The sequence below is a fragment of the Streptomyces sp. NBC_00386 genome, from assembly GCF_036063235.1.
In the GTDB taxonomy this organism is placed as follows: Bacteria; Actinomycetota; Actinomycetes; order Streptomycetales; family Streptomycetaceae; genus Streptomyces.
Genome location: NZ_CP107950.1, coordinates 8916435 through 8974105, shown reverse-complemented (window position 1 = coordinate 8974105; position 57671 = coordinate 8916435). Strand labels below are relative to the sequence as shown.

At 68.5% G+C, this 57671-nt stretch carries 48 protein-coding genes and 5 pseudogenes (2 of these 53 cut by a window edge); 23 read left to right on the top strand and 30 right to left on the bottom strand.

Going from position 1 to position 57671, the window contains the following annotated elements; genetic code table 11:
- Positions 1-318, bottom strand: partial view of a DMT family transporter gene (locus OG780_RS39250; protein ID WP_443062347.1) — the 5' end (the start) only. It extends 489 nt beyond the left edge of the window; 318 of the gene's 807 nt are visible here — the first part of the coding sequence; it begins with the start codon at positions 316-318; its stop codon lies beyond the left edge, outside the window.
- Between the two features lie 447 nt (positions 319-765).
- Here OG780_RS39250 and OG780_RS39245 point away from each other — a divergent pair, with 447 nt between their 5' ends.
- Complete coding sequence (locus tag OG780_RS39245; RefSeq protein ID WP_328456382.1) at positions 766-1968, top strand: PP2C family protein-serine/threonine phosphatase; 1203 nt, start codon at positions 766-768, stop codon at positions 1966-1968.
- 10 nt (positions 1969-1978) lie between these two features.
- Here the strand turns inward: OG780_RS39245 and kstD are convergent, their stop codons facing one another.
- Positions 1979-3781: a 3-oxosteroid 1-dehydrogenase gene (gene kstD / locus OG780_RS39240; protein WP_328456380.1), complete on the bottom strand. Its 1803-nt coding sequence runs from the start codon at positions 3779-3781 to the stop codon at positions 1979-1981.
- 249 nt (positions 3782-4030) lie between these two features.
- Here kstD and OG780_RS39235 point away from each other — a divergent pair, with 249 nt between their 5' ends.
- Positions 4031-5674 carry a GMC oxidoreductase gene (locus OG780_RS39235; RefSeq protein WP_443062265.1) on the top strand — a complete coding sequence of 548 codons (1644 nt, stop codon included), beginning with the start codon at positions 4031-4033 and terminating at the stop codon, positions 5672-5674.
- A 67-nt stretch (positions 5675-5741) separates the two neighbouring features.
- On the opposite strand, the gene OG780_RS39230 is transcribed toward OG780_RS39235, so the two are convergent.
- Both OG780_RS39230 and OG780_RS39225 read right to left on the bottom strand, forming a co-directional pair.
- Positions 5742-6221, bottom strand: coding sequence for a carboxymuconolactone decarboxylase family protein (locus tag OG780_RS39230; protein WP_326791090.1), 480 nt, complete (start codon positions 6219-6221; stop codon positions 5742-5744).
- 9 nt (positions 6222-6230) lie between these two features.
- Entirely contained in the window at positions 6231-7304 is a 1074-nt protein-coding gene (locus tag OG780_RS39225) for an NAD(P)H-dependent amine dehydrogenase family protein (protein WP_328456378.1), read from the bottom strand.
- Positions 7305-7490: 186 nt separating this feature from the next.
- Here OG780_RS39225 and OG780_RS39220 point away from each other — a divergent pair, with 186 nt between their 5' ends.
- Entirely contained in the window at positions 7491-8111 is a 621-nt protein-coding gene (locus OG780_RS39220; protein WP_326789799.1) for an L-threonylcarbamoyladenylate synthase, read from the top strand.
- Between the two features lie 108 nt (positions 8112-8219).
- Here OG780_RS39220 and OG780_RS39215 read toward each other — a convergent pair whose 3' ends face one another.
- Positions 8220-10613, bottom strand: coding sequence for a M4 family metallopeptidase (locus tag OG780_RS39215; protein WP_443062264.1), 2394 nt, complete (start codon positions 10611-10613; stop codon positions 8220-8222).
- Between the two features lie 560 nt (positions 10614-11173).
- On the opposite strand from OG780_RS39215, the gene OG780_RS39210 reads away from it, so the two are divergent.
- Both OG780_RS39210 and OG780_RS39205 read left to right on the top strand, forming a co-directional pair.
- A complete protein-coding gene (locus OG780_RS39210; protein ID WP_328456375.1) occupies positions 11174-13417 on the top strand; it encodes an MMPL family transporter in 2244 nt (747 codons plus the stop codon).
- A gap of 78 nt (positions 13418-13495) precedes the next feature.
- Positions 13496-14074: a GNAT family N-acetyltransferase gene (locus OG780_RS39205; RefSeq protein ID WP_328456373.1), complete on the top strand. Its 579-nt coding sequence runs from the start codon at positions 13496-13498 to the stop codon at positions 14072-14074.
- On the opposite strand, the gene OG780_RS39200 is transcribed toward OG780_RS39205, so the two are convergent.
- Complete coding sequence (locus tag OG780_RS39200; RefSeq protein WP_328456371.1) at positions 14035-14397, bottom strand: DUF6296 family protein; 363 nt, start codon at positions 14395-14397, stop codon at positions 14035-14037. The genes OG780_RS39205 and OG780_RS39200 overlap by 40 nt on opposite strands.
- A 50-nt stretch (positions 14398-14447) precedes the next feature.
- On the opposite strand from OG780_RS39200, the gene OG780_RS39195 reads away from it, so the two are divergent.
- A complete protein-coding gene (locus OG780_RS39195) occupies positions 14448-17180 on the top strand; it encodes a SpoIIE family protein phosphatase (protein ID WP_328456369.1) in 2733 nt (910 codons plus the stop codon).
- 180 nt (positions 17181-17360) lie between these two features.
- Here the strand turns inward: OG780_RS39195 and OG780_RS39190 are convergent, their stop codons facing one another.
- The 5 genes and pseudogenes from OG780_RS39190 to OG780_RS39170 all read right to left on the bottom strand — a co-directional run bounded on the left by OG780_RS39190 (position 17361) and on the right by OG780_RS39170 (position 22559).
- A complete protein-coding gene (locus tag OG780_RS39190; protein WP_328456367.1) occupies positions 17361-18998 on the bottom strand; it encodes an MFS transporter in 1638 nt (545 codons plus the stop codon).
- A gap of 115 nt (positions 18999-19113) precedes the next feature.
- Positions 19114-19350: pseudogene (locus OG780_RS39185) on the bottom strand (ABC transporter permease); the annotation flags it as partial.
- A 168-nt stretch (positions 19351-19518) separates the two neighbouring features.
- Positions 19519-20346, bottom strand: a complete 828-nt coding sequence (locus tag OG780_RS39180) for an enoyl-CoA hydratase/isomerase family protein (protein ID WP_328456365.1) — start codon at positions 20344-20346, stop codon at positions 19519-19521.
- Between the two features lie 28 nt (positions 20347-20374).
- Positions 20375-21115, bottom strand: a complete 741-nt coding sequence (locus OG780_RS39175) for an SDR family oxidoreductase (protein ID WP_328456363.1) — start codon at positions 21113-21115, stop codon at positions 20375-20377.
- Positions 21116-21626: 511 nt separating this feature from the next.
- Positions 21627-22559 carry a bestrophin family protein gene (locus tag OG780_RS39170; RefSeq protein ID WP_328456361.1) on the bottom strand — a complete coding sequence of 311 codons (933 nt, stop codon included), beginning with the start codon at positions 22557-22559 and terminating at the stop codon, positions 21627-21629.
- 89 nt (positions 22560-22648) lie between these two features.
- On the opposite strand from OG780_RS39170, the gene OG780_RS44770 reads away from it, so the two are divergent.
- Positions 22649-22969, top strand: coding sequence for a DUF7144 family membrane protein (locus OG780_RS44770; RefSeq protein WP_443062263.1), 321 nt, complete (start codon positions 22649-22651; stop codon positions 22967-22969).
- Positions 22970-23081: 112 nt separating this feature from the next.
- A complete protein-coding gene (locus OG780_RS39165; RefSeq protein WP_328456359.1) occupies positions 23082-24425 on the top strand; it encodes a chloride channel protein in 1344 nt (447 codons plus the stop codon).
- A gap of 284 nt (positions 24426-24709) precedes the next feature.
- Here OG780_RS39165 and OG780_RS39160 read toward each other — a convergent pair whose 3' ends face one another.
- Complete coding sequence (locus OG780_RS39160) at positions 24710-25114, bottom strand: type II toxin-antitoxin system PemK/MazF family toxin (RefSeq protein ID WP_328456357.1); 405 nt, start codon at positions 25112-25114, stop codon at positions 24710-24712.
- 167 nt (positions 25115-25281) lie between these two features.
- On the opposite strand from OG780_RS39160, the pseudogene OG780_RS39155 reads away from it, so the two are divergent.
- Both OG780_RS39155 and OG780_RS39150 read left to right on the top strand, forming a co-directional pair.
- A pseudogene (locus OG780_RS39155) lies at positions 25282-26513 on the top strand (IS701 family transposase).
- A complete protein-coding gene (locus OG780_RS39150; protein ID WP_328456355.1) occupies positions 26510-26905 on the top strand; it encodes a hypothetical protein in 396 nt (131 codons plus the stop codon). The pseudogene OG780_RS39155 and the gene OG780_RS39150 overlap by 4 nt, the downstream one beginning before the upstream one ends.
- A gap of 449 nt (positions 26906-27354) precedes the next feature.
- On the opposite strand, the gene OG780_RS39145 is transcribed toward OG780_RS39150, so the two are convergent.
- From OG780_RS39145 to OG780_RS39135, 3 genes are all read right to left on the bottom strand, one after another.
- Complete coding sequence (locus tag OG780_RS39145; RefSeq protein ID WP_257040128.1) at positions 27355-27483, bottom strand: hypothetical protein; 129 nt, start codon at positions 27481-27483, stop codon at positions 27355-27357.
- Positions 27484-27708: 225 nt separating this feature from the next.
- Positions 27709-30531, bottom strand: coding sequence for an ABC transporter permease (locus OG780_RS39140; protein ID WP_328456351.1), 2823 nt, complete (start codon positions 30529-30531; stop codon positions 27709-27711).
- 5 nt (positions 30532-30536) lie between these two features.
- The gene (locus tag OG780_RS39135) at positions 30537-31241 is read right to left on the bottom strand and encodes an ABC transporter ATP-binding protein (protein WP_328456349.1); all 705 of its coding nucleotides are present in this window, start codon (positions 31239-31241) and stop codon (positions 30537-30539) included.
- A gap of 86 nt (positions 31242-31327) precedes the next feature.
- On the opposite strand from OG780_RS39135, the gene OG780_RS39130 reads away from it, so the two are divergent.
- The 3 genes and pseudogenes from OG780_RS39130 to OG780_RS39115 form a co-directional block, all read left to right on the top strand.
- Positions 31328-31957, top strand: a complete 630-nt coding sequence (locus OG780_RS39130) for a PadR family transcriptional regulator (protein WP_143600109.1) — start codon at positions 31328-31330, stop codon at positions 31955-31957.
- 202 nt (positions 31958-32159) lie between these two features.
- Entirely contained in the window at positions 32160-32609 is a 450-nt protein-coding gene (locus tag OG780_RS39125; protein WP_328456345.1) for a hypothetical protein, read from the top strand.
- A 202-nt stretch (positions 32610-32811) separates the two neighbouring features.
- Positions 32812-33401 (top strand): annotated as a pseudogene (locus OG780_RS39115) (IS5 family transposase); the annotation flags it as partial.
- Positions 33402-33602: 201 nt separating this feature from the next.
- Here OG780_RS39115 and OG780_RS39110 read toward each other — a convergent pair.
- Positions 33603-36248, bottom strand: coding sequence for a hypothetical protein (locus OG780_RS39110; protein WP_328456341.1), 2646 nt, complete (start codon positions 36246-36248; stop codon positions 33603-33605).
- Positions 36249-36283: 35 nt separating this feature from the next.
- On the opposite strand from OG780_RS39110, the gene OG780_RS39105 reads away from it, so the two are divergent.
- Positions 36284-36481, top strand: coding sequence for a hypothetical protein (locus tag OG780_RS39105; RefSeq protein WP_328456339.1), 198 nt, complete (start codon positions 36284-36286; stop codon positions 36479-36481).
- A 195-nt stretch (positions 36482-36676) separates the two neighbouring features.
- Here the strand turns inward: OG780_RS39105 and OG780_RS39100 are convergent.
- Positions 36677-37494, bottom strand: a protein-coding gene (locus OG780_RS39100) for an IS5 family transposase (RefSeq protein WP_328456333.1) whose coding sequence is annotated in 2 segments (ribosomal slippage) — positions 36677-37146 and positions 37146-37494 — 819 coding nt in all. Because the reading frame shifts where the segments join, the coding sequence is not laid out codon by codon here.
- A gap of 206 nt (positions 37495-37700) precedes the next feature.
- On the opposite strand from OG780_RS39100, the gene OG780_RS39095 reads away from it, so the two are divergent.
- Positions 37701-38363: a hypothetical protein gene (locus OG780_RS39095; protein ID WP_443062346.1), complete on the top strand. Its 663-nt coding sequence runs from the start codon at positions 37701-37703 to the stop codon at positions 38361-38363.
- A gap of 54 nt (positions 38364-38417) precedes the next feature.
- On the opposite strand, the gene OG780_RS39090 is transcribed toward OG780_RS39095, so the two are convergent.
- Positions 38418-39253, bottom strand: a protein-coding gene (locus tag OG780_RS39090) for an IS5 family transposase (protein ID WP_328456335.1) whose coding sequence is annotated in 2 segments (ribosomal slippage) — positions 38418-38903 and positions 38906-39253 — 834 coding nt in all. Because the reading frame shifts where the segments join, the coding sequence is not laid out codon by codon here.
- 81 nt (positions 39254-39334) lie between these two features.
- On the opposite strand from OG780_RS39090, the gene OG780_RS39085 reads away from it, so the two are divergent.
- A protein-coding gene (locus OG780_RS39085; protein WP_328456333.1) for an IS5 family transposase occupies positions 39335-40152 on the top strand; the annotation gives its coding sequence in 2 pieces (ribosomal slippage) (positions 39335-39683 and positions 39683-40152; 819 coding nt in all).
- 158 nt (positions 40153-40310) lie between these two features.
- Here OG780_RS39085 and OG780_RS39080 read toward each other — a convergent pair.
- A complete protein-coding gene (locus OG780_RS39080) occupies positions 40311-41552 on the bottom strand; it encodes an IS110 family transposase (RefSeq protein WP_328456331.1) in 1242 nt (413 codons plus the stop codon).
- A gap of 113 nt (positions 41553-41665) precedes the next feature.
- Here OG780_RS39080 and OG780_RS39075 point away from each other — a divergent pair.
- A protein-coding gene (locus OG780_RS39075; protein ID WP_328456329.1) for an IS5 family transposase occupies positions 41666-42540 on the top strand; the annotation gives its coding sequence in 2 pieces (ribosomal slippage) (positions 41666-42362 and positions 42362-42540; 876 coding nt in all).
- A gap of 309 nt (positions 42541-42849) precedes the next feature.
- Here the strand turns inward: OG780_RS39075 and OG780_RS39070 are convergent.
- On the bottom strand, positions 42850-44004 hold the full coding sequence (locus tag OG780_RS39070) for a hypothetical protein (RefSeq protein WP_328456327.1): 1155 nt from the start codon (positions 44002-44004) through the stop codon (positions 42850-42852).
- 272 nt (positions 44005-44276) lie between these two features.
- On the opposite strand from OG780_RS39070, the gene OG780_RS39065 reads away from it, so the two are divergent.
- A complete protein-coding gene (locus OG780_RS39065; RefSeq protein ID WP_328456325.1) occupies positions 44277-44975 on the top strand; it encodes an alpha/beta hydrolase in 699 nt (232 codons plus the stop codon).
- Here the strand turns inward: OG780_RS39065 and OG780_RS39060 are convergent.
- The 7 genes and pseudogenes from OG780_RS39060 to OG780_RS39030 all read right to left on the bottom strand — a co-directional run bounded on the left by OG780_RS39060 (position 44959) and on the right by OG780_RS39030 (position 51507).
- Positions 44959-45834: an IS5 family transposase gene (locus tag OG780_RS39060; RefSeq protein WP_328456323.1), complete on the bottom strand. Its 876-nt coding sequence runs from the start codon at positions 45832-45834 to the stop codon at positions 44959-44961. The two genes, OG780_RS39065 and OG780_RS39060, sit on opposite strands and share 17 nt — an antisense overlap.
- A gap of 45 nt (positions 45835-45879) precedes the next feature.
- Positions 45880-46158, bottom strand: a pseudogene (locus OG780_RS39055) (transposase); the annotation flags it as partial.
- 691 nt (positions 46159-46849) lie between these two features.
- Complete coding sequence (locus tag OG780_RS39050; RefSeq protein WP_328456321.1) at positions 46850-49030, bottom strand: tetratricopeptide repeat protein; 2181 nt, start codon at positions 49028-49030, stop codon at positions 46850-46852.
- On the bottom strand, positions 49027-49329 hold the full coding sequence (locus OG780_RS39045) for a hypothetical protein (protein ID WP_328456319.1): 303 nt from the start codon (positions 49327-49329) through the stop codon (positions 49027-49029). Before OG780_RS39045 ends, OG780_RS39050 begins: the two co-directional genes overlap by 4 nt.
- A gap of 111 nt (positions 49330-49440) precedes the next feature.
- Positions 49441-50103, bottom strand: a pseudogene (locus OG780_RS39040) (ABC transporter permease); the annotation flags it as partial.
- A complete protein-coding gene (locus OG780_RS39035; RefSeq protein ID WP_328456317.1) occupies positions 50063-51049 on the bottom strand; it encodes an ABC transporter ATP-binding protein in 987 nt (328 codons plus the stop codon). The pseudogene OG780_RS39040 and the gene OG780_RS39035, both read right to left, overlap by 41 nt.
- Positions 51046-51507 carry a MarR family winged helix-turn-helix transcriptional regulator gene (locus tag OG780_RS39030; RefSeq protein WP_443062262.1) on the bottom strand — a complete coding sequence of 154 codons (462 nt, stop codon included), beginning with the start codon at positions 51505-51507 and terminating at the stop codon, positions 51046-51048. The genes OG780_RS39035 and OG780_RS39030 overlap by 4 nt, the downstream gene beginning before the upstream one ends.
- Positions 51508-51702: 195 nt before the next feature.
- Between OG780_RS39030 and OG780_RS39025 the strand changes: the two genes are divergently transcribed.
- Positions 51703-52059, top strand: a complete 357-nt coding sequence (locus OG780_RS39025) for an STAS domain-containing protein (RefSeq protein WP_328456315.1) — start codon at positions 51703-51705, stop codon at positions 52057-52059.
- Here the strand turns inward: OG780_RS39025 and OG780_RS39020 are convergent.
- Positions 52056-52532, bottom strand: coding sequence for a MarR family winged helix-turn-helix transcriptional regulator (locus OG780_RS39020; protein WP_328456313.1), 477 nt, complete (start codon positions 52530-52532; stop codon positions 52056-52058). The two genes, OG780_RS39025 and OG780_RS39020, sit on opposite strands and share 4 nt — an antisense overlap.
- A gap of 129 nt (positions 52533-52661) precedes the next feature.
- Here OG780_RS39020 and OG780_RS39015 point away from each other — a divergent pair, with 129 nt between their 5' ends.
- Entirely contained in the window at positions 52662-53849 is a 1188-nt protein-coding gene (locus tag OG780_RS39015; protein ID WP_328456311.1) for a PP2C family protein-serine/threonine phosphatase, read from the top strand.
- A 108-nt stretch (positions 53850-53957) separates the two neighbouring features.
- Here OG780_RS39015 and OG780_RS39010 read toward each other — a convergent pair whose 3' ends face one another.
- On the bottom strand, positions 53958-54368 hold the full coding sequence (locus OG780_RS39010) for an ATP-binding protein (RefSeq protein WP_328456309.1): 411 nt from the start codon (positions 54366-54368) through the stop codon (positions 53958-53960).
- 485 nt (positions 54369-54853) lie between these two features.
- Here OG780_RS39010 and OG780_RS39005 point away from each other — a divergent pair, with 485 nt between their 5' ends.
- Complete coding sequence (locus tag OG780_RS39005; RefSeq protein ID WP_328456307.1) at positions 54854-56068, top strand: phospholipase D-like domain-containing protein; 1215 nt, start codon at positions 54854-54856, stop codon at positions 56066-56068.
- Positions 56069-56122: 54 nt separating this feature from the next.
- Here the strand turns inward: OG780_RS39005 and OG780_RS39000 are convergent, their stop codons facing one another.
- Positions 56123-56827: a GAF and ANTAR domain-containing protein gene (locus OG780_RS39000; protein WP_328456305.1), complete on the bottom strand. Its 705-nt coding sequence runs from the start codon at positions 56825-56827 to the stop codon at positions 56123-56125.
- Positions 56828-57091: 264 nt separating this feature from the next.
- On the opposite strand from OG780_RS39000, the gene OG780_RS38995 reads away from it, so the two are divergent.
- Together OG780_RS38995 and OG780_RS38990 are read left to right on the top strand one after the other, a co-directional pair.
- Positions 57092-57352: a WhiB family transcriptional regulator gene (locus OG780_RS38995; protein ID WP_326789774.1), complete on the top strand. Its 261-nt coding sequence runs from the start codon at positions 57092-57094 to the stop codon at positions 57350-57352.
- A 109-nt stretch (positions 57353-57461) separates the two neighbouring features.
- Positions 57462-57671, top strand: the start of a protein-coding gene (locus OG780_RS38990) for an ATP-binding protein (protein WP_328456301.1). It continues 225 nt past the right edge of the window; the window shows 210 of its 435 coding nt (coding positions 1-210); the start codon lies at positions 57462-57464; its stop codon lies off the right edge, out of view.

Here is a 57671-nt window from a genome sequence, read left to right as displayed (position 1 = left end):
TCCCGAGGGAGCGGCCGACAGGAGGACGAGCCCGAGGCCGGCCACCACGCCGGCCACGGCCTGCCATCCCGCGCGCGACAGGCGCCGGTGCAGCAGCGGGACGGCGATCATCAGGGCGAAGGGCAGTTCCAGGATGAACAGGGGCTGCACCAGGGACAGCGGCCCGTTCGCCAGCGCGAGCGCCTGGAAGAGTGCCGCCCCGATCACCCCGGCAATGCCGATCAGCCAGGGCGGCTGCCGGGCCAGCCGGATGATGAGCCGCAGTCCACCGCCTTCACTGACGCGCGAGGCCGCCTTGCGTTGGAACGCGGTGCCCATCGCGTTGCTGGCTGCCCCTAGGAGTGCGAACAGCACGGCCAGTCCCGTCACCCCTCCACCATGCCCCGGGACGGGGGCCGGGGCCTCTCCGGGCGACGCCTGCGGGGCCCGTACGACCGCGTCCGGTTCGGCCGGCCGTGCGGGTGACGGCCAGGGGCCGGGCCGGGCCGCCGACGGGACGGAACACCGGTGGGGCGAGGCGCCGATGGCCCGAGACGTCGGTGGGATGAAGCGTCGCCGACGGGGCACCCGCCCTGTGGAGCCCCGTCATCCCATCCCCGTGGTGGCGGGGCTTCGTGCCGCCCGCCCCGCCAGGGCTTCTCCGGCCGGCCGCCCCTTCCCCGCTCCGGCAGCCACCGGATCGCTCCGGCCCGCACGCGTGAGCGAACCGATCGGAATGCGCGACGGCGGGGAAAGGGGGAGCGTGGTGTCAAAGGGAGGAGTGCCATGGCCACGAAGGCCGCGCCCGGCCGGCGGGACGACCACCGGGGATGGCTGCGCGGCTCGCCCCCTCCGCGCTGGGTACGGCTGCTCCCGCCGGTCCTGCTGGTGGGCGTCTGCGTGGGGGAACTCGTGAGCAGTGAGGCGCTGGACATCGGCTTTCTGCTGGGAGCCATCCCTTCCCTGGCCGTCCTGTCCTACGGCCCTCTGGGGACGGCCGCCTTCGGCGTGATCGTCGTGGTCCTGATGAACATCCCCGCCCTCGATCTGAACCGTCCGGGCAACGCGGACCTGCTCACCATCAGCTTCGTCGCCGTGCTGAGCGTGTTCGTGTCGCTCGTGCGCAGCCGCAGGGACGCGCATCTGGTCACCGTGCGGTCGGTCGCGGAAGCCGCTCAGCTCGCCGTGCTGCCGCCGCTGCCGGAGCGTGTCGGACCGGTCCGCTGCGCCGGTCTCTACCGGCCCGCGCAGCGGGAGACGCTGGTCGGAGGTGACTTCTTCGAGGTGCGCGACGGGCCTTTCGGCGTCCGGGCCGTGATGGGCGACGTACAGGGGCACGGGCTGTCGGCCGTGGGGACGGTCGCCTCGCTGCTCGGGGCGTTCCGGGAGACGGTGCTCGACCAGCGTGATCTGGAGGCCGCCGCGGCCCGGCTCGACCGCAGGCTGGTGGTCGACTCCGCGTCGGTCGATCACGCCGAGCTGTTCGCCACCGCACTGCTCCTGGAGTTCCCGCCCGGCACCGACACCGTACGGCTGGTGTCCTGCGGGCATCCCCCGCCGCTGCTGCTGCGTGGTGCGAAGGCCCTCGAACTCGACGCCGAGCCGGCGTCCCCGCTGGGTCTGGGGTTCTTCGAGCTGTCCCCGCCGAAGGGGCGCACCGTCGAGCTGGAACCCGGCGACCGGCTGTTCATGGCGTCGGACGGCGTGAGCGAGAGCCGGGACACCACCGGCGCCTTCTACCCGCTGACGGACCGGCTGGCCGTGTTCGCCGAGGAGCCTTCGGACGTGCTCGTCGACCGCCTCTGGGAGGACCTCGTCGCGTTCTGCCCCTCGATCCGCGACGACGTCTCCGTCCTGGTCCTGTCACCCCGGCTCCGCGGCCACCGGAACGACGGCGACGACGGCGACGAAGCCCCGGGGGCGAAGCCCGGCAGCACCCCGGACCCGAACGCGGACAGCGACAGCGACAGCAACAGCAACAGCAACTGAGAGTCCTCCGTCAGGTCGCCGCGATGTCGAGTGCCGCGATGTACCCGAACGTCATCGCGGGACCGATCGTCGAACCCGCTCCCGCGTAGCTGTGGCCCATGACGGCCGCGCTGGCGTTGCCCGCCGCGTACAGGCCGGGGATCACCGTGCCGTCCGGACGCAGGACGCGGGCCCTGGCGTCGGTACGCAGGCCGCCCTTGGTGCCGAGGTCGCCCGGGACGATCCTGAACGCGTAGAACGGGGGGAGCCACAACGGGGCGAGGCAGGAGTCGGGGAGGACCGCGGGATCCGTGTAGTAGTGGTCGTAGGCGCTGTCACCGCGGTGGAAGTCGGTGTCCGTGCCGCTCAGGGCCAGGCTGTTGAAGCGGCTGACGGTGGTGCGCAGGGCGGCCGCGGGGACACCGACCCGGCCGGCGAGGTCGTCCAGGGTCCACGCCTTGTACACGGCGCCGGACGTGTACCAGGAGTCGGGGAACGTGAAGGCCGGCGCGACGTCCTTGAACAGGTAGCGGTTGCGGTAGTTCTGGTCGACGACCAGCCAGGCCGGGATGTCCGGGGCGCTCGGGTTGCGGTCGTACATGGTGTGCACGACGTCGCTGTAGGGTCCGGCCTCGTTGACGAAGCGCGCTCCGGCGGCGTTGACCAGCAGGCCGCCGGGCAGGGTGCGTTCGGCGAGACAGAAGTAGGGCTGGCCGGGCAGTGGGATGGCCGGTCCCCACCAGGCGTCGTCCATCAGGTCGAGCGCGGCCCCGGCGCGCCGGCCCGCCTGGATGCCGTCGCCGGTGTTCTCCTTGGCGCCCACCGTCCAGGCGGTCCCGATGGGCTGCCGCTGGAACTCGGCGCGCATGGCCGCGTTGTGCTCGAAGCCGCCGGAGCCCACGATGACTCCGCGCCGGGCCCTGACCAGTCCCGGCGCGCCGTTCCGGGTGACCACCGCGCCGGTGACGGCGCCGTTCTCCACGAACAGGTCGGACAGCGGGGTGTCCAGCCACACCGGGACCTGGGCGGCGAGCAGGCCGGCGCGCAGCCCGGCCGCGAGCGACTGGCCCATGGTCAGCGGTTTCTGGCCGAGCAGCGCCGCCTTGGTGCCGCGCGCCAGGCACTCGGTGGCGACGGCCGCGCCCTTGGCGCTCACGGCCGCGAGGGTGAGCCACTTGTAGTCGGCGCTGAAGACGACCATGCCGGCCGGGACGGCCATGTACGCCGGGTTGAGGTGGGCGAGTTCGGCTCCGAGGATGTTGCCGTCGAGCTGGTCGGGCTCCATGGAACGTCCGCCCGGGAGGCCGCCGGGGAGTTCCGGGTAGTAGTCGCTGTATCCCTCCATCCAGCGGAAGCGCAGCGGGCTGTTGGCCATGACGAAGGAGATCATGGCCGGTCCGTGGCCGAGGAAGGCCCGCTGCCGGTCGGCGGAGACCTCCGGGCCGACCACGGCCGCGAGGTAGGCGGCGGCCTTCGCCGGGGTGTCGGGGACGCCGGCGGCGAGGACCACCGGGTTGTTGGGGATCCAGATGCCCGCGCCGGAGCGGGCCGCGGAGCCTCCGAAGGTGGCCGCCTTCTCCAGGACGACACAGCTCAGTCCCCGTTTCGCGGCGGTGAGCGCCGCGGTCATCCCCGCGGCACCCGAGCCGACCACGACGACGTCGTAGGTGCCGAGCGGGGGCAGGTCGGCCGCCGCCGCGGACCCGGTGGAACCGGCGGCGCCCGCGGCGAGCGCGAGTGCGGCGCCCGTGGCCGTGCCGAGCACCCGGCGCCGTGACGGGCCGGGGGCCGGAAAGGGGTCGGTACGTCCGACGGGGTCCGCGCTCGGGGACATGGCAGGGCTCTCCAGCGGGCGAGGGAATGTGAGGCGTTCCGTTGCTCCGGGAGCCGACAGGCCCCCGCCGTAGCAGTTCTGATGCAGCGTCAGGAATGTCGCGCGAGGGTCTTGTGAAGTCAAGGGCAAGCCCGTCAGAGCTCGCCGATCACCCCAAGATCGGACAGAAGTTACCAACCGGTATGTAGTGACTTAACAAGCCAGTAACAGTAGAACCTGTTCCCACTCATCGAGAGTGAGGAGTGTCACGTGGGTGACATCAACCAGCAGCCCGAGGACTCCAGGGGTGTTTCGCGCCGACGATTCATAGCTGGAACAGGTTCTATTCTTGGAGTAGTGAGCCTTGCCGGTCGCGCTGTCGCGGCCCCCGCGCGGATCGCCACGGCGGCCTCGTCCATCCCTTCCGGAGCACACGTCCCCGTCCTGGTGATCGGCACCGGATACGGCGGTTCCGTGGCCGCCCTGCGCCTCGCCCAGGCGGGCGTCGACGTGCAGATGGTCGAGATGGGCATGGCCTGGGACACCCCGGGCTCGGACGGCAAGATCTTCGCCAACACGACCAGTCCGGACCAGCGTTCGTACTGGCTGCGCACCAGGACCAAACAGCCCCTCAGCAACTTCCTCGGCTTCCCCATCGACAAGGACATCCCCCGCTACACGGGGATCCTGGACGCCGAGGAGATGGGCCAGATCATCGTGTACCAGGGCCGTGGCGTCGGCGGCGGATCACTGGTCAACGGCGGCATGGCGGTCACCCCCAAACGGGAGAACTTCGGCGCCATCCTCCCGTCGGTGAACGCCGACGAGATGTACGCGACCTACTACCCGCGCGCCAACGCCGCGCTCGGCGTCGGTCTCATCGACCCGGCGTGGTTCGACACCACCGACTGCTACCAGTACGCACGGGTCGGCCGTAAGCAGGCCCAGCGTTCCGGCTTCCCGTTCGTCTTCGTGCCCGACGTGTACGACTGGGACTACATGAAGCAGGAGGCCGCGGGCACCGTCACCAAGTCGGCCCTCGCCGGGGAGATCCTCTACGGCAACAACTACGGCAAGAAGTCGCTCCAGAAGACCTACCTCGCCCAGGCCACGGCCACCGGGAGAGTCACCATCTCAGCGCTGCACAAGGTCACTTCGGTCTCACCCGCGTCCGGCGGCGGCTACACGGTCCTGATCGACCAGCTCAACACCACAGGTGACACCACCGCCACCAAGACGGTGACCGCGGACCGGGTGTTCTTCGCGGCCGGAAGCGTCGGAACGAGCAAGCTCCTGGTCAAACTGAAGGCGACCGGCGCGCTGCCCGGCCTCAACGGCGAGATCGGGCAGGGCTGGGGCGACAACGGCAACGTCATGTGCGGCCGCGCCAACCATCTGTGGGATCCGACCGGCGCGCTCCAGGCCAGCATTCCCTGCGGCGGCATCGACAACTGGACCGCCGGAGGCGCGTTCGCGGAGGTGGCGCCGCTGCCGACCGGCATCGAGACCTACGCCTCGTTCTACCTGTCCATCACCAAGAACCCGAACCGCGCCCAGTTCACCTTCAACTCCTCCACCGGCACCGTCGACCTCAACTGGCAGACCGCCTGGAAACAGCCCGCCATCGACATGGCGAAGACCATCTTCGACAAGATCAACTCGAAGGAGGGAACGATCTACCGGACCGATCTGTTCGGTGTGTACAAGATCTGGGGCGACCATCTCACCTACCACCCGCTCGGCGGCGCCGTACTCAACAAGGCCACCGACAACTACGGCCGCCTGCGGGGCTATTCGGGCCTGTACGTCATCGACGGCGCGCTGATCCCCGGCAACACCAGCGTCAATCCGTTCGTCACCATCACCGCCCTCGCGGAACGGAACATCGAGAACATCATCGCCGTGGACCTCTAGCGTGTCCGGGCCGCGCGTGGGGCCCGGAGCCGCTCAGGGGGCCGGGACCGCCGGGTGAGCCACCCTCTCAGTGGGTGGGCAGAACGCACACGGCGTCCAGTCCCAGCACATGGTTGAGCCGGCCGAACGCCAGCCAGGAGCCGATGCTCATCGTCAGCTCCACGATCTCCCGCTGGCTGTACAACGCCGTCATCCGTGTCCAGAACTCCTCGTCCAGACCGTGGTGATCCAGGGCGTACCGCTCGGCGTACTCGGCGGCCAGCCGTGTCCGGTCGTCGAAGGCACCGGTGGTGCGCCACTGGGTCACCGCGTCCGCGAACTCCTCCTCGACCTTCAGGCCCTCCCGTTCCGTGCGCCAGTCGAGACAGAACAGGCACCCGTTGATCTGCGCGATGCGCAGTCGGGCGGCCTCGAACTCGCGCAGGCCCAGCGTCGTGTGCTCGTACACCGACAGGGAGAAGTTCGCGGCGGCCATGCCGATGCCGGGCACCATCTCGCCCCACACGTATCCGATCGGTTCCTGTCCCTCGGGAATGTCGATGCGCAGGGTCATGGGTCACTTCCTTCCGAGTCGGCCGACTGCGGGGCGCAGCGGGACGTCGAGTGCGTCGTAGAGCCCTGGTTCGGCGTCCACCAGCCAGTCGATGGCGCCGACCAGGCGGCCGACCGCGGTGGCGTTCCCGCCGGCGGAGCGGTTCTCGCCCTCGTCGGTGGCCGCGACGGTGACCTCGATGCGCGGACGGCCCTCGATGATCACGCGGTGGGCACCGTCCCCGTCCGGCGGCGTCGGCCAGTCCGGCGCGCAGGAGGCGTGGATACGGGTGACGTGCTCGATGACGATCCGGGGCTCTCCCCCGACGATCCCCTGCACCTCGAAGCGGACCGCGCCCTGGGTGCCGGCCGCGAACTCCCCCATGGTGCGGGTGCTCACCGTGTCCGTGAGCGCGCGCCGCTCCAACGTCTCGCGGATGTCGTCGAGTTCGACGTCCAGGGCCCGCGCCATGAGCCGTATCTGGCCGCCCCACACCATGGTCGGGATCGACGGGGCGAGCATCAGCGGCTCGTAGTCCATCGGCTGTCCCATCCCGACCAGGTACCGTACGGACTCCTCCTGTTCGTACGTGGAGTAGTCGAAGATCTCCTGGCAGCGGATGGCGTCGACCGTGGTGCCCAGACCGCTGATCAGCAGGGGCAGGACGTCGTTGCCCCAGCCCGGATCGACCCCGGAGACGAACAGGGAACCGCCGCCGTCCGCGATCGCGGCGAGCATCGGATCCCGGAACTCCGGCGGGGCGCTGCGCTGGTCGTAGAGCGGATAGAGGGCGGGGGTGACGACCACCGCACCGGCCCGGATCGCCCTGCCGATGTCGGCGAGGGCCTCGTCGGGACGGATGTCGCCGGTGGCCGCGTAGACGACGGCTCCGGGACCCGAGGCCAGGACCGCGTCGATGTCGTCGCTCGCCGCGACACCGAGGCCGTGCCCGAGGCCGGCGAGGTCGCCCGCGTCGCGGCCGACCTTGCCGGGGTCGTGGACGAGGACGGCCGCGAGTTTCAGTTTCGGGTGGGCCTCGACGGCGCGGATGGCCGCGCGGCCGACATTGCCGGTACCCCAGACCACCGTGGAAATCATGCGGCGGAGGGTAGCGAGACGGCCTCAAGGTTCCTATAGCCGTGACCGGGGAGAATTCCGGCGGTGAACCGGAGCCGTTGTCACCGCCGCCCCGAACACGGGCCGCACGGCCGCCGACCCGGGCGACGACAGGAACGGGCCGGCGGGCTCCGGTGCCCTTGCCTGTCGGGGCACTAGGCTCGCGGCATGGCCAAGTACTTCGATGTTCACCCGGAGAACCCGCAGCGGCGCATCATCAGCCAGGTGGTGGAGATCGTCCGCAGCGGCGGGCTGATCGCCTACCCGACGGACTCCTGCTTCGCACTCGGCTGCGCGCTCGGCAACCGGGACGGGATCGACCGCATCCGCTCGATCCGCCAGCTCGACGAGCGCCACCACTTCACGCTGATGTGCGAGGACTTCGCCCAGCTCGGACACTTCGTGCGGATCGACAACGCGGTCTTCCGCACGGTCAAGGCGGCTACGCCCGGCAGCTACACCTTCATCCTCCCGGCGACGAAGGAGGCTCCGCGCAGGCTGCTGCACCCGAAGAAGAAGACCGTCGGGGTGCGGATTCCCGATCATGTCGTCGCGCAGGCGATCCTGGCCGAACTCGGCGAGCCGCTGCTGTCGAGCACCCTGCTCCTGCCGGAGGAGGACAAGCCGCTGACCCAGGGCTGGGAGATCAAGGACACCCTCGACCACGTGGTGGACGCCGTCATCGACTCCGGCGACTGCGGCACCGAACCGACGACCGTCGTCGACTTCTCCGGCGGCGAGGCCGAGCTCGTACGCCTCGGGGCGGGTGACCCCTCCCGGTTCGAGTAGCCCCGGAAAGCGGCGCGCGACGTGGGTCGTCCTCGCGGAGGACCCACGTCGCTGCCGTTGTGGGGGGATGTCGGTGCTGCCTTTGTGGGGGGATGTCGGTCCCGAAGGTCAGCTGGTCGTCACGGCGGTGTCATCCACGACGAAGCTGGTCTGCAGGGAGGAGTCCTCGACACCGCTGAACTTGATGCTCACGGTGGAGCCGGCGAACGAGGACAGGTCGAAGGTCTTCTGGGTGTACCCCGTGGCCGCGTTGAGGTTGGAGTACGTGGCCAGCGTGGTCGATCCGGCGGTGACCGTCAGCTTGTCGTACTGCGAGCTGGTGGTGGTCTCCGCGGTGTCGACGTGCAGGTAGAAGGTGAACGAGGCCTTGCAGCCGCTGGGGACGGTCACCGACTGGGAGAGCGTGTCGGTGTGGGTGGAGCCGTAGCCGTCCAGCCAGGCCTTGTACGAGCCGCCGTGGGCCGCCTCACCGGAGTCGGTGGTGATGACTCCGCTGCTCGCGGTCCAGGTGGTGGCGCCGGACTCGAAGCCGGGGTTGCCGAGGAGCTGCGCCGAGGTGCAGGTGCCGCCGCCACCGGAGGTGCTGACGGTCCAGGTGAAGGACGCGGTACCGGTCGCCCCGGTGCTGTCCGTGACGGTCACCGTGGTGCTGTACGTACCGGCGGTGGTCGGGGTCCCGGTGATCGCCCCGGTGGAGCTGCTGATCGACAGGCCGGTGGGCAGGCCGGTCGCGGAGTACGTCAGGGAGCCGGTGTTGGTGCTGCTGGCCGAGACCTGCAGGCTCACCGCGGTACCGACGGTGGAGGACTGGCTGCCCGGGTTGGTGACGGTCACACCGCTGGTCGGCGGGGTGACGTGACTGCCGACGGCGATGCCGGCGAAGGCGTTGGCGACACCCGCGTACTGCGCGGAGCTGGCGCCGTACAGCGCGGTCGCGGCGTTCAGCGCGGCGGTGCGGGCACCCGCGTAGTTGGTGCTCGACGTCATGTACGTCGTCAGCGCCTTGTACCAGATCTGCAGGGCGGCGGCGCGGCCGATGCCCGCGACGGCCACACCGTCGGAGGTCGAGCTGGTGTACGTGACACCGTTGATGGTCTTGGTGCCGCTGCCCTCGGAGAGCAGGTAGAACATGTGGTTCGCCGGGCCCGAGGAGTAGTGGACGTCCAGGTTGCCGACGCCGGAGTACCAGCTGTCCGCGGAGCCGCCGTCCTTGCTGGGCTTGTCCATGTAGCGCAGCGGGGTGCCGTCACCGTTGATGTTGATCTTCTCGCCGATGAGGTAGTCGCCCACGTCGGAGGAGTTCGCCGCGTAGAACTCGACACCGGTGCCGAAGATGTCCGAGGTGGCCTCGTTGAGGCCGCCGGACTCACCGGTGTAGTTCAGGCCCGCGGTGTTGGAGGTGACGCCGTGGCTCATCTCGTGGCCCGCGACGTCCAGCGAGGTCAGCGCGTGGGTGCTGCTGGTGCCGTCGCCGTAGGTCATGCAGAAGCAGCTGTCGTCCCAGAACGCGTTGACGTACGCCGTGCTGTAGTGGACGCGCGAGTAGGCGGCGACACCGTTGTTCTTGATGCCGCTGCGCCCGAAGGTGTTCTTGTAGAAGTCCCAGGTCATCTGGGCGCCGTAGGCCGCGTCCGCGCCGGCGGTCTGGGTGTTGGAACCCGCGCCGGTGCCCCAGACGTCGTCGGCGTCCGTCATCAGCGTGCCGGTGCCGGAGGTGCCGTTGTTCAGCGAGTACGTCTTGTGGCTGCCGCGGGTCGAGTCCGTGAGCTGGTACGTCGATCCCGACAGCGTGGTGTTCAGCGTGACCGTGCCGCTGTACTGGGTGTTGCCGGTGCCGGTCTGGATGCCCTCGTACCGGGTGAGTTCCTTGCCGGTGGTGGCGTCGGTGACGACATGCAGCTTGCTCGGCGTGCCGTCGTCCTGGAGGCCGCTGATCACGGTCTCCCAGGCGAGCCGGGGGGTGCCGGTACCGGCCCAGATGACCTTGCGGGCGCTGTCGGTGGAGGGCTTCTCCGCCTTGAGCGACTTGGCCGTCTTGAGTGCCTGTGCTCCGGCGGTCGCCCTGGTGACGGCCGGGGTGGTGCTCGCGACCTTGATGGTGTGCTTGTTGTTGAAGGTCGTGCTCACCGTGCCGGTGGCCTGCGAGGCGGGCGGGGTGTGGACGACGATGTCGCCGCCGAGCACCGGGAGGCCGGCGTAGGTGCGCTCGTAACGGGTGTGCAGGGTGCCGTCGTTGTCCTTGACGACGTCCTTGACGACCAGCTTCTCCTTCGAGCCGAGGCCCAGTGTGCCGGCGGTCGCGGTGGTCTGCTTCGATGCCTTCGTCAGCAGCGCCAGGTGCTGGGCCGGCGTGAGCTTTGCCTCAAGTCCACCTGTGCGCAGGGGAGTTGTGTGGGGGGCAGGCTTGGCGACTGCCGGGACCGTCTGTATACCGACGGCCAGGAACGCGGCGGTGGCCACCATGGCTCCGGCCGCGGTCGCCTGACGGGGGAAACGTCTCACTCGTACTCCTACTGCTTCGGCCGCGGTCGGCGGCCGGTGACAGACCGGGCAGACGGGATGTGCTGTCCGGGAAGAGCTGAGCAGGGGCGCGCGGGAACGCGACTGTGGGCAGGCCATGGACGACCTGTCCGACAGGTGTGGGAAGGATCGCACTTTTGACCTAGCCATGACATGCGGTTGAGGGCGATCGAGGGTTATCCCTACGCCCACGCACCGAAACCCCCGCCACGCGCCGCGTTCCCCCTGGCGACGACACGTCGTACCGGGCCCGGTACGTCGGACCCGGCCCGGTACGTCGGCGGACCGGACCGCGTTCCGCGCGTGGACGCAGATGCCGTCCGGTGCCGTCCGGGGTGCTCTCCCCCGGTTCGGCCCGGACCCGGCGGCCCGACAGGCCCGCCAGGGCGCCGTCCGGGCCGACGCGAAAGGGGACCGGAGCGGGTCGGCCGATCCGCGACCGCCGTACGGCGGGCAGTCGCCGTGATTCCCGGCGGGCCGCGATGATCGTCGCGTCGTTTAATGACGGAGTCGGAGGAGTCGTCCTCGAGCAGGAGCTGCCCATGTCGGCGACACAAGCCCCTTCAGCCAGCGGGCGGACCAGGCCTGGAGTGCTGCAGCGGCTGGGTGAGTGGTGCGCCCGCCATTTCGTGATCGTGATCGTGGCGTGGCTCGTCGCTCTCGGCGTGCTGCAGGGGCTGAACCACTCCTTCGGCGGACAGTACTCGGACAACTTCTCACTGCCGGGAGTGCAGTCCACGGAAGGGCTGAACGTACTCAAGAAGCACGATCCGGCCGCGGGCGGCTACAGCAGCCAGGTCGTGCTGCGCGACACGCAGAAGCCGCTGACCGAGCTGAGTTCCCAGATGAGCCAGACCGTCGACTCCCTGGAGAAGCTGCCGCACGTCATGTCGGCACAGAACCCGCTGCCGCCGCCCGGGTCCCAGCCGCCCTCGGGGCAGTCCCAGCAGCAGAACGTCGGACCGCTGTCCAGCGACGGGAAGACCGGATACATCACGGTCCGTTTCGACGTGCAGCCCTCGACCCTGGGCGACGACTACCTCCACGGCGTGGACAACGCCGTCCAGCCGCTGCGGTCCGCGGGGGTCGACGTCGAGTACGGCGGCCCGCTGGGCGAACTGGCCAGGCCCGCGGCGAACGACAAGATCAGCGAACTGATCGGGTTCGCGGTGGCGATCGTCGTCCTGCTCATCGGGTTCGGCAGCGTCATCGCGGCGGGTCTGCCGCTGGTGACCGCCCTGGTCAGCGTCGTGGGCGGGCTGGCCATCCTCGGGCTGCTCGCCGCCGCGACCACCTTCGCGACCGTGTCACCGACGCTCGCCACCATGATCGGACTGGGCGTCGGCATCGACTACGCCCTGTTCCTGATCACCCGCCACCGGCAGAACCTCATCAACGGGGCCGACCCGGTGAGGGCGGCGGGCCGGGCCGTCACCACCAGCGGACGGGCCGTCCTGGTCTCGGGCTGCACCGTGATCGTCGCCCTGGCCGGGCTGTCGGTCTCCGGTGTCTCGTTCATCAGCAAACTCGGCCTCGCGGCGGCCGTCACGGTCGTCTCCGCGGTGGCCGGCGCGCTGACGCTCGTACCCGCCCTGCTCGGGCTCGTCGGCAAGCGCATCGACCGCTATCACGTGCGCACGCCGATCGCGGAGACGAACGCCGAACCCGGGGCGCCCGCCACCGGCACCTGGCACCGCTACGCCCAGCGCGTCGAGCGGCATCCCTGGCGGTTCCTGGCCGGCGGCCTCATCACGGTGGTCGTGCTGGCCATCCCCCTGTTCACCATCCAGCTCGGGCACATCGGTGACGGCGCCGACCCCAAGTCCTTCACGGACCGGCGGGCGTTCGACATCATGTCGGACTCCTTCGGGTCCGGCTCCAACGGCCCGCTGACGGTCGTCATCGACCAGACGAACGTACCGTCGGACAAGCGTTCCTCGCTGGAGTCACAGGCGCAGAAGACACTCGACGGCGTGTCAGGGGCGGCCGTGGTCACGCCGCTGACGGCCACCCAGGACGGGGACGTGCTGGTGGGCACCGTCTACTCCAAGGTGTCCCCGCAGAACCAGGACACCACGGACCTGACGAACCGTCTGGTGGACGACACCCTGCCGCAGGCGGTGACCGGGACCTCCGCCAAGGGCTACGTCACGGGCACGACGGCCGCCCAGGTCGACTTCCGGAACATCGTCTCCAGCCGGCTCCCCCTCATCATCGCCGTGGTGGTGGGGCTCGCCTTCATCATCATCCTGATCGTCTTCCGCGGCCTGCTCGTCGCGCTGAAGGCGGCCGTCCTCAACGTGCTCTCCATCGCCGCCTCCTACGGTGTCGTCGTCGCCGTCTTCCAGTGGGGCTGGGGCGGGCCCGCGCTCGGGGTCTCGGGCAAGGTGCCCATCGAGAGTTACGTGCCGATGATGATGTTCGCGATCATCTTCGGGCTCAGCATGGACTACGAGATCTTCCTGCTGTCGCGGGTCCACGAGTTCTGGCTGCGCAGCGGGGACGCGAAGGCGAGCGTCGCGCACGCCCTGGAGATCACCGCCCGCGTCATCACCTGCGCCGCTCTGATCATGATAAGCGTCTTCGCCGCGTTCATCCTGAGCGACAGCATCGTCGTCAAGATGCTCGGCCTCGGGCTCGCCGTGAGCGTGCTGATCGACGCGACGGTCGTACGGCTCCTGATGGTTCCGGCGGTGATGACGCTGCTCGGGCCGCGCGCCTGGTGGTCACCGCGCTGGCTGGACCGGATCCTCCCGCACATCGACCCGGAGGGCGAGAACCCCTAGGGCTGGCGCCGGCCTGCGTCCCTGGGCACGCGCCGAAATCCGCGCGCCCGGGGACGCACGGGTCCCTAGCATGGCGTGATGCCCCGCATCGAACGCCTGCGACTCGACCACGCGCCCGCCCTGCTCTCGTTCGAGCGGGAGAACCGCGCCTATTTCGCCGTGTCGATCTCCGACCGCGGCGACACCTTCTTCGCCCGGTTCGACGCCCTGCTCCACGAGCGTCTGGCCGAACAGGCCGAGGGGGTCGCCCACTTCCATCTCGTGGTGGACGACTCCGGCGCGGTGCTGGCCCGCGTCAACCTGGTCGACGTGGCACGCGGTTCGGCCGAGCTCGGATACCGCGTCGCCGAGCGGGCCGCGCGACAGGGGCTCGCCACGGCCGCCGTACGGGAGATGTGCTCCCTGGCGGCGAGCGCGTACGGCCTGAGCACCCTGCGCGCCGTCACGACCGTCGACAACACCGGATCCCGGACGGTTCTGGCCCGCGCCGGATTCCTCGTGACCGGCGAGATCGAGCTGAACGGGCGCCCGGGCCTCCGCTTCTCGCGGGAGCTCCCGGCCGCCGACGCGGTGCCGTCCGCCGCCGACGGTGTGCTTCCGGCCGGGCACACCGCCGGTCAGGAGAGCGGTTCGGCGGCCGGGTTGATCGGCGACTGATAGGCGCCGCTGGCCAGCATGCGGACCTCGCCCGCCGGGCTGATCTCGGCACGGAGGATGCCCGTGGGATCGCTGTACACCGGGTTGCCGCCCGGTCCGTGGGCAGTCGTCCGCTCGACGACCACCTCATCCGTCACCATGCGCGCATCCGGTCCGGGATGGGTGAAGGTCAGCCGGTAGCGGTCAACGGTCTTCATCAGGGCCTCCGCGCCGAAGCGACAAATGCAGGTAAGAAGGACTACGTCTCCATCATGCGTCCACGCGCCCGCGAGCCGCGTCGCCCGCGCCGGGCCGGCCTGCCGACCGGCGTAGCGAACGATCACGGAACGTGACGCCTCTCGCCACCGGACGCCGGGCAGTGTAGACATAGCTCATGGTCGGACTATTGGGTCGAACCCGGGCTCAGTCGACCCGCCGCCCCAGTACAGCGCAACATGAGCGTGGGCCACACGACGGCAAGCACAGAAACGGCCCGTCCAACGGGCTACGTTCCGCCCTGGGCGGGCGCAGTGTCGCCGGACAGGTGTTCGTCCTGCAAGTGGTGATCGTGCTGCTCCTGGTCGTCGCCGCGGTGGTCGCACTGGTACTCCAGGTGCGGCATGACAGCACGCAGGAGGCCCGCAACCGCTCGCTCGCCGTCGCGGAGACCTTCGCCAACGCGCCCGGCACGCGCGCGGCCCTCGGCGCCCCCCATCCGACGGCCCTTCTGCAGCCCAGCGCGGAAGCCGCCCGCAAGGCGTCGGACGTGGACTTCATCGTCGTACTGAACACCGACGCGATCCGCTACACCCACCCCAAGCCCGACCGGATCGGCAAGAAGTTCATCGGGACCACCGCTCCGGTGCTGGCCGGGCATTCCGTCACCGAGCAGATCACCGGGACGCTCGGACCGCTGGTGCAGGCCACGGTCCCCGTCAAGGCACCCGACGGCACGGTCATCGGCATGGTGTCCGCCGGGATCACCACGGCGACCGTGGGCGGCACGGCCGACCACCAGCTGCCGCTGGTCCTGGGCGCCGCCGCCGTGGCGCTGGCCCTGGCGACCGCGAGCACCGCGCTGGTGAGCCGGCGCCTGCTGCGCCAGACGCACGGCCTCGGCCCGTACGAGATGACCCGGATGTACGAGCACCACGACGCCGTGCTGCACTCCGTCCGGGAAGGTGTGATCATCGTCGGCGCGGAGGGGCAGCTGCTCCTGGCCAACGACGAGGCGAACCGCCTGCTCCACCTGCCCGCGGACGCCGAGGGACAGCACGTCCAGGAACTCGGTCTCGACTCGGGCACCGCGGAGCTGCTGGCCTCCGGGCGCGTCGCCACCGACGAGGTGCATCTCGTCGGGGACCAGCTCCTGGCCGTCAACCAGCGGCCCACGGACCTGCGCGGCGGGCCGGCCGGCAGCGTCGCCACGCTCCGCGACTCGACCGAACTGCGCGCGCTCTCCGGCCGGGCGGACATCGCCCGCGAACGGCTCAAGATCCTCTACGACGCCGGCGTGCGCATCGGGACGAGTCTGGACGTCACCAGGACGGCCGAGGAACTGACGGCGGTCGCCGCCCCCCGGTTCGCGGACTTCGTCACCGTGGACCTGGCCGACGCCGTGCTCAACGGCCAGGAGCCGGACGCGGGCGCCGGCCTGCGCCGCACCGCCTCCGGCGGCATCCGCAAGGACGCGCCGCTCTATCCGGTCGGGGAGCACATCGGGTTCGTCCCCTCCACGCCCCAGGCCCACAGTCTGCGTACCGGAGAGGCCGTGGTCGAGCCCGACCTAGGCGGTGCCCCGGGCTGGCTGGCCCAGGACCCGCAGCGCACCGCACAGGTCGTCGACTACGGGATCCACTCCCTCATCACGGTCCCGCTGCGCGTCGGGCCCCTGGTCATGGGCGTGGTCAATTTCTGGCGCTCCGAGAAGCCCGATCCGTTCGACGCGGACGATCTCGCCCTCGCCGAGGAGCTGGTCGCCCGTGCGGCGGTCTCCATCGACAACGCGCGCCGCTACACACGCGAGCACACGATGGCCGTGACCCTCCAGCGCAGCCTGCTGCCGCGCACCCTGCCCGACCAGAGCGCCCTCGACCTCGCCTACCGCTATCTGCCCGCGCAGGCGGGGGTCGGCGGCGACTGGTTCGACGTGCTGCCGCTGCCCGGTGCCCGGGTCGCGGTCGTCGTCGGCGATGTGGTCGGCCATGGACTGCTGGCCGCGGCGACGATGGGCCGGCTGCGTACGGCGGTCCACAACTTCTCCGCGCTCGATCTGCCGCCGGACGAATTGCTCGGTCTTCTGGACGAACTGGTCGGCCGGATCGACCAGGACGAGCTCCCGGACGACACCGGAGCCGCCGTCACGGGCGCCACCTGCGTGTACGCCGTCTACGACCCGACGACCCGGCGCTGTACCGTCGCCCGCGCCGGACACCCGCCGCCCGCGGTGATCCGTCCGGACGGCAGCGTCGAGTTCCCCGATGTGCCGGCCGGCCCGCCGCTCGGCCTGGGCGGTCTGCCGTTCGAGACGGCCGAGCTGGAACTGGAGGAGGGCAGCCGGCTGGTGCTCTACACGGACGGCCTGGTCGAGGACCGGGAACGGGACATCGACGTCGGGCTGGAACTGCTGCGCACGGCGCTGGCCGGAGCCGACCGCTCGCCGGAGGACACCTGCCAGGCCGTGCTGAGCGCCCTGCTCCCGGCCCGGCCGAGCGACGACATCGCCCTGATCGTGGCCCGGACCCACGCTCTCGGCCCCGACCGCATCGCCTCGTGGGAGGTGCCGTCCGAACCGGCCGCCGTGAGCGAGGTGCGTGCCTCGGTCAGTCGGCAGCTGGCCCGGTGGGGCCTCGACGAGCTGGCGTTCACCACGGAGCTGATCCTCAGCGAACTGGTGACCAACGCGATCCGCTACGGCAACGGGCCCATCGGGGTCCGCATGCTGCTGGACCGCACGCTGATCTGCGAGGTCTTCGACGGCAGCAGCACCTCACCGCATCTGCGGTACGCGGCGACGACGGACGAGGGCGGGCGCGGCCTGTTCCTGGTCGCCCAGCTCACCGACCGCTGGGGCACCCGCTATACGCCCGAGGGGAAGGTCATCTGGGCGGAACAGCCGCTGCCCTGAGCCGGACGCTCCCGGCAGCGGCGGTACGCCAGCGGCACCGCTACGGCGGTACGGCGGCGACGCGGCCACCGGGACACCAGGGTCCCGTGCCAAAGTTCGGCTCGGTCGGGTGCCGGGGCTCGACTCGGTCGGGCGGTTCGGGCGCCCGCCCGCGGGCGCACCCTCTGGGGCGGGGCCGGGTCAGCCGGAGCCGGGCGGGCCGTCCCGGCCGTCCGACTCGCCCGCCGGACTCGCACCGGTCGGGGCACCCTCCGCGTCGCCGGCCGCGTCCGCCGGAGTCATGGAAGCGGCGCCTCCCTGGAGCCGCTCCAGGTCGGAGGGGCGCACCTGGATGACGATCAGGGCGACCAGCGCGGCGAAGACCGCGAAAACGGCGGCGGCGACGAACGCGCCCGTGATGCCGGACGTCAGCACCTGGCCGCTCCAGGGCGCGGGCAGCTGTCCCGTCCTGCGGAACTGCAGTTGCTGGGCCGGGGTCGCGGTCGACAGGAAGTCCGCGACCTGGTTCGTGGCCTCGTTGCGGCTCGCCGTGCCGAAGACCGTGACCAGCACGGACAGACCGAGGGATCCTCCGACCTGCTGGGTGGCGTTGAGGATGCCGGAGGCGGCGCCCGTCTCCTTGGGCTGGACTCCGGACACGGCCATCAGCGTCAGCGACACGAACTGCAGGCCCATGCCGAAGCCGAAGACGAGGGTGGGGCCGAGGATGCTGCCGAGATACGTGCTGTCGACGTCGGTCAGTGTCAGCCAGCCGAGGCCCAGGGCGCAGAGGACCGCGCCCACGGCCATGAAGGGTTTCGGCCCCCACCTGGGCAGCAGGTTCGAGGCGACTCCCGCGCCGATCGCGATGATCGCGCTGATCGGCAGGAAGGAGATGCCGGCCTTGAGCGGGCTGAAGCCCAGGATGTTCTGCACGAACAGGGTCAGGAAGAAGAACATCCCGAAGATCGCGGCGGAGAGGCTCAGCATCATCGCGTAGACGCCCGAGCGATTGCGGTCGCGGAACATCCACAGCGGTGTGATGGGCTGTCTCGACCGGCGTTCGACGGCGATGAAGGCGATCAGGAACACCAGTGCCGCCCCGAAGGCCGCGAGCGTGAGCGGGTTGCTCCAGCCCTTCTCCGAGGCCCGGATGAAGCCGTAGACGAGCAGCACCATGCCCAGCGTGGAGGTGAGGGCGCCCAGGAAGTCGAAGTGGCCCGGGTGGCGCTTGGACTCCTTGATGTAGCGGGGGGTGGCGAGCACGATCAGCAGGCCGATGGGGATGTTCACGAAGAACACCCAGCGCCAGTCGAGCCACTCGACGAGGATGCCGCCGGCCAGCAGCCCGATGGCGCTGCCGCCCGCGGAGACGGCCGCGAACACGCCGAACGCCCTGTTGCGTTCCGGCCCTTCACGGAAGGTCGTGGTGATCAGCGCCAGCGCGGTGGGCGACGCGATGGCCCCGCCGACGCCCTGCAGCGAGCGTGCGGCGAGCAACTGCCAGGATTCCTGGGAGAGTCCGCCGAGCAGCGACGCGAAGGCGAAGAGCACCACACCGAACATGAAGACCCGGCGTCTGCCGAGGATGTCCCCGGAGCGTCCGCCGAGCAGCAGCAGACCGCCGAAGGTCAGCGTGTAGGCGTTGATCACCCAGGACAGGTTCTCGGTCGAGAAGCCGAGCGAGGTCTGGATGTGCGGAAGCGCGATGTTCACGATGGTGATGTCGAGGACCACCATCAGCTGGCAGGAGGCGATGACGAGGAGCGCGATCCCGCTGCCTCGGCCCCGCTGCGGGGACTCGGCAGACTCGGAGGATGTCACGTGATCGGCCGTCATCGGGGATGGCCCTGTATCGCGGGTCGGCGGCGAACGTGGGTGTTCACCCCATCGACGTTAAGCCTGCCCGCCCGGCCCCACCAATCGATCAACGTGCGGGGCCGGGATCACCGCCTCACCTGGCCAGTCGGCCCAGCAGCGACGAGGCCGACAGGACACCGAGGGCCGCGGCCACGGCCAGGACGCCGTAGTCGAGGGCCAGGTGCGCGGGCGTGCCGAGCAACAGGCCGCGCAGGGCGTCGACTTGGTAGCTGAGCGGGTTGACCAGGCTGACGGCCTTCAGCCAGCCGGGCATGACGGCCACCGGGTAGAGGGCGTTGGAGCCGAAGAACAGGGGCATGGTGATGGCCTGGGTCAATGCCGGTTCACGAGGTATTTGCTGTCGATCGACATCCGGATGCCAGAGCGGCCGATGCACCTCTTGCGCGTACCAGCCTGTGCCCAACGGGACAACGGACGTGATCTGAACCTGCCACGCTGTGTCAGCGCGTAAGGGGCCGTAACTCCCCGGTAGGCGGTTTCACGGCTGCCGCAGCCGGCCGATCGCGGTGCCGAGGTCGGTCTCGATGCCGTCGGGCTGCTGCAGGCCGTTCTCCAGCAGGCGTTGGACGAACGGCCGGTGTTCTGGGCGGCCGGCGGTGGAGAAGTACGCCTGGAGGCCGGGCACGAATTCGCTGTCCTCGGGCAGGGTGGCCACATCGACCAGTTTCTTGATTCCGGTGATCGCCACCTTGTCGAAGGCTGCGATGCGGCGCGCGAACGCGTCGGTGAAGTCCTCGATCTCGGCATCCGGAATGAGGCGGTTGACGTAGCCGTACTGGGCGGCCTGCTCGGCGGGAATGTCGTCGCCACCGAGCAGGATCTCCAGGGCGCGGCCCCGGCCGACCAGCCGCCCGAGTCGTGCCATGGGTCCGCCACCGGGGACGGTACCGACACCGACCTCGAACTGACCGAGGACCGCCCTTTCGGAAGCGAAGCGGATGTCGGTGGCGAGCACGAACTCGCTGCCCGCGCCGCGGGTACGGCCGCGGATCTCGCAGATCGTCGCCGCTGGAAGCTTGCTGAGCCGTACGAAGTTGTCCAGATACGGGTGCAGGCCGGTCGGTCCGGGACGCATCCCCGCCACCCGGGCATTGTCGGCCTCGAAGTCCCAGTGGGCCATGAAGTAGCCAGGGGTATCGCTGCGGAACACGACCACGGTGAGGTGCGGGCTGGTCTCCATGCGCTCGATGAGCGCGCCGAGTTGGTCAAGAGTGTCAGGGTCCAGCAGGTTGACCGGGCCGTTGTCGAACGTCACCCGCCAATAGGAGGGGGAGACTTCGACGACATGAAACTGCTCTGCGGTCATGTCGACTCCGTTGGTCTTGGTGTGTTCGTCATGAGACGAACTGCTGCCCGCCGTCGATGTCGTATGTCGCGCCGGTCAACGCCGTGTTGACCATGAGGTGGATGGCCAGCGCCGCGACGTCCGCGGCTCCGACGACGCGGCCGATCGGCAGTGTCGCGCGCAGCTCGGCGCGGCGTTCCTCGATCCGGTCGCCCAGCAGCGAGGCCGAGAGCGGGGTGTCGACGAAGCCGGCCGCGATGAGGTTGACGCGTACCGGTGCAAGTTCGAGTGCGAGGGCTGCGGTGAACGGAGGCAGCGCGTTGGTGGCGGCGGAGGCTGCCCCGAGACCTCGGCTGACGCGCCGTGCTCCGGTGCCGCCCATGAACACCAGGCTGCCTCCGGGTCTCACCCGGCCGACGGCGTTGCGCGCGACCTCGAGCTCCAGCACTGCGTGATCGCTGATCGCGTCCCGTACCTCTGTGGCGCTCATTTCGAGCAGCGGCCCGTAGCTCGGGCCGCCGGCCGTCACCATCACGTGGTCGATCGGGGCCGGCAGGTCATGAAAGAACGTTGCCAAGGCCGCGGGATCGGTTGCGTCGAACGCCTCGGTGCGCTGCGTGCCGAGCTCTTCGGCCGCGCGCTCCAGCCGGCCGGGATCGCGGCCGACAAGGACGAGGTCGGCGCCCTCGGTCCGGGCACGCTTGGCCGTCTCCAGCCCGATGCCGGCGCTACCGCCGATGACAACGACGGTCTGGCCGAGCAGTTCGGGCGTGCGCGCTGGGATTGTCACTGCCGACTCCTCCACTACATCCCGCCGCCGGGTGACCGCTCGTATCGGGAGCCTTTTCGACCCCTCCCGCACCAAGAGCGCGCCACGCAGGCCGGTCCAGGACCTGCACTATGCGTCCGTCATGTTGCCGTGGGTTTCGGACGCCCTGCGCGCGGCGTCCGACCGGCAGGTCCCGCTTCCACGCTGCCCATCTCCGCCTCCAGCGGTCGGTGGCACAGTTGACGGCCCAGAACTCACGCTTCCCAGGTTCCGCAGGAGGCGCCCGCCGACACGGCTCCCCGGGGCTGAGAACGCGCCCCACACCATGAGAACCGCCCCCACCGGCGCCTGCAAGCCGGGGTCTCGATCGCCCCCGGGGGCCGACGGTGCGCGGCGGTGCCGGCACTGGGGTCTGCCGCGGTCCAGGGATGGCAGATCTCGACCGTGACGATCCCCTGCCGGACGGTGGAGCCGACAGGTTGTGTCCGTGTGCTCGTGTACGGGCGAGCGCGGCGCAAGCGGTGGTTCACCATCACCAGAGGTATCCGTCGACGGGCTCGGCCTTGGTCGGGCGGTCCGGAACGTCGATGAGCTCAAGCAGGTCGCGTTCGAGGTTGATGGCCAGAGCAGTGATGGGAACATCCTGGACGCGGTTGGCGAACGGTTCCTCGTTGGCGGCGCCAACCCGTTCGATCAGCCGGAAGTACAAGGCGATCAGGAGCGTGGTGGGAATCACCAGCCACTGGTAGGCGGGTACGACACTGATAGTCGCGAACGGGAAAACCACGACATAGCAGTGGACGAACATACGGCTGAGATAGTCGTGCGGTCGAGGGATCGGCGTTGTGCTCATGCGTTCTGCAAGTGCCTGCTGGACGGACAGTCCGGCCAAAGCAGTCTCCAACTGGAAGTTGTCCAGACCGGCGAGGATTCCGTCGGCATAGCCTCGGAAGATGGCCTGGCTCTGCAGCCGGGCCAGGACGGCGGGCCCATTGTCGGCGGCGAGGACAAGGTCTGCCTCGTCGGCCGGCAAGAGACGGGTGACTTCGGCCGTGGCGTCCTGGTGGCGTAGCTTTCGGGCCAGGCTGTGCGCCCAGGCTGCCTGGCGGACGGCCAGGTCACGTTGCCAGGCTTGGACGGCGTCGGATGCGACGGCACCTTGGGCGACCTTGGCATCGGTGAGGGACCGTGCGACCCGGATCAGGGTGCGCGACAGACCGGTGATCTGGGCCCAGATGGTGCTTGCTTCCCACCAGCGCTGGTAGGCGGTATTGGCGCGGAATGCGAGCAGGATAGCCAGAGCGGTACCAAGGACAGTGGCCACCAAAGACGGCAGTGCGAGCCAGGAGATTTCGGCGACGTCGACCAGCAGGTACGTCGCAGTGGCGCTAATCGCGGCAAGCAGCAAATCGAATCGAACATACGGCACGGTCCTGCGGAAGTTGAACGATTCCTTCACGATCACCGAATCAGCCTACGCGCCTGAACGTCAGAGCTGCCCGAAGCTGGGCGTCGGTAATACGCAGGGGCGTTGCAAGCCTTTTGATCTTGTGAGTGTCGCTGGTCAGGCGATGGGCTCGCCCCGTGGGCGTCGTAGTCGTAGGGCTCGGCCTGATCGCGAACTTCCTGTGGCTTCCGTACTACCCGTTCTGGGCTCTCGTGCTGATCGCCATCGACATCTTCGTCATCTGGCGCTCTGCGCCGGGACGACGCGGAAGACCGACGTGGCATCAACAAGGCGTGCGCCACCCCGTCTGTGACCAGCGGAGCCAACCGTCGCACTGTGAGCGTATGACCTCTGGCCAACACCAGCACAGCCGCCGACGAGACCATCGTGACGGACAGTTGGCTCACCCGAACTGCTCAAACGGGTGAACGCTGCGGTCTCGCGAGCACCGCAGCCGGGGTGATTCCCTACCCCGTGGTAGCACCTGACGGGGGTGTCTGAGCCTGCGGCCCCAGTCCCGTCTGCGAGGAATGGATGCGTATGTCGGCCGGACCCGTCACCGCCCCACAGAACCCGCTCGAAATCGTCCGCAGCCGCAGCTACATCTCCCTGCTGGTGATCTCGGCCGGGCTGGGCGTCCCCATCTCCTGCGTGGCCTACGGGTTCCTCGCTCTCGTCTCCGAACTCCAGTCCTTGCTCTACGAGGACCTGCCCAAGGGCCTCGGCTTCAGCGGAACACCGGACTGGTGGGCCGTGCCCCTGCTCGCCGTGGCCGGCGCGATCGTCGCCCTCACCATCCGTCATCTGCCCGGAAAGGGCGGGCACGAGCCGGCCGAAGGACTCAAGACCGGCGGTACACCGTCGGTGACGGCAGTGCCCGGCGTGGCCCTCGCCGCGATCGCCACGCTCAGCTTCGGTGCCGTCCTCGGCCCGGAGGCCCCGCTCATCGCCCTCGGCGGCGGACTGGCGGTCGGGGCGATCCGGATGCTGAAACGCGACACCCCTCCCACCGGCCTTGCCGTCGTCGCAGCAGCGGGCAGCTTCGCGGCGATCAGTGAACTCCTCGGCTCACCCCTGCTCGGAGCGTTCCTGCTCATGGAAGCCTCCGGCCTGGCCGGCCCGATGCTCGGCGTCGTGCTGGTGCCCGGACTGCTCGCCGCGGGCGTCGGCTCCCTGATCTTCACCGGCCTGGACAACTGGACCGGACTGGGCACCTACTCCCTGTCCATGACCCAGGTGCCGCCCGCCGACCGGCCGACACTCGCCGCGTTCGGCTGGGCGATCCTCGCCGGCCTCGCCGCCGCGATCCTCGGCGAGGCCATCCGCCGTTCCGGCCAGCACCTGCAGAAGCACGTCCAACGACGCAGGCTGCCCCTCACCGTAGCGATGGGCGTATGCATCGGACTGTTCGCCCTGCTCTACACCACCATCACCGGTAAACCCATCTCCGGAGTGCTGTTTTCCGGCGAGAGCACCATCGGCCCCCTCCTAGCCGACCACGCCACCTACTCCCTCGGCACTCTGCTGCTCCTCGTCCTGTTCAAGTCCCTCGCATACAGCGCCTCCCTCAGCGCCTTCCGGGGAGGTCCCGTCTTCCCGTCCCTGTTCGTCGGCGGTGCGGGCGGGCTGGCCATGTCCCACCTCCCCGGCCTCGACGCCACCACCGGCTTCGCGCTCGGCATGGGCGCCCTGAGCGTCGCCATGCTCAAACTGCCGATGACCTCAGTCCTGTTGGCCACCCTGCTCCTGGGTACCGTGGGACTGACCGTGATGCCGTTGGTGATCGTGGCCGTGGTCGTCGCATACGTACTGACTCTCCGACTTGCCAAGCCCGAAACTCCTCAACTCGGCGAGCGGAAACCCGACAGGCCGGCCGTCCCGTGACCTTGCAGGACGGATCGACGACCAGCGCGGCAGGCGTGCCGGACAGCGTGCCCGATACTGCGGGGAACCACAGGGAGCAGCGGAGACCGGTTGTAGGCGGCAGCACAGCTCCCCCACCAGTCCAACGCAGATCGGAGGGCTGCCGCCGTGGGCCCAAAGCCTCCCAAGTACTCCAGCCGTAGTTCGTGATCTCGATCGTGAGGGGCGCCGAGGAGGCAGCTGGCAGCGTCGATCATCTGGACGAGACCGACCACGCCGTCGCGGGCGTCCGTTTCCTTCTCCGCCTACCCGAGTCCACCGAGACGGAGGGCGTTCCTTATCTCGCCGAGCTTCGCGGTCGTCGCCGGGGTCCACTCCTTCGCCTGCTCACCGAGACGGAGGGCGTTCTCAATCTCGCTGAGTTTCGCGGAGGACAGGGCGCCCGCCCGCTCGATCAGGTCGTCCCGGGACACGGTGGTCAGCCACGTGCAAGGGGTAAAGCCCGGACGCGGGAACGCGAACCGAAGCACGCCTTCAAAGGGCAGTCCTTCCACGGCGCCTACTGCCACTTCGACGCCCAGACCGGTGATGTCGACACCCGCCCGAGCGACGACCTGCATCACCCGGATCCCGGACGCGTCGTCTCCCGACAGCAGCACGACCGGCCGCCGCTCGTCGAACTCCACCCACCAGACTTCGCCACGTTGCACATGTCCTCCTGACACAGGACGGCGGGCGGACGCTGCGCGACCCCGACGCGCTGTGGAGACGGGTGCGGCCACCCGTTGATCATCGGTGTGTGAAGACAAACGATCACGCGGTGGCCGCAGGTCACAGCGTAGACCCTGCCCGCTGGCAGGAGGCGTTCGAGGGCCTGATGAGCCGGATAGCGGGACGGTTCACACGGGTCGAACCCCGGTTCCGTATCCGGAAGTTGGTGCTCGGACTGCTGTCGGACCTGCCGCGCAAGAACTGCTGGACCATCGCCGAATGGGCCGGGGAGAGGACCCCAGACGGCATACAGCATCTGCTGAGGCGGGCCAAGTGGGACGCCGACCGGCCCGCGACGATGTGTGTGACTACATGGTGGACCACCTGCACGACGACCAGGCGGTACTGGTGGTCGACGAGACCGGGGACGCGAAGAAGGGCACCGGCACGGTCGGCGTCCAGCGCCAGTACACCGGCACCGCGGGCAGGATCGAAAATGCCCAGGTCGCCGTCTACCTGGTCTACGCCGGCCGGCGCGGGCACGCGGCAGTGGACCGGGAACTGTACGTCCCGCGTTCATGGACCTCCGACCCTGACCGCTGCCGGTATGCCGGACCCGACCAGGACACCGCCTTCGCCACCAAGCCGGAACTGGCCACTCGTATGGTTGCCCGGTTCCTGGACGCCGGCCACCAGGCCGCATGGGTCGCCGGCGACGAGATCTACGGCGGCAACCCCAGGCTGCGAACCGCACTGGAGGAACGCGGCACCGGCTACGTCCTCGCGGTGGCCTGCTCACACGAAGTCACCACCGGGGCGGGGAGGTTCCGTGCGGACACCCTGGCCAAGAAGGTGCCCAAGCGGGCCTGGCAGAAACTCTCCGCAGGGGCCGGGGCCAAGGGCCACCGTTTCTACGACTGGGCAGTCATCGACCTCGCCGACCCCCGACCCGGGAGTCGTCAGCTGCTGATCCGCCGTAACCGCAGCACCGGCGAACTCGCCTACTACCGCTGCTACTCGCCCGCACCCGTGCCGCTGACCGTGCTGGTCAGAGTCGCTGGATCAAGATGGCGGGTGGAGGAGTTCTTCCAGTCGGGCAAGGGCCTGGCCGCACTCGACGAGCACCAGGTCCGCCGCTATGCCTCCTGGTCCCGCTGGGTCACCCTCGCCATGCTCGCGCACGCCTTCCTCGCCGTCGTACGCGCAGACGAGCACACCCGCCCCGCACCCGATGCCCTCATTCCGCTCACCTGCAACGAGATCCAGCGCCTGTTCATCACACTCGTTGTCCGACCCGTCCACGATGCCGCCCACCGGCTCGGTTGGTCCGACTGACGGCGCCGCCACCAGGCCCGATCCCAGGCCAGCCACTACCGTCGACAAGCCACTCAGGCATGAAGATCACGATCTACGGCTGGAGTACAAGCCGAGAGCGCCGAGTTCGACGCTCGCAACGGACTCCATTCGAGTCCTCAGCTCGCACCCTGATCAGCAACTTCAAGACACAGGAGGTGAAGAAGGACCGGGACGGCAACACGATCTACACGGTCGCCGTCACGGTGAGGCAGGACGGACGGCGTATCTCCGTCATCGAGATCGCGGTCGCCGATGAGCCGAAGGGCATCGTGGAAGGACAGATCCTCAAGGTCACCGGACTGACCGCGTTCGCCTGGGTCAACGTCGGTTCACAAGACATTTACTGTCGACCGACGTCCGACTGCCGGGGCGGTCGATGCGCGCCCCAAACGCGTACTGGCCTGCATCGAAGGGCACTAAGGACGCGATCTTGAGCCTGTCCCCGGTGGGTACTTGAGACGCCTCGCGGATCGCCTCCGAGACAGGGTGAGCCCGAAAACCGGGTCCAGGTTCTGTACGGCCACGTGGTCTTTGAGCCCCTTCCTCGTTGGGTGCGGATCCTCTGGAGTGAAGGTCGGGATCAAGCGGTGAGGCGGTAGTGCTGCTGGTCAGGGCTGAGGTAGAGGCGTTGATGTTCGCGGGCCACGTGGAAGTTCCAGTAGTCCTCGAAGTCGCCGTTGGGTGTGGATCCTCTCGGGGGACGGTTGAGCTGGGGTTTTGCGGGTGTGGTGGTAGGTGAGGTAGTCGCCGAAGCCGTCCTCGAACTCCGCGCCGTCCAAGCCAACGGCGACCTCGACGACTGCCTCACCTACCACCACACCCCCGAGCACCAGCGCACCTACCGACCAGCACGACTACCAACTCGGCGCCTGATCAACGGCCTTCACTCGACAGGATCCGCACCCTCGGCCAGGTGCCGGCCGATCCGGTCGATCACTGCGGCGTGGTGGGTCAGGCCGTGGGTGTCGACTCCGCCTGTGATCTGCCGGCCGTCGTGCGTCATGCTGGTCATGTCCGTCCTTGCGTGTCCGATCCGAGGGCGGCACGCGCCGGTCGGGCGGGTGGACAAGACAGTGACGGGGCTTCTGGGCCAAGCTCCCATGAAGTCACAAGCGCCCGTCCGGCCGCGTGCGTGGTGACACCCGATGGGCCGACAAATCCCAGACAGGACAGTCGAAACGTCAGTCAGTCGGAGGGTCGGACCCACCAGCAGCGTCACCACGTCACATCCTCACTGTCAGTCGGCGGCGAGCAGGTGGGCGGGGGCGATCCGGGACAGCCCCCGGATCGGGACTGTCAGAGCCGCGCTCACCAGGGCGGTCGCGGCAAGCGTGGCCAGCAGTGCGGCGCCGGCGACCGCAAGGAGGTGTCCGTGCAGCACGCCCTGACCGAGCGACAGCACCACGAGCAGGCCGGCCACCGCGCCGGTCAGGCCGCCCAGCAGAGCCAGTCCGATCCCCTCGTACAGGGTCAGCATCGCCAGCTCGCGGTTGGTCCAGCCGGTCGCCCGCAGCACCGCGAGATCGGCGGCGCGCTCGCGCTGCGAGATGATCAGTACGTCGATAGCGCCGGCGGCACCCAGCAGCAGGGAGAGGGCGACGCTGAGGTAGTCGGCCCCGCGTGCCTGCGCCACCACGGCGTTGCCGAGCAGCGAGCCGGCCGCCTCGCCGCGGAAGGCCAGTGTCAGGGCGAGCAGCACGGTGAAGGCGGCCACTCCCAGCGCCAGCCCTGCCGCGCCCAGCAGCGTGCGGCCCCGCACCCGCAGCAGGTTGAGCACGGCCAGTCCGGCCACCGAACCCACCGGGCGGGAGCGGCGGGCCGCGGTCACAGGGGGTCGGACGGCTGCCATAGGCCCCAGCCGGGCGGCGAGCCAGGCGGGGATCAATCCCGCCGCCAGGGCCACGAGGAGCGCCACCGGCAGGACGAGGAGTGACTTGGCGCCGGCGCCGGGCTGTCCCAGTATGCGGCCAAGGGCGTAGGCGAGGACCGTGCCCGCGGCTCCGGCAGCGAGGCCGATGACCGCCAGTTCGCCGAGGACCAGGCGGAGTACTTCACCGCCGCTCCAGCCCAGGCAGCGCAGCGTGCCGATCTCGGTGCGGCGTGAGCACACCGAAGCCAGCGCCGCCTGCCCGAGGAAGAGCGCGCACACGACGAGGACCAGTACGAAGAGCACCGCGCTCTTGGTGTCCACCGCCCTGAGGATCCGCAGTGCCACGCCCTTGGCGACCCAGCGCTCCGTCACATGCGCCGAGGGACTCAGCGTCACCGTCTGAGGGGCGGGGGAACTGCCGACGGTGACGTCGACCTGGAGCCGGGGGTAGGCGGCCCGGATCGCCCCGGCCACGGCGTTCACCCGCGCACGGGAAGCGGTGTCGACGCCGCTCACGCCGGCCACCCGGATCCTGATCGCGCTGACCGGCGCCTTGTCCTGCAGGCTCGGGACCCGGCGGCTCTTGGTGAGCGCGGTGATGGAGTCCATCGTCGTCAGCATGGTGGGCGGCGGGCTGGCGTAACCGCCCAGGTTGCGGTCAGGCCGCAGCGGCTTGTCGTGGAGCACCGCGCGCGTGGCGGGGTCCGCGCCGGTGACCTGCGGCGACTGGTAGGTCTCCAACGGGACGTCGGACAGTGTCGAGAAGCCGCGCAGTTTGCCGGTGTCGTAGCGGCCGACCAGGCGGACGAAGGGATTGGGCAGGCGCCCGGAGTCGACCTGGTCGCAGTATCCCAGGCCGAGGCAGTCCGTGGAGGCATGGCTGACCACCTTCCGGTACTGCTTGCCCTGGTTCTCCTCGGGGACGTAGGGGACGGGCCGCTGTCCTTGGTTGGTCACCCACAGGCCGGGCTTCTGCCGCGGCTGTGCCTGCACGGCGAGGCCGCCGTCGGATGCCCGGCGGTAGGTGACAGGGCCCACCGTCCAGTAGGCGCCGGTGTCGAAGGAATCCTCCTCCAGCGCCTTCCGGTAGCCCTTGCTCAGATCGACGCCGACCTTGCCCACACGGGTCCCGTGCAGGCCGCGGACGAAACTGGCGGCTGTCGGATTGCCCAGTTTGGAGGGCAGTTCGGCCGGGTCACCGACATCGAGCCGCTCGACGGCGGCGTTGAGCGTTCCGGCGGTCAGCGGGCTGCTGCTGAGCAGCGCCGGGATGTACGAGTCGTGCTGTCCGTGGATGCTCTTGGAGGACGGCAGCGTCCACGGCTTGTCCTGCTCGGTGAGCATGCGGCCCGAGGCGATCGCGCCGCCCAGGCCCACCAGGCGGTTCTCGGCCTCAGGATCGACGGCGGACAGCAGCACGGGGTAACTGACCGGAACGTCGATGGTGGCCTTGCCCTGCCCGGACTGACAGTTCATCCACGAATTCAGGTCCCGGTCGAACGCCGACCTGTCACTGAGATCCTCGGCGATGAGGTTCGGCCTCATCGGCAGTTGCAGGTTGAAGTCCGTCTGCTCGGTCTTGTCCCGGTTGAAGTAGAAGCAGACGTCGTACTTACCCTTCAGCTGATAGCGCTGGGTGCTCTTGTCGACCGCGCCCTTCTCCAGGGTGTCGGACTGGAAGACCTGATCCGACGACGACCCCGACGTCAGGGGGGAGCGGGTGAGGTAGACGTACTCGTCGGAGGTGCGATAGGCGCCCAGTCCGGCCGTGAGCGTCGGGCTGATGCGCAGGATCTGCCGGGACGCCTTGCTGTCCAGGAAGCGGGAGACGTCCACGGTGACGGTGCTCATCACCATGAGGTACCCGATGTTGGCGACCGGTGCGGCCACGTCGATCCCGGCCATGCCGCGGATGCGCCGGTACTGGTCCATGGTGATGCCGCCGAACGTGCCGGACAGGAAGTTCGGCTCGACCAGTCCGCTCTGCCGTTCCACGTCCGTCTGCGAGTTCGGCGGGCGCACCAGGACGTCGTAGGCGGACCGTGCGTTCTTGCGGACCGTGCCCACGGTGGTCGCCCTGCTGGTGCTCACCGTCGCGGTCAGCAGGGTGAAGCTGGTCGCCGCCACCAGGATGCCGGCGGCCAGGGCCAGCGCCCGCCCGCGCCGCCGCCGGAGCTGATCGAGGATCATCGTTATCACGGGCGCAGGCCCCCCAGCCGGTTCAGCACGTCGCCGGACGGCGTGACCCGCTGGTCGGAGGTGATCCTGCCGTCCTGCAGACGCACCACCCGGTCGCCGTTGGCGGCGACCTCCGCGTCGTGGGTGGCGATCAGCATCGTCATCGCGTACCGCTCGCGCAGCGACATCAGCAGATCGATGATCTCCCGCCCGATGACGCTGTCGAGGTTGCCGGTCGGCTCGTCGGCCAGCAGCAGTCCCGGCCGGTTGACCAACGCGCGGGCGACGGCGACGCGTTGCTGCTGACCGCCCGACAGCTGCGAGGGCAGGGCGTCGGACCGGTCTCCCAGGCCGACCGCTTCGAGCAGTTCCATGCCGCGCTCGCGCCGGTCGAAGTCCACTCTGCGGGGCAGGACGGGGGCGAGCACGTTGTCCAGCGCGGTCAGCGCGGGCAGCAGATGGAAGCGCTGGAAGACGAAGCCGATACGCCGCCGGTGGCGGTCGAGGTTCCGGGGCACCAGCTCCGTGCCGTCGATCTCGACATACCCCTCGTCGGGCTGGTCCATACCGCCCGTCACATGCAGCACGGTGGACTTGCCGGCACCGGAGGCCCCGGTCAGCATCACCACCTCGCCGGCCGCGACCTCCAGGTCGATCCCGTCCAGAGCGGTCAGCCCGGGATACCGGCGGCTCACCCCGCGCAACGCCACGCTCACAGCCATAGATGCAGCCTCACCCTCATACATTGTCCCAATTCAAGGGTATGTTGTCACAATGCAGGAGGGAGCAATGCCGAAGGGAGAGGTATATGCCGCTCCACCACGCAGTACTCGCGCTACTGACCCAGCGGCCGAACCACGGATACGAACTCAAAGCCCGGTTCGAGGAGGCCATCGGCCCGCAGTGGGGTGGCCTGAACATCGGCCACCTCTACCAGATCCTCGAACGGCTGGTCCGTGACGGCTATGTCTCACGCTCACAGGTCACGCAGACCGACCGGCCCGACAAGAACCTCTACACACTCACCGAGGCCGGCAGGACCGAGCTGAACACGTGGGCGACCAGCGCCTGGGTACGTGTCGGCGGCTTCCGCGACGAGCTGTTCCTGAAACTCCTCGGCGCCGTCGCCCTGGGCCCGCACGCCCTGACCACACTGATCGAGGCACAGCGGCAGACATACCTGTCCGAACTCGCCGGCCTGGCACAGCAACGCCGGGCCCACGCCGCCGAGCCGCTGGTCGCGGTCCTGATCGACGCCGCCATCGCGCACACCAAGGCCGACCTCGGGCTGCTGGACAGTGCCTCGGCACACCTGGCGCCGCTCGCCGCGGCCCAAGACGCACAGGCGCCACAGCGTTCACAGCCCCAAGGATCCGGCGGTACGGACACCACCAGCGACGACAGCGGCAGGAGAGGACGCCGGTCGGAGTCCGCATAGCCGACGCCACGCGCGTTCAAAGGTGGTTACGGCGATGAGCGCAGCCGTCACCCGACTCACAGCACGCGCTTGCGCGGCGACGACCGGACCCCGCACCCGGCGATGTGAAGCGACGGCGCATGCGATCCGGGTTGGGTGCGGTTCCTCCGGAGTGATGGACTGATCGAGAGCGGGTGTCAGGGGCGGGTGCCAAGATCGCCGCATGGGAGTCATCTATGGCTACTTCGCTGCTGCTGACGATGACGACGCGGTCCGGGCCGTGATGCGTGAGGACGACGAACCGACCGCGCCGGGCTATGACGGGTTCGACGTCAACGGTATGGATCCGACCGTCGACCTGCTGCCGGCGGAGGTGATCCTTTCGGGCCGGTCTGCCGAGACCATCCAGGCGGACCCGCGGTACGGTCACCTGCTCGCGACGGCCGACGATGGGCAACTGTTGCGTCTGTCGCTGACAGATGCCCTGCGTGACGCGTTCGCCGCCGCTGACCACGGTTCATTGCACCACGTGGCCCAGGTATGGGCCGCATCGGACGTGTTCCCCACACCGCCGGATCCACAGGGCCTTGCGGAGTTCCTCGAGCAGGCCATCGACCTGGCGGGCCGGGCGGTCGAGCGAGGGCATCGCCTCTACTGCTGGATCTGCGTCTGACGGGCGCCTACCCCCTTGCCTTGCCAGTTCAGCACCAGGGAGGAGGTTGAGACGGGGACCGTCGCTAGCTCCTGATCAGACTGTAGGCCCGTGTTCCTGCTGGCGGGACACGGGATGGAGATGCCGGTGTCCGCGATGCCCGTGGTAGCGCCACTAGGTCGTGTATCGAAAGTGGATCTTGGGCTGTGAATGATCACGGTTCATGGGGCGGGGAGATCTCACGGACGAGCAGTGGGCGGTGCTGGAGCCGTTGCTGCCGAGGGGTGCCAGGTCGGGGAGGCCGCCGGTCTGGCCTCGGCGGCAGCTGATCGACGGCATATACGGTTCCGAGTTCGTACCGGTATCCCGTGGCGGGACGTGCCCGTCGAGTACGGACCGTGGGGCCGGGTCTATGACCTGTTCCGCCGATGGCAACGGGACGGTACCTGGCACCGCATCCTCACCCGGCTTCAGGCCTTGGCCGACGCAAAAGGCGCGATCACGTGGGACCTGAGCGTCGACTCCACGGTGTACCGTGCCCATCAGCACGCGGCCGGGGCCCGCAAACAGGGCGACCTGCAGAAGGAAGCACCGGGCGGCGTGTTCACCGAGCCCGGAGATCACGGACTGGGACGCTCGCGCGGCGGGTTCACGACCAAGCTGCACCTGGCTGTCGAGCAAGGTCAGAAGCCCATGTCGATCGTGGTCACGGCCGGGCAGCGCGGCGACTCGCCGCAGTTCGAGCCCGTCCTGGAGAAAGTGATGGCGCTATTTGGAAATGGCCATCCGGCGCTCGGGCGTCCTTCAGAGTTGCTCGGCTTGATTCCCCAGGCAGACCGCACTGACCTGTGCCCGGGCGATACAGCGTGCAGACGATGCCGGTGCGGTTGATCTCCGCCTGCTTCGTGCGGCTACGCGCTGGCGGGCAGAGGAAGGTCGGTGCTTCCATCCGGCAGGGCGAGGGTGGCACGGATAGGGAGTTGGGCAATCCATCGTCGCCTGTAGGGAGCGGTTTCACTGCCAGGGTGAGGTAGGGGTGCCATCTGGGTCCAGCCCGTAATAACGCACCACGTCCCCCGCCTCTCCTGGCCATCTGGCCAGGCTGTACAGGGCGTTGGCGTGCCCGGCGTCGGCGGCCTGCCGGGCCAAGGCCTCGGCGCCCTCCTGGTCCCCCGACTCCTTCCGCAACTCAATCAGGCGACGTACGGCGTCTGTGTTGCCTGCGTCGGCAGCCTGCCGGTAGAAGGCCTCCGCGCCCTTCCGGTCCCCCGCCTCCTTACGCTTCATGGCCAGGTACATCAGGGCGTAGGTGCGCCCGGCGTCGGTGGCCTGCCGGGCCAGGGCCTCGGCGCCCTCCTGGTCCCCCGACTCCTCCCGCAGCTCAATCAGGCGATATACGGCGTCTGTGTTGCCTGCGTCGGCAGCCTGCCGATAGAGGGCCTCCGCGCTCTTGCGGGCCCCCGCCTCCTTACGCTTCATGGCCAGGTACATCAGGGCGTCGGTGTGCCCGGCGTCTGCGGCCTGCCAGGCCAGGGCCTCGGCGCTCTCCTGGTCCCCCGACTCCCCTGCTGAGTCGACCAGGCGGTACAGGGTAGAGGAGTGCCCGGCGTCTGCGGCCTGCCGGTAGACAGCCTCGGCGCCCTCTCGATCTCCCGCCGCGTCCCGCACCAGGGCCAAGTAGTGCAGAGTGTCGCCGGTGTCGCCGGCGTCTGCGGCCTGCCGGGCCAATGCCTCGGCGTTCTTGCGGTCCCCCGCCTTCTCCCGCATTACGGCCAGTTGGCGCAAGGCGCGGGCGTAGCCGGCGTCGGCAGCTTGCCGGTATAGGGCCTCGGCGCCCTCCTGATCCCACTCCTGCGTAGCCATAGCCAGGCAGTACATGGCCTCGCTGCTGCCGGCGTCGGCAGCCCGCCGGTAGAGGGCCTCGGATAAGTCCCAATCGATCGGCTCCCACACGCCAGCCAGATAGAGCAGCTTGTTAATGTCGCCAGCGTCGACGGCCTGACGGTAGAGGGCCTGGCGTCCCTTCCAGATCCCTTCCAGGTCTCGTCTCCCGCTCAGGCGCATCAGGGATTCGTGGTGCCCAGCAATGGCTGCGCGGTGGTGGAAATGGTGGGCCCACTGAAGGCGAAGCCGGTCCTCGGCTGCCTTGGCGAGACCATAAAGGTCGTCGGGACGTATGAGGTGGGTGTGGCCTGCGTGCCAGAAGGAGGCAGGTGGGCACAACCGCTTCCGGATGGTGCGGCCGTGCTGTTCGAGGTAGTCGGCCAGCCTGAAGTCCGGCCCTGCTGCCGGGCCGGGCTGCGCGGCGGAGGCCTGTGTTCCCGGAGGGTGGCGGTGAGGCCGGACGACGATGCGCCGCAGAGGCGCCTGCCTGCCGTGTACGGGACGGGCGAGCTCGGCGAAGGCGGCTTCTGCCCAGTCCTCGGGGAGGCTTTCGTAGTCGGTGTCGCTGAGGTAGTCAGATGCGGCGTCGGTGAGGAACGTCTGCGGCAGGTGCAGGCCGACGCCGAGACGGCGTGCGTCCATCGCCGCCTCCAGCAGCGCCCGCGCCGCAGGGGTGCCATCTTCGTAGGCGTGCAGGAGTTCGGGCGCACCGGCCAGATCCTGTGTTACCCGCCCATGAGCGCCAGCCCTGGTGAGGGCGTCCGCCAGCAGTTGGTCCCCGGCCTCGGCCAGGACGGATGCCGCGCTCAGCGCCTTGGCATCGAAGCTGTCCGGGACGTGGAGGGTACGACCGGCCAGAAGCTCGCGTACCTGACTGTGTAGATCTGTTTCGCTGGCGGAGGGCAAAGCCACGTACCGGCGTGCGTACTCGGGCCACAGAGTTCCCAGCACCAGGACCGGCATCCGCCCGGGATCCGTCAGCAGTGCGCGCACAGTAGCAGCGATCTGCTCGCCGACCGCAGCGTCGCCGAGGTAGTGCTGGGCCTCGTTCAGCCACACCACCGTTGACGGCCGAACCTGCTTCAGACCCTCCAGAGCGGCGTCAGCCCGCGTCGGGTCGAGAGGGTGCCACAGCCGCCATCCCAGCTTGGCAAGCGGCTGCACAGCCTCCCAGCAGGCCCGCGTCTTTCCCGTCGAGGAGGTGCCGACCAGGACCACCGTCCGGCTGTTGCCCACCTGGACATCCTGTACCGCCTGCGTCAACACCCGGTCATGCGCTCGCCGCACATAGCCCGGCAGCACCCGCTGCCGCGGCGAACTCGAGCCATAACCGTTCGGGACTGGGACAGCCGGATGGACCTCCAGGTGATGCGGATCCCACTCGCTGATCGGCTTTCCTGGCCCCGGCACGACCTGCACAACTGAGTCCGATGCTGCCTCCTCAGCGGTGCGCTGCAAGTTCAGCAGCTCGTCCTGCGACAGCTGCAGCACACGGGCCAGCGCCGCCACCGTGCTGGCCGACGGGACAGGTCCCCCGGGCCGAAACGCCTCCCACACCGTGGTCCGCCCCAGCCTCGCTCGGTCGGCGAGCTGTGTCTTGTTCAGCCCCGCGCGGGCCAGCCCGTTGCTCAACTTCGTGCGCAATTCGGCGAGTGCCTGATTCTGCTTGCTCTGCTCGTCGTCGTGCATGTGCTCGTCCCCCGGACGGTGCAGTGTTCGCCAGTGTTCATCTTCCTCCGGACGAACCATGGAGAACACCGATTCTGCGACCTTCACTCACGTCAACACCCAACCCGTCCAGGGAGATTGCCGTGTCGGTCACCGTCGTCCTGCTCACCACCGGCCTGATTCTCGTGATCGCACTGCTGGCCGCCGTCGGCGCGGGCAAACTCGCCCGCATGGACGGTGCCAGCTACCCAGCCGCCCTCAAACAGGCTGCTACCGCGTTCGCCACAGTGATCACCCTCGCGGCTGCCGTAACAGCCGCCCTCGCCACAGTGTGCTCATGAACCTTCACCTACTGGCCGTAACCAATCCCGCCGGACCTTTCCGCCCAACAACCGCTCACGCCTCGCAGCGCATGAGTGAGCAACGCCGCAGACGCCTTCGCTAGGCCAGCGCGGTCCCGATACCGATCGCGCGGCGCCCCCTGGCGCATTCCAGACACGCTGCTCGTTGGACTTCCGCTCTCTTAAGACCGTGTCCTACGTGGTCAGCTTGAGGAGTCGCTTGTAGCAGCAGATGGCCGCGGCGAGTCCGAGAAAGGCCAGGTAGTTGCGAGGATGGCGTTCGTAGCGGGGGCTGAGTCTGCGGTAGCCCGACAGCCAGGACATGGTCCGTTCGATCACCCACCTTCGGCGACCGAGCCGTTCGCTGGACTCGACTCCCTTGCGTGCAATGCGGACGCCAATACGCCTGCCCCACAACCATTTTCGCAGGTGAGGGACGTCGTAGGCCTTGTCGGCATGCAGGCGTTGCGGCTTGAAGTAGCGGCCGTTGTGGGGGTCGTGTCTCGTTTGGTGACCCGTGATCATGGGCTTCAGTGCTTGGCTGTCGTGGGTGTTCGCTGCCGAGAGGCCGACGAGTAGGGGCAGTCCGTTCGCGTCCGACAGGACGTGCATCTTGGAACCCGGCTTGCCCCGGTCCACGGGGCTCGGACCTGTGAGTTCGCCCCTTTTTTAGCCCGGACATGGGCGGAGTCGAGGACGGCGCGGGAGAGGTCGAGCAGGCCGGCGTCGTTCAGGCGGTGCAGGATCTCTTCGTGCAGTCGGCCCCAGACACCGGCTCTTGACCAGATCAGGAACCTGCGGTGGGCCGTCGACTTCGATATCCCGAAGCACGGCGGCAGTGCCCGCCAGGCGCATCCGCTGACCAGCACGTAGATGATCGCGGCGAACAGCGTCTCATCAGGTGTGTCCTGCGTCCCGCCACCCTGCGGCCGCATCTTCGACGGCGGGATCAGCGGCTCCGCGATCTCCCACAGCCCGTCCGGAACAATCCAACTCCACGTACCCCGCCCCATGACGGACCCAACGACCGAACCCCACGTAGGACACGGTCTAAGACGTCGTTTCTTATGGCGGTTCCTGGAAGCACGGATGACTGAGCATGAAAGTTGGCTCTTGGGCACGCTTGTTGGTGTCTGAATGCAAGTCTTGGGCCGCAACGGAGCGGGCGGGCTTCCGCCCAGGGCGCTACCGAACCTCGCCAGTAGACTCCGGCACCATGATGGCTGCCACTTCCGAATCGCCCATCCCGGCTGCGCCAGCCGGTTTGACCCGTAGGGCGAAGAGCTTCGTCGAGGTGGAGGGACTCTGCATTCCTCGGCAGGGCATCGAGCTTCACCGCGAGGCATGGATCGAGCACGGTATCCCGGCTGCGGAGATCAACCGTGCAGCGGCCTTCCAGGACCGTTGGGGCGGACTCGCGCTACCGCCGGCGCCGTTCTACGAGAGCGGCCCGCGCATCCTGGACGCGGACGTTCCCGAGGGCTCGGCCGCTGAGGGCTGGTGGATCCCGGCCGGGAACTGTCGGGTGTCCATGGCCTACGGATTCATGATCGGCCCCGGTGGCGAGTTCGGAATCTATGGCTCCCGTTGGGCACCACTGCATGCCAGTACCGAAGGCTGGGTGGAATCCTTGGCGCTGGCCAGCCACGCGAGACGTTGGGCCAAAACCATCACGAGAATCACGGGCAAGACCGTCGACTCCCTAGACCTCGAAGGCTACGAGCCAGTACCTGAAGTGCTGGGCCTGACTGACACCTGGTGGCGGGGCAAGGACTCACTCATCGCCCTTTACCGCGGCGAGGCTGTCGGCATGGACGCCCCAGGATGCCTTGAAGCCCATGTCTATGGTGGCCTCGACGAGTGGGGTCTCCACGGCGGCTGACCGCTAGCTGGCCTTGCCGGACCTGAGCACCCGCTTGGCCGGGCGAGCCAGCTATCACGACGCTGACCGGTTCTGTACGTCCGCATGAACGAGGCGGCGGAGACAGATGAGGGCCACGGAAATACCTGCGAAGGCAAGGAAGTGCTCGGCCTTGCGCTCATATCTCCGATGCAGGCGACGGCAGCCGGCAAGCCAGGACATCGTGCGTTCCACGACCCAGCGATGGCTGCCGAGGCGTTGGGAGGACTCGATGCCACGGCGGGCGATCCGCGGCACGATGCCGCGCTCGCGCAGCCATCGGCGCAGATGGTCGTAGTCGTAGCCCTTGTCGCCGTGCAGTTTGGCCGGGCGACGCCGACGCGGCCCACGGCGCGAGCGGATCGGCGGGATACCCCGAATCAAGGGCTCCAAAGCCTGGCTGTCGTGCAGGTTGGCGCCCGAGATCGCGAGTGAGATCGGCAGGCCGGTGCGGTCGCAGATTAGATGGATTTTCGATCCCTTTTTACCGCGGTCGGTCGGATTCGGTCCCGTCAGATACCCCCTTTGAGGGCGCGAATGCTCACCGAGTCGATCGCGCACCTGGACCAGTCGAGCTGCCCGCGTGAGCCGAGCTCGTCCAGGATGACCCGGTAGAGCCGGGCCCACACCCGCTCACGGCTCCACCGCGCGAACCGCTTGTACACCGTTTGCCAACAAGCCCCGAAGACCGGCGGGAGCTGGCGCCAGGTACAGCCCGACGTCGCTACGAAAACGATCGCAGCCAGCACCTCACGGTCCCCGGCTCGCCGACGTCCCCCACCCTGCGGCCGATGCACCACAGTCGGTGGCACCACCCGCCGAAACAGTTCCCACAACTCGTCCGGCACCAACTGCTCAACAAGACGATCCACGTCCCGTCAACGATCGCCGAAGACCAAAGGAAACGACGTCTAAGACCGTGTCCTACGTGGGGTTCGGTCGTTGGGTCCGTCATGGGGCGGGGTACGTGGAGTTGGATTGTTCCGGACGGGCTGTGGGAGATCGCGGAGCCGCTGATCCCGCCGTCGAAGATGCGGCCGCAGGGTGGCGGGACGCAGGACACACCTGATGAGACGCTGTTCGCCGCGATCATCTACGTGCTGGTCAGCGGATGCGCCTGGCGGGCACTGCCGCCGTGCTTCGGGATATCGAAGTCGACGGCCCACCGCAGGTTCCTGATCTGGTCAAGAGCCGGTGTCTGGGGCCGACTGCACGAAGAGATCCTGCACCGCCTGAACGACGCCGGCCTGCTCGACCTCTCCCGCGCCGTCCTCGACTCCGCCCATGTCCGGGCTAAAAAAGGGGCGAACTCACAGGTCCGAGCCCCGTGGACCGGGGCAAGCCGGGTTCCAAGATGCACGTCCTGTCGGACGCGAACGGACTGCCCCTACTCGTCGGCCTCTCGGCAGCGAACACCCACGACAGCCAAGCACTGAAGCCCATGATCACGGGTCACCAAACGAGACACGACCCCCACAACGGCCGCTACTTCAAGCCGCAACGCCTGCATGCCGACAAGGCCTACGACGTCCCTCACCTGCGAAAATGGTTGTGGGGCAGGCGTATTGGCGTCCGCATTGCACGCAAGGGAGTCGAGTCCAGCGAACGGCTCGGTCGCCGAAGGTGGGTGATCGAACGGACCATGTCCTGGCTGTCGGGCTACCGCAGACTCAGCCCCCGCTACGAACGCCATCCTCGCAACTACCTGGCCTTTCTCGGACTCGCCGCGGCCATCTGCTGCTACAAGCGACTCCTCAAGCTGACCACGTAGGACACGGTCTAAGGGCTTGATCGAGTGAGGTGATGCGCAGCCCTGGACCTTTTCAAGAATTGCCATCAAAAGTCCGCGTGCCGCGCATCGGGTTGGGCCGGCCGCGCGTCTGCCCCAACCGGGTCCGCGCGGACAAGACACCCCATGCAGCTATCGGGTCAAGCAGCTGCGGCGAGTGGTGATGGTTTCGGTGGGGCAAATGCGATCGCCTCGTTGAACTTCTGGCGGGTGGTCAGGCAGTGGTGGAGCTGGCCGAGCATGCGGTTGAAAAGGTTTCGGAGAGCCGCGTAGTAGCGATCGCCGGTCTCCCTTCGGCGGTTGTAGTGGTCGTGGGCGCCTGTTGAGGCAGTGAGTGCGGCGAAAGCCCAGTGCCGGCCGGTTGCGGCCAGGCGGCTGTTCTTGATCCGGCGGTGGCTGACGCGGCGGCTTTTGCCGGACTCGCGTGTCACGGGGGCACTTCCGGCGTAAGCCTTCAGATCGCGGGCTGTGTCGAACCGAGTGCGGTCGTCGCCGATTTCAGCGAGGAGCCGGGCGCCGGTCAGCGCGGCGAGACCCGGGAAGCTCGTGATGATCTCCGCGTCGGGGTGCTGCAGGAAGAGCTCCTCAGTGGCGCTCGCCAGGTCATCGCAGGCCTTGCAGGCGGCTTCGAGCTGGGCGAGCAAGGCAAGTGTTTGGTGTCCCATCGCCGTTTCCACTAGAGCCGGCTGACGAAGCCAGGTCCGGCGGAACACTTCAAGCAGGCGGTCGGTCTCGGCCTCGATCCGGCGCTGGCGGCCGGCCTGTTTGACGGCGGCTTTGAGCTTGCTGCGGGCGAGCTTGGCGGCTTTGGCCTGTGTGGGCGCGATCGCCAGGATCGCTCGAGCCTCTCGCGCCAGAAGCCTCTCGCGCTTGTCGACGAACGCTTCAAGAACTGCCGGGTAGTACTCGCGCAGGTGCGAGCGCAGACGGTTGTGGGCACGGGTGCGGTCCCAGACCGCGTCCTGCTGGGCTCTGGCGAGGACGGTGATCGCCTTGACCAGCTCAGTGTCGCCCGGCAGAGGACGGTGAAGCTCTGCGTCGGTCCGTAGGATGTTCGCCAGGACGACGGCCTCCTGGTGGTCGGACTTTTTGCGGGAGACGGAGTGCCGGTCCCGGTAGCGTGCCACGGCCATTGGGTTGATCGCGAACACTTGGCGCCCGGAGGCCCGCAGACAGGCCACCATGAGTCCGCGCGAGGTCTCGATCGCGATCGGGATCGGATCGTCGGGGGTGTCGCCGTGTTCGGCGAGCAGACGCAGCAGGTCCTGGAAGCCCGCCGCGTCGTCGCTGACCCTGAGCTTGCCGAGCAGGCGAGCGTCGGAGTCAACCACCGCCACGTCATGATGGTCTTCGGCCCAGTCGATTCCGCAGGTCACCTGCATGCACGCCTCTTTTCGATACGTCGCTGTCCGTCGGCGTCGAGCCGCGGCAGGACCACTCGGCGACCTAGGCCGTGTATCGAAACTCGATCTTGGGCTGTGAATGATCACGGTTCATGGGGCGGGGAGATCTCACGGACGAGCAGTGGGCGGTGCTGGAGCCGTTGTTGCCGAAGGGTGCCAGGGCGGGACGGCCGCCCGTCTGGCCTCGGCGGCAGTTGATCGACGGCATACGGTTCCGGGTCCGTACCGGTGTTCCGTGGCGGGACATGCCCGTCGAGTACGGGCCGTGGGGCCGGGTCTACGACCTGTTCCGCCGATGGCAGCGGAACGGCACTTGGCACCGGATCCTCACCCGGCTGCAGTCTCTGGCCGACGCGAAGGGCGAGATCACGTGGGACCTGAACGTCGACTCCACGGTCTGCCGCGCCCATCAGCATGCGGCCGGGGCCCGCAACCAGGGCGATCTGCAGAAGGAACCACAAGGTGGCGTGTTCACCGAGCCCCGTGATCACGGGCTAGGAAGGTCGCGCGGCGGGTTCACCACCAAGCTGCACCTCGCCGCCGAGCAAGGTCAGAAGCCCATGTCGATTGTGGTGACGGCGGGGCAGCGCGGAGACTCGCCGCAGTTCGAACCCGTGCTGGAGAAAGTTCGTGTGCCTCGCATCAAACTGGGCCGACCGCGCGTCCGCCCCGATCGCGTGCGGGCTGACAAGGCGTACGCGTCCCGCAAGAACCGTGCCTATCTGCGCCGCCGCGGGATCCGGTGCACCATCCCGGACAAGGCTGACCAGGCACGTAACCGCGAAAAGTCGGCTCCCGCGGCGGCCGACCTCCGCGCTTCGACCCGGCCGACTACCGCGAGCGCCATGCGGTCGAGTGCGGGATCAACCGGCTCAAGAGACACCGTGCTGTCGCCACGCGCTACGACAAGCTCGCCGTCCGCTACGAGGCGATCGTGCTCGTCGCTGCCATCAACGAGTGGCTGTGACCCCCGGACGTCACGCGGTGGGATCCACGTTCCACGTCGCGGGCAGGTCGCTGCCGCAGAAGACGCAGATGAAGTCGTCCTCACGCACGATGTTGTGCTCCTGGCACTCGGGGCACCGCCGGAATACAACTTGTTTCGACGCGAGTCCGACCGTCATCCGAGTTGCCTGCCACGGTTCGGTGTTCCCCGTCCTGGGACGGGGAACACCGAACCGTGCTCAACCGACGTCGACGGGGAGGCGCGCTTAAGCTCGCTCGTAGCGCTCGTTGACGGTGGGCCTGCCCCAGATGCCGTCACGGAAACCGAGGCTCAAAGGATGTGCGCCCTACGGGAGAGCGCCCACACGTAATACCACTTGTCCACGCGGCGAGTTTCGTTTTGAGCGATGCTTGAGATGATTCCCCAGATCCCACCTGCCCCTCCGAGACCGAGGGCTGTAACCGCTTGGCCGAGACTAGGGCCGTAAACGGCCACCAGTGAGGCGGTGACTGTTCCCAACGCTCCACCGGCCACTGATACGGCACGCGTCCGTTTCACCTTTCGGATTTGCGACTCCATGGAGTGGATCTCATCCGCAATCTGCAGGCTGATCTTGTGCACTGCTCGTTGTGACTGGACATCATTCATTGACAGATCGAGCTCTATAAATTGTGAGCGGAGGAAATTCCGAAATGACGAGTAAGATGCAAATTCATTAAGCGTGATATCAGAGAAGTCTCGAAGGCTCACTCCTTCAAGGAAGGGCAAGTCGATGCGTAGAATTTCCCTTACGTGGTCACCTGTAGTCGGCTCCACGCCCGACATTTCCACAGCTCTACCATCCCGCAGGAGGTAATCGACGGCCTCTACGTGTCGGGGATTTCCGTAGTGGATTTCTGATTCGCGAATATTTAAAGACTGGGTGCGGGTCGAGTAGTTTGGCAAGTACCACGCCAAGCCCGATTTGAGAAGTGGCTTCGCCGATATCAACCATTGCCCCAGACTCTCCAAATCGGGGCAGTGGAATCCGTAATTTGTTTTTCGGGAGTATGTGGCCGGAGTGTCGTCTGCGTTCCTGAGGGGCAAGCCTGCACCTGGATGGCCATACATGGCGGTTGCGCCTGGGCCATCGCCGTCGTAGATGGTGGAATTGCGTACGGAGTTATCTGAGTATCCATAGGAGCCAACAAAATGAAATGTATGACTCGTAGCGTGAGATAGCAGAAGCGTGTCAGAAATCATAACTGAACGCTTTGTGACATCATCGAAGTGGGAGTCGTCGATTCCGAGACCTACGTAGTAGCGAGACCTAGTAAGCCGTTTGGCGTCGGCGAGTTCGCCAGACCGTTCGTTCCACATGAACTTCGCATATATCGTGGCGCATGTTTCACCTTGCGTCTCACCGGTCACGTGCAAATGAGAGAAGAACTTTCGCATCTTGCGTGCAACGATCTTGTTTTCGACGGTCCATCGTCGGCTGAACATCTCATCAAGCTAGCCTTCTCGGCGGGCAGTCTCAAGCAATTCACCAAAAGATCAAAAACCCTTCCGGCAATGTGGTTGCATCAATTCGAATCTCTGAGCGAGCTAGTCTGGCATCGAGCTGCGGGTGGGCGCCTGGGCGACGGTAGTTGCACCGACTGGGAGGAAGGGCTCCTAGGCCGTGTATCGAAAATGGATCAAGGTGGTGGGTGATGGCCGGCCGTGGTTCGGAGCTAGGCTCCCTGGCCTGGTGTCGATCTGAGGAGGCGGGCGAGTTGGCCGCTGTGGTGCTCGTTCACGGTCTGTATCACCGTCCGGAGCACTTCGCCGTGCTGGCGGAACGATTGCGGACCACGGGCACCGAGGTTGTCGTTCCCGAGCTCCACCGGGGCTCACTACCGGCTGACACAGCTGCCGTCCAGGCCGCCGTCGATGTACTGGCGGAGCCCCCGATTGTGCTCGGGCACTCCTACGGAGGGTCAGTGATCACAGGGGTCCACGGAGCGGGGCACCTGGTCTATCTGGCGGCCTTCATGCCGGATGCTGGCGAGAGCGCGGCCAGTCTGGGCGGTGCGTCCCTGCAGCTCCAGGACGCGATCATCCCTGAGCCCGACGGCTCGACCACTCTGCACCCCGACCGGGCCATCGACACCCTCTACGGTGACTGCCCCGAACACCTCGCCGCCCAGGCGGTTGGCCTACTGCGTGCGCAAGCCCCCGGCTGCGGACGAGGAGTCCCGGAGCACCACAGCTGGAAGCACACACCCTCCACCTACGTCGTCTGTGCACAGGACCGGGCCATCGATCCGGGTCTCCAGCGGAAGATGGCCTCGCGCTGCACCGACGTGCGCGAGTGGCGGACTGGCCATTCCCCGTTCGTGGGTCAGCCTGATCTCATCGTGGAACTCCTGCTGGAACTGCTCGCCACCCGCACCGCGCCCAGGGGAAACGAAGGAGTCACAACCATTCGTTGATGGCTGCGATGAGAACGGTCGCTTCGTAGCGGACGGCGAGTTTCTCATATCGGGTGGCGACTGCGCGGTGCCTTTTGAGGCGGTTGATACCGCACTCGACCGCGTGACGGGCCCGGTAGTCGGCCGGATCGAACTTCGGCGGCCGGCCTCCGCGCGACCCTCGCCTCATACGGTTGCGCGCCTGATCGGCCTTGTCCGGGATCGTGCAACGGATCCCACGCCTGCGCAGGTAGGCGCGGTTCTTCCGAGAGGCGTACGCCCTGTCCGCCCGAACCCGGGCTGGCCGGGTCCGGGGTCTGCCCGGCCCGAGGCGAGGCACCCGGATGCGTTCCAGGACGGTCTCGAACTGTGGTGAATCGCCCCGGTGCCCGGCGGTCACAACGATCGCCATGGGCTTCTGTGCTTGCTCGACGGCCAGGTGCAGCTTGGTGGTGAACCCGCCGCGTGAACGTCCCAGCCCGTGGTCGTTCGGCTCGTTGACGAAACCGCCCGGGGGTTCCTTCTGCAGATCACCCCATTTCCGGGCTCCGGCCGCGTGCTGATGAGCACGGCACACGGTGGAGTCGACGTTGATGTCCCACGTGATCGATCCGCCCGCGTCGGCCAGGGCCTGGAGCTGGGTGAAGACCCGGTGCCAGATACCGCTTCGCTGCCATCGGCGGAACAGGTCGTAGATCCGGCCCCACGGACCGTACTCGGCCGGCATATCCCGCCACGGAATACCTGTCCGAACCCGGAAACGTATGCCATCGATCAGCAGGCGCCGGGGCCAGACAGGCGGCCGTCCCACTCTTTTCCCCTTGGGCAACAACGGCTCCAACACAGCCCACTGTTCGTCCGTGAGATCTCCCCGCCCCATGACCCACGATCATCCATGCTCAAGATCCCACTTTCGATACACGGCCTAGTCCTCGAAGTCACCATTTGCGGCGATGGGCCAGCCGTTGGCCGGTGCGGTGTCGTAGTGGAACTGGTCATCATTCAGGACTTCAGCGGGCGTCTTCCAACCGGATCGTTTCCGGGGCCTGCTGTTGAGGGCGTGAGACACGACCTGGAGCTCATCTGGCCACCACCTGGCCAGGTCGGCGCCCCTGGGAAAGTACTGGCGGAGAAGCCTGTTCGCGTTCTCGTTCGTCCCGCGCTGTCAGGAACTGTGCGGGTCCGCGAAGTAGACCGCGACGCCAGTGTCGAGCTTGAACTGGGCGTCAACGCCTTCATTCACCCTGCCGGCCTGCCCATCACACTCCCACCACTGCGAGTGTTGCGACGACCGGTTGAATCCACCCTGTGATCCGGCATCGGCGTGAAGTCTCAACTCGTCTTGGCTCTGGGGGGATTCCGTCCCAATCGCGTTGCCAAAAGGTCATGTCCAGGGCTTCCAGGACGAGCGGGTCTCTTTCCTTGTCGCGGCGGACCAGCCAACGATCCGGCGAATCTGCCCGCACAGTCGCACTGCAGCACGATAAAACCATCCGCCACTGGGAGATCCTGTACCACTCGCGCTATACCCGCTGGTCAGCCGTGCCGCCACTGCTTGGAAGCGGTACCGCGATGGCCTGGGTCAATCTCGGCCCACAAGGTATTTGTCGTCGCCGGACGGATGGCTGTCAGCACGTCCGATGCACCCAAAGCGTGCACCAGCCAGCGCCCGGAGCGAGCATGCACGCGATCTGAACGTGCCACCCGGTGCCAGCACGTGGTCAGGCCGTGACTCGCTCGAACATCTGCAAGAGCTCGGACGTCGACTGCACCTGTGACCATAGGCAGGTGCGACAAGACATGATTCTTCGGATCTCTTGGTGCTGCTCGCAACACCTCGGCGAATGCAGCCTTATGAGCTTTCGCCGCCAACCTTTGGTGCACGGTTGGCGGCGCTAGGATCCGTCCCTTGTTAGATCTTCCAACGCTGCATAGATCGCACGGAGGTTGTCCAGTCGGATGGCGGTGGTGGGGTGGTCGGGGCCGAGTGCTGCCTCGGTGATGGCCAGCGCCCGCTCCGCCAACGGCAGGGCTTCGGTGTGCCGCCCCAGCGTGTTGAACGTGCCGGCGAGGTTGTTCAGACGGATGGCAGTCCTGGGGTGGTCGGGGCCGAGGGCTTCCTCAGTGATGGCCAGCGCCCGCTCCTCCAACGGCAGGGCTTCACTGGGCCGCCCCAGCACACTGAGCGTGCCGGCGAGGTTGCCCAGGCATCTGGCGGTATTGGGGTGGTCGGGGCCGAGTGCTGCCTCGGTGATGGCCAGCGCCCGCTCGGCCAACGGCAGGGCATCTGCGTGTCGCCCTAGATCACCGTACGTGCTGGCGAGGTTGCCCAGGCGGATGGCGGTGTTGGGGTGGTCGGGTTCGAGTGCTGCCTCGGTGATGGCCAGCGCCCGCTCGGCCAACGGCAGGGCATCTGCGTGTCGCCCTAGATCACCGTACGTGCTGGCGAGGTTGCCCAGGCATCTGGCGGTGTTGGGGTGGTCGGGGCCGAGGGCTGCCTCGGTGATGGCCAGCGCCCGCTCCTCCAACGGCAGCGCCTCGGTATACCGGGCCAGAGCGCTGTACGTGGTGGCGAGGTTGCCCAGGATGATCGCAGTGGTGGGGTGGTCGGGACCGAGTGCTGCCTCGGTGATGGCCAACGCCCGCTCCGCCAACGGCAGGGCTTGAGCGGCTTGGCCGCGGGCCATCAGATAGGTCGCTGCCTGGCCCAGCAGGACGGCGAGGTGCGAAATCGTTTCAGTGCCAGGGCAGTGCGCGTTTACGGCTTCTACGTGAGGCAGAAGCTCTTGCCATTTGGGCCAGCTCTGCACGTTCTCAGGACTGCCCGGTGGCGTTGCTTCATACAGAAGGTTCAGAGCGGTTTCGCTCGGATGATGGTGGATGGGAGGCCGGGCTCGGCGTAGCAATCGTCGGATTCCGCGGGACTGCAGTGTTAGGGCGGGTGCGGGGGTGGTGCTGCGCAGTACGGTCTGGACGAGGCGGTGAACGGTGACCGTGAGGTCTGTGAGGGTGATCAGGCTGTATGCGGCAAGGACGCCCAGTGCATGATCCACGTCTCGGACCGTGGGTAGGGCGGTGGTGAGTACGTGGCGGGGCAAGGGATCGGGTGCGCAGTAGGCCAATGTCCGCAGCAGCTCGACTGCGTGTCGGTCTTCAGTTTGTACGGCGCTGAATGTGACGCTCCACAGCTGGGCGATGGTGCGTTGCTGGGAATCGCCGGGGGGCGTGGTTGCGAGCACGTCCGCCGGGTCGGTGCGCAGTTGGGTGAGGTAGCTGGCTGCGGTGGTGCGGGTCTGCGCGAGGTAGGCGCCGGCCTGTTGCAGGGCCAGGGGCAGATGCCCGAGTTCCTCGGCCAGGCGGGCCAGGCCCTCAGCATCCTTGTCGGCGTGACGTCCGGTGATCTCCTGCAGCACCTTCAGGGAGGTGTCAGGGGTGAGTGTGTCGAGGCTGAGTGGGGTGCCGAGGTCGCGCCAGAGCAGGTCGCGTCGGGTGGTGACCAGGGTCTGACCGGTGCTGAGCCGACCGAGGTAGGGGTGAAGGTCAGTGGGCTCTTCTGCGTTGTCGAAGACCAGCAGCCATCCGGTGCGCCCCTGCAGCCAGGCAACGGCCCAGTCGGCCGCCTCCTCCAGTGGCAGCGCAGCGTGCACCGGGTCGATGGCCGTGGCGAGGGAAGCAAGACCAGCAGTGATGGTGGCGGTGGACGAGGCATTGATCCACCACACCGGACCACGCCCAGCCGTCAAACAGGCGTGAGCGTGGTGAAGAACCAGGGTGCTCTTGCCGACCCCGCCCATGCCCCGCACGGTCTGGGTAACGATCCCCGTCCCCGTCGACGGCAACTCCCGCAAAGCAGCAAGTGCTCCGTCACGACCTTCGAAGACTCGACTGTCAGGTGCAGGAAGGTTGTTCAGCCGCTCTATCGAGTCGTCAGGGACCGCAGCCTGCAGAGCGCCGGGAGGAAGCACGACGTTTCGCTGCTCGATCCGGACCTGGTCACCAGTGGAGATGACACCAGAACTGTTGCCCGCGGCAGCGGACCGTCCCCCGGAGGCGGGTGGTGTGGGTGTCTCGGTCATCGCTGAACAGTGCCGTTGTCCCCCGTGATGATCACACCGGAATTGTCCTGCGTGGCCACCGCCCGCTCACCCGATGCGGTCGACGTTCCGGGCATCGTGGCAACCGGCGGAGCCGAAGACCCGATCACGGACGATGCCCAAGCCCCCAACACACCCGCGATGACTGCGCCGGCTCCCGCTCCCGTCCCGATCCGTGTCGACTGGTCCCACGGCAGCAACAGATCACCCAGCAGCACACACAACCCGAACACCAGCAACGACCCGAAGATCACCAGCAGCCAACGCCCCGTCCGTCCCATCCGACGCCCCTTTACACACCATCAGCTAACCAACCATGCTTCCACGACGCCAGGCACGACTCACACAGTTCCGACGATCCGGCACCAGAGCAGATCCACATCACTCCAGACCACTCCCCCAGTACTTGGAAGCGGTACCGCGATGGCCTGCCCGATGCCCATCAGCCGGTCGCGGGTGAGCACGATGCCCGCGATCGTCATCGACAGGCATGAGAAGAACGCCGAACCGAGCACGACGGCCACGGCCACTCCGAGGAGCCGCAGCGGGTTCCAGGTCATCGCCACCCCGAGCAACGCGGCGATCACGACGACCACCACGGCCTGGATCAGCGCCTTCACTCCGGCGGCGAACGCCTTGCCGGTGATGAGCGCGGAGCGGGGTGTGGGGGTGACGAGGAGTTTGGTGAGGATGCCGGCGTCCCGCTCCCAGATGATCATGATGCCGTAGAAGATGGCGATGAACATGGCGGACTGGGCGATGATGCCCGGCGCCAGATAGTTGAGGTAGGGGATTCCGCCGGTCGGGATCGCGTGGATCCGGGTGAACGTCTCGCCGAAGATCAGCAGCCAGAGCGCCGGCTGGATCGCCCGCGTGTACAGCTCGGTGCGGTCGTGGCGGAGCTTCTGGAGCTCGACCGCGCACATCGCGGCGACCCGGGCGGGCAGCACGCGCCAGCCCGTACGGGCCCTGGGCGGGGTCACGAGCAGGTCGAGGCTCCCGGGGCGGACGCTCTCAGCCGACGCGGGAAGCGGTACGGCGGGTGCTTCGGACATCGCTGAAGTCTCCTGATCGGTCGTCGAGTCCACTGCCGGCAACATCGCGGAAGGCGTCTTCCAGCGTGGGCGGTTCAGCGTCGCCGTCGATCCCACGGCGCTCGCCGAGATCCGCCCTGAGCTGCTGTGGGGTGCCGAGCGCGCGGACGCGTCCGCGGTGCATCAGCGCGACCCGGTCGCAGTACTGGTCGGCCTCGTCCATGTAATGGGTCGTCACGAGGACGGTCATCCCGGTGGCGGCCCGTACGGCGTTGATGTGCTCCCACACGCTGGTGCGGGCGATCGGGTCGAGGCCGATGGTCGGCTCGTCCAGGATCAGCAGCCGCGGCGCGCTGACCAGGGCCTGGGCGAGTTCCAGGCGGCGCACCATGCCTCCGGAGTACGTCCTGGCGAGCCGGTCGGCCACGTCGGTGAGGCCGACCGCGTCGAGCGCCTGGGCCACACGGGCCGCGCGTTCGCGCCGGGACACGTCGAAGACGCGGGCGAACAGGAACACGTTCTCCCTGCCGGTGAGCCCCGAGTCGGCGGACAGTTGCTGCGGCACGTAGCCCAACAGGCGTCGTACGGCCATGCGTTCACGGGTGGCGCCGTGCCCGAAGACACGGACCTTTCCCGAGGGGACCGGCAGCAGCGTGGTGATGCAGCGGAGCGCCGTCGTCTTGCCGGCGCCGTTGGGACCGATCAGTCCGAACACCTCACCGTCACGGACGGCGAGGTCGAGACCGTCGACGGCGGTCATCTCGCCGAAGGCGTAGACGAGTCCGGCACAGGACACGGCGTCCGGGGCCGAGCACGGGGCAGGCGCGGCGCCGGCGTCGACCGCGGTGGCCGGGACCGGCGTTCGGGGCGTGTCCGCCCGGTCGCCGGCCGGGTCCTCCTCGTCGCACCGGGGCTCCGGGTTCTCCTGCCGTGCGGGTTCCCCGCGTCCGCCGCTGTGCCCTGTCATGTCTCCTCGGCCTCCTCGTGCAGGTTCGCCGCCAGTTTGCGCAGGGCCGGAAGAGCGGCCTCCAGCGCGGCACGGTCGGCCGCGTCGAGGCGCGCCACCTGACCGCGTACGAGCACCGCGCGCCGCTGCCGCCAGTCGCGCAACCGGGCATCGGCCGCCGGGGTGGACAGCAGCCGGGCGGCGCGCCGGTCGGCCGGGTCGGTCTCGCGGACCAGATAGCCGTCCGCGACCAGCCGGTTGACCAGCGTCGAGACCGAATTGCCCGCCACATACAGCTCCTTGGCCGCCTCCGACACACCGATGCCCGGCCGGTCGACGACCAGGCGCAGCAGATCGGCCTCGGCACCGCGCAGGCCCGGTCCGGCCGTGCCGCGGCGCAGCCGCCGTCTGATCAGCCGCTGCAAACCGGCCAGGGTGTCCGCCAGGGCTTCGGGGAAACTCTCCGACTCCGACTTCACGGTCCGAATTACCTCTGTGTCAGAGGTAATTCGGGAAAGGGAGGATCAAGAGACCGGGTCCGGCGGCGAGACCCCAGGTGTGCACCTCGGTTCGGGGGGTAACCGTTGACCTGCTCACCGGCGTACCCCAGCGCCGGGTGGATCCCGACGGGTCAGTTCCCCTTGGAGGTAACCGTGCCGGCCGAAGAGGCTCCTGTGACCATCGACGCGACCTTGTACGGCGAGGGCATCGCCCTGGTCACCGTCGCCGGGGAACTGGATGTCGAGACAGCCCCCGAGCTGCACCACCGACTGGCCGACCAGATACGCGGGGGCCGGCGGCACCTGCTGCTCGACCTGTCCGCGGTCCCCTTCATGGACTCCTCCGGCATCAACGCCCTGCTCAAGGCCCACGACGCCGCCGGACACGCGGGAGGCGGACTGTGTCTCGTGTCCCCGGCGCCGGCCGTCCAGCGCGTTCTGGATCTCACGGGCGTCAGCCTCGCCATACCGTCGGTGGCCGATGTGGACGCCGCACTGGTCCACATCGGAGAAGGGACAGCCCGGCGCTAGGCGGAGCGGGCCCCGACGGGGTCCGCCTCGTGGAGCTGTGCAGCCGCGGCCGCGCAGAAGGCCGCCAGCCCCTCCACGAGCGCCTCCCGCCCGGCGGCCGGCATCTGCGCGAGGACGGCTTCCACGGCCCGCTCGCGCCGTGCGCGCAGTTCCGCGAGGAAGGTCCGGCCCTGGGGGCTCAGGAACAGGCGCAGCTCGCGGCGGCTGGTGGCACTCGGTGCCCGTTCGACGAACCCCACGGCCTGCAGCCGGTCGCAGAGTCTGCTGGTCGAGGGAGGTGTGGAGCCGAGCGCGTCGGCCAGGGTCCTCAGGTTGATGCCCTCTCCGTGTTCCAGGATGAACAGCACCCGCAACTGGGAGGCGGAGACCGGGGCCGTCGAGGCGCGGCCCCAGAGGATCTCCAGAAGCTCGGCGGCCTCGGCGGTCACGCGGGCCACCTCGCTGCGGCGCGGACGGGGGCCAGAGGAAGTCACCGTCCAACTCTCCCAGTCTTCTCGGGCACTGTCAGCCTGTCGGCGCGACACCAGGAACGAAAGGGTGGATACCGGCCTTCGAATCCCTTGGACTCCTTGAACTTCTCAAAGATTGGTCTGTGCGACATCGTGAACAGATTCGTGGCCGCAGAGCGTGCCCTGCGCACCGCGGCGCCCCATCAGCTGCTGGACGCGGTCCGTGACGTGCTGTGCGGTCACTACGCGGCCGATTCCGTCGAACTCTTCATGGCCGACTACGGGCTCACCGTGCTCCAGCCCGTCTCGGTGCTTCCCCACACCCTGGAACCCATTCCGGTGCACACCAGCCCCGAGGGCCGGGCCTTCGGAGCCCAGGAACCCTTCGTGGAGGAACACGGCGACGGGGGCGTACGAGCGCACCTCCCGGTGACGGTCCGCGGCGACCGGCTCGGCGTCCTGTCCGTCGTCCTGCCCTCCGCCGCCTGCGACGCGGACACGGTCGCCGAGCTCGCCGACATCGCCGAGGTCCTCGGCCATGAGGTGCTCGTGGCCGAACGCGACACCGACCTGTACCTCCAGGCCCGCCGCAAGGACCGGCTGACCCTGGCCGCGGAGATGCAGTGGCAGCTCCTGCCCGGCCGCTCCTGCTCCCGGCCCGAGTACGAGCTCGGCGCCCAGCTGGAACCCGCCTACGCGATCTTCGGCGACAATTTCGACTGGTCGGCCGACGCCGAGCGGCTGTCCCTCTACGTGACGAACGGGATGGGCGAGGGTATCGAGGCGTCGCTGCTCACCAATCTCGGCATCAACGCCCTGCGCAACGCGCGCCGGGCCGGCATTCCGCTCGCGGACCAGGCGGCGCTCGCCGATCAGGCGGTCCACGCCCAGTACCGCGGCGACCGCTACCTGTCCGTGCTCATGCTCGACTTCGAGCTGTCCACCGGCCGGATGCGCGTGATCGACGCGGGGTCGCCCCAGATGCTGCGGCTGCGCGGCCGGACCGTCGAACGCGTGGACTTCGAGGCCCAGTTGCCCCTCGGCATGTTCGAGGAGACCGACTACCTCGTGCAGGAGTTCCGGGTGGAACCCGGCGACCGGCTCCTCTTCGTGAGCGACGGCGTCCACGCCGTGGCCGGGCCGGGCGGGGAGAAGTACGGGCAGAAGGCCCTGGCCAGGGCGATCAGCTCCACCCGGCTGCTGCCCGCGACGGAGGTGCCCCGCGCCGTCCTGCGGGAACTGACCGGCCACCGGGGCAGGCCCGGCCCGGAGGACGACGCCCTCGTGGTGTGCCTCGACTGGCACGGCCCGGCGAGCGCCCGGCACGACGGAGCTCGATAACCGGCTCGGGCGGCCGGCCGCCCGAGGGGCCATAACCGGCTCGGGCGGCCGGCCGGGCGCCGACGGGGCCGGCCTGGCGCCCGCTGGGCCGGCCGGAAGCGGCACTCGTCAGAACCTCACGACCGCGTGGACCGTCTTGCCGTCGGGGCGGGACAGCACGGTCAGCTCTGCGGACAGCCGGTGCACCAGCGGCCAGCCGAAGCCGCCCTGCCCGGTCAGGTCGAGGCGCTTCGGGCGCGGCGGCTCGGGGTCGTCGTCGGAGACCGAGATGCCCACCCCGTGGCCCATGTCCCTCAGGTCCAGGCTGCACAGCCGACCGCGCGCGTGGCGCACCACGTTCGTCACGAGCTCCGAGACCACGAGCGTGACCGCCTCGGCGGTCTCGCGCGGCACGGCGCGCGGCAGGCCGCCGAGGAACGTGCGGACCATCCGCCGGGCGTGCACAGCGGCCTGCGGATCCCGCTCCAGTCTCGCACCGAGATCGGGACCGAGATCGCAGGACGGTTCGACGGTGGTCATGCCTTCGCCTCCCTTGCCGTACGTCCCGCCCGCGCGCCGCGCGGCGGCGCCCCTCCGTGCCGGTCGAAGTGCCGGGCAGGCTGCCTCCCCTTGTTCCCGGACCTCCGGAGGCCATGTCACGGGTATCCCCGGCTTCACACCCCGTCCACAGACGTCCCCTCCGAGACGGCACCCGGAGGACGGCCCACGGCGAAAGGTCTTGGGGACAGGCGAAAGGTCTCGGGGACAGGGGACTGCCGCGGCGGATCGGGGGCACTAGGCACGCGTCCCGACGCCCACGGGTGGTTCGGCGACATCGCTCCCGTGTCGGTCGTCGGGGCCGGGCGACCCCGAGGCCGGCACGGTCGAGCGGCCGGGGTGGTGGCCCTCGCCGGGCAGCGGCCGGCAGGGCCACCGCCCCGGCACTTCTCCGCGCCCGCCCGGGGCGACCGGACGGAACGCGGCCCGGACTGTCGGAACGCGGCACGCACAACAGGAGACTGCGGATGTCCCAGACCATCGCTGCACGAGTCGAGGCGTACGGAACGCTGGCCCCGGCGGAGGCGCGTCGCCGCAAGCAGCGGTTCCGCAGACGCCTGGAACGGCTGATCGGCATCGCCGCCACCGAGGGAAATGAGCTGGTTCCCCTGCGCAACGGCGACCGGATCTTCGCCGCGATGCTCGACGCGGTGCGGTCCGCCGAGCACACCATCGACATGATGACCTTCGTCTACTGGCGCGGGCAGATAGCCCGTGACTTCGCCGCCGCGCTGGCCGACCGGGCGCGGGCGGGTGTCAGGGTGCGGCTCCTGCTGGACGGTTTCGGCGCGAAGCGGATCGAGGGGGACCTGCTGCGGTCCATGACCGCAGCAGGTGTGCAGGTCGCGTGGTTCCGCAAGCCGCTGTGGCTCTCGCCCCTGAAGCAGAACCACCGCTGTCACCGCAAGGCGCTCGTCGTCGACGAGCACATCGCGTTCACCGGCGGCGTGGGTATCGCCGAGGAATGGTGCGGGGACGCCCGCGGTCCCTCCGAGTGGCGGGACACGCACGTCAAGGTGCGGGGGCCGGCCGTGGACGGCATCGCCGCCGCGTTCGCGCAGAACTGGGCGGAGTGCCACGACGAGCTCTTCGACGACCGGGACCGCTTCACCGGGCACGGTCAGCCGGGGACGGCGACGGTGCAGGTGGTGCGGGGCTCGGCCAGTTTCGGCTGGCAGGACATGCAGACCCTCATCCGGGTGATGCTCGGCTCCGCGGAGGAACGCTTCCGCCTCGCCACCGCCTACTTCGCTCCCGACACCTACTTCGTCGACCTGCTGTGCGCGACGGCGCGCCGCGGTGTCCGGGTGGAGATCCTGCTGCCCGGTCCGTACACCGACCAGCGGGCTTGTCAGCTCGCCGGCCAGAACCACTACGGCACGCTGCTGGCCGCCGGTGTCGAGATACGCCAGTACCAGCCGACCATGCTCCACACCAAGATCATGACAGTGGACGGGGTGGCTTCCCTGATCGGTTCCACCAACTTCAACCGCCGCTCGATGGAGCACGACGAGGAGATCATGCTGGCCGTCCTCGACGAGGCGTTCACCGCGACCCTCGACCGGGACTTCGACGAGGACCGGGAGAACGCCGTGGGCATCGATCCGACCCGCTGGCGGAGCAGGTCCCCGGTCCAGCGCGCCAAGGAGCTGGCCGTCGTACCCCTGCGCCGTTTCCTCTAGGAATTGCCGGACAAACCCTGGTCCGGCCGGGCCCGGACGGGATCGGTAAGGGGGTCAGCGGGGCCGCTCGCCGGTTTCGCACACCTTGCGGGCGATCTCCCGCAGTTTGATGTTGTGGTCCTGGGAGGCCTTCTTCAGCACGGCGAAGGCGTCCTCCTCGCTGAGGCCGTGCCGTTCCATGAGGATGCCCATCGCCTCACCGATCTCGTGGCGGGTCTCCAGGGCATGGCCGAGCTGCTGGTGTGTACGGGCCGAGGACAGGGCGACCGCGGCGTGCGAGGCCAGGACCCAGCCGGCGCGCTGGGCCGACTCGTCGAACATGTTCGGACGGTGCGAGTACAGATTGAGGGCGCCGAGTTCGTCCTCGTCGGTGAAGAGCAGGAAGCCCATCATGCTGCCCATGCCCAGTTTTCTCAGTTCGGGCGCGAAGCGGGACCACTTCTCGTGCGGCCGGCGCAGGTCCTCGATGGCGTAGAGCTGCTCCCGGTCGGTCACCGCGTCGAAGCACGGGCCCTCCCGCAGGTCCTGCTGGATCCGGTCCGCCATGCGCACGACGTCGCTGGTCGCGGCCAGCGCGCTGACCTCACCGCGGCGGACGGTGAGGATGCCGCCCTCGTCGCAGCCGTTGATCAGCACCGTCGCGTGCTCCACGATCCGGTCCAAGGTCGCCTGCACCGAGTCCTGCGCCAGCAGGTCCCGTGCCATGTCCGCCAGGGCGACGGCAAACTTCTCCCAGACCTCGCCGGACTCCTGCGTCATGGGCCATCCGATCATCCGTCGAAGCGAAACCAGCCCTCACCCGGGGGTTCCATTGTGACACCGCGGTACACACCCGCCGTGGCGGTCGAGGGACGTCCGTACGCCGGCCCGGGCGCGTCCCGCCGTACGGCACGGCCGCCCGTACGGCCGCTCCAGTATCCACGGGATCTTTGCACGACTCGCCTGTTTCATCCGGCGGATCAAGGGTGACCCGGGAAGGGACCGGATTCCGAAGAACGCGTTCGACTCGATCAGGAGGCTCGCATGGAGAACTGGCGCGAAGGCGCGTCCTGCCGCACCGTTGACCCCGATCTGTTCTTCCCCATCGGGAGCACCGGACCCGCGCTGCTCCAGATCCAGGAGGCGAAGGCGGTCTGCGCGGGCTGCCCGGTCCGTGAGGAGTGCCTGCGCTGGGCCCTGGACACGGGCCAGACCGTCGGCGTCTGGGGTGGTACGAGCGAGGCCGAACGGCGCGCGCTGGCGCGGCGCCGCTCCCGTGGGCGCTCCCGGAACACCTCCGCGTAGAGCGGGAGGGGCAGCACCGGGCCTCGCCACAGGGCCGGGTTCGGAGCAGACGACCGGGTCGCGGCGCAGCGAGAGACATTCCGCCGACGAGATCCGAACGAAGGACACGATGGAGATCGATCCGAGCCGGAACAGCAAGTCGTCGTACGGGGAACTGGGGACGCTCACCAGCGCGTTCGGCGGCGAGCTGCGCAACGTGTCCGACGCGCGGCTGGCCGCGGACGGCTATCTGCGTGCCCTCGCGCGAGCGACACCGCCCTCGGCGGCCGAGCACTGGGACGACATCCTGCTGGTGGTCACCGAACTCGCCGCGAACACG

Coding starts and splice junctions, on each gene's coding strand:
- OG780_RS39245 (WP_328456382.1), top strand. CDS start 766: ATGGCCACGAAGGCCGCGCCCGGCCGGCGGGACGACCACCGGGGATGG.
- kstD (WP_328456380.1), bottom strand. CDS start 3,781: ATGTCCCCGAGCGCGGACCCCGTCGGACGTACCGACCCCTTTCCGGCC.
- OG780_RS39225 (WP_328456378.1), bottom strand. CDS start 7,304: ATGATTTCCACGGTGGTCTGGGGTACCGGCAATGTCGGCCGCGCGGCC.
- OG780_RS39220 (WP_326789799.1), top strand. CDS start 7,491: ATGGCCAAGTACTTCGATGTTCACCCGGAGAACCCGCAGCGGCGCATC.
- OG780_RS39210 (WP_328456375.1), top strand. CDS start 11,174: ATGTCGGCGACACAAGCCCCTTCAGCCAGCGGGCGGACCAGGCCTGGA.
- OG780_RS39205 (WP_328456373.1), top strand. CDS start 13,496: ATGCCCCGCATCGAACGCCTGCGACTCGACCACGCGCCCGCCCTGCTC.
- OG780_RS39195 (WP_328456369.1), top strand. CDS start 14,448: ATGGTCGGACTATTGGGTCGAACCCGGGCTCAGTCGACCCGCCGCCCC.
- OG780_RS39190 (WP_328456367.1), bottom strand. CDS start 18,998: ATGACGGCCGATCACGTGACATCCTCCGAGTCTGCCGAGTCCCCGCAG.
- OG780_RS39180 (WP_328456365.1), bottom strand. CDS start 20,346: ATGACCGCAGAGCAGTTTCATGTCGTCGAAGTCTCCCCCTCCTATTGG.
- OG780_RS39165 (WP_328456359.1), top strand. CDS start 23,082: ATGTCGGCCGGACCCGTCACCGCCCCACAGAACCCGCTCGAAATCGTC.
- OG780_RS39150 (WP_328456355.1), top strand. CDS start 26,510: ATGAAGATCACGATCTACGGCTGGAGTACAAGCCGAGAGCGCCGAGTT.
- OG780_RS39145 (WP_257040128.1), bottom strand. CDS start 27,483: ATGACCAGCATGACGCACGACGGCCGGCAGATCACAGGCGGAGTCGAC.
- OG780_RS39140 (WP_328456351.1), bottom strand. CDS start 30,531: ATGATCCTCGATCAGCTCCGGCGGCGGCGCGGGCGGGCGCTGGCCCTG.
- OG780_RS39135 (WP_328456349.1), bottom strand. CDS start 31,241: ATGGCTGTGAGCGTGGCGTTGCGCGGGGTGAGCCGCCGGTATCCCGGG.
- OG780_RS39130 (WP_143600109.1), top strand. CDS start 31,328: ATGCCGCTCCACCACGCAGTACTCGCGCTACTGACCCAGCGGCCGAAC.
- OG780_RS39125 (WP_328456345.1), top strand. CDS start 32,160: ATGGGAGTCATCTATGGCTACTTCGCTGCTGCTGACGATGACGACGCG.
- OG780_RS39095 (WP_443062346.1), top strand. CDS start 37,701: ATGGCTGCCACTTCCGAATCGCCCATCCCGGCTGCGCCAGCCGGTTTG.
- OG780_RS39080 (WP_328456331.1), bottom strand. CDS start 41,552: ATGCAGGTGACCTGCGGAATCGACTGGGCCGAAGACCATCATGACGTG.
- OG780_RS39070 (WP_328456327.1), bottom strand. CDS start 44,004: ATGTTCAGCCGACGATGGACCGTCGAAAACAAGATCGTTGCACGCAAG.
- OG780_RS39060 (WP_328456323.1), bottom strand. CDS start 45,834: ATGGGGCGGGGAGATCTCACGGACGAACAGTGGGCTGTGTTGGAGCCG.
- OG780_RS39050 (WP_328456321.1), bottom strand. CDS start 49,030: ATGACCGAGACACCCACACCACCCGCCTCCGGGGGACGGTCCGCTGCC.
- OG780_RS39045 (WP_328456319.1), bottom strand. CDS start 49,329: ATGGGACGGACGGGGCGTTGGCTGCTGGTGATCTTCGGGTCGTTGCTG.
- OG780_RS39035 (WP_328456317.1), bottom strand. CDS start 51,049: ATGACAGGGCACAGCGGCGGACGCGGGGAACCCGCACGGCAGGAGAAC.
- OG780_RS39010 (WP_328456309.1), bottom strand. CDS start 54,368: ATGACCACCGTCGAACCGTCCTGCGATCTCGGTCCCGATCTCGGTGCG.
- OG780_RS39005 (WP_328456307.1), top strand. CDS start 54,854: ATGTCCCAGACCATCGCTGCACGAGTCGAGGCGTACGGAACGCTGGCC.
- OG780_RS39000 (WP_328456305.1), bottom strand. CDS start 56,827: ATGACGCAGGAGTCCGGCGAGGTCTGGGAGAAGTTTGCCGTCGCCCTG.
- OG780_RS38995 (WP_326789774.1), top strand. CDS start 57,092: ATGGAGAACTGGCGCGAAGGCGCGTCCTGCCGCACCGTTGACCCCGAT.